Origin of the sequence: Psychromonas algarum (assembly GCF_004376845.1) — a bacterium.
Lineage (GTDB): Bacteria > Pseudomonadota > Gammaproteobacteria > Enterobacterales > Psychromonadaceae > Psychromonas.
The window spans coordinates 1-57,671 of record NZ_SNUW01000004.1 but is presented as its reverse complement, the minus strand read 5'-3'; the positions used below and the strand labels follow the sequence as shown (position 1 = coordinate 57,671).

Annotated in this window: 44 protein-coding genes and 1 pseudogene; 17 read left to right on the top strand and 28 right to left on the bottom strand. The window is 36.0% G+C overall.

All coding sequences use genetic code 11. The features are described from left to right. Window positions 1-97: 97 nt before the first annotated feature. A complete protein-coding gene (proB, locus tag E2R68_RS04010) occupies window positions 98-1,216 on the bottom strand; it encodes a glutamate 5-kinase (protein WP_134276229.1) in 1,119 nt (372 codons plus the stop codon). A 580-nt stretch (window positions 1,217-1,796) separates the two neighbouring features. On the opposite strand from proB, the gene E2R68_RS04005 reads away from it, so the two are divergent. Together E2R68_RS04005 and E2R68_RS04000 are read left to right on the top strand one after the other, a co-directional pair. Further along, entirely contained in the window at window positions 1,797-2,096 is a 300-nt protein-coding gene (locus E2R68_RS04005) for an antibiotic biosynthesis monooxygenase (protein WP_166738797.1), read from the top strand. Window positions 2,097-2,148: 52 nt separating this feature from the next. After that, window positions 2,149-2,310 (top strand): YqaE/Pmp3 family membrane protein, encoded by a 162-nt coding sequence (locus tag E2R68_RS04000; protein ID WP_134276227.1) that lies wholly within the window; start codon window positions 2,149-2,151, stop codon window positions 2,308-2,310. Window positions 2,311-2,469: 159 nt separating this feature from the next. Here E2R68_RS04000 and E2R68_RS03995 read toward each other — a convergent pair whose 3' ends face one another. The 3 genes from E2R68_RS03995 to E2R68_RS03985 all read right to left on the bottom strand — a co-directional run bounded on the left by E2R68_RS03995 (window position 2,470) and on the right by E2R68_RS03985 (window position 5,849). Further along, window positions 2,470-2,883 carry a hypothetical protein gene (locus E2R68_RS03995; RefSeq protein ID WP_134276226.1) on the bottom strand — a complete coding sequence of 138 codons (414 nt, stop codon included), beginning with the start codon at window positions 2,881-2,883 and terminating at the stop codon, window positions 2,470-2,472. 200 nt (window positions 2,884-3,083) lie between these two features. Beyond that, on the bottom strand, window positions 3,084-4,553 hold the full coding sequence (locus tag E2R68_RS03990) for a M48 family metalloprotease (protein WP_134276225.1): 1,470 nt from the start codon (window positions 4,551-4,553) through the stop codon (window positions 3,084-3,086). A gap of 84 nt (window positions 4,554-4,637) precedes the next feature. Further along, window positions 4,638-5,849: a DEAD/DEAH box helicase gene (locus E2R68_RS03985; protein WP_134276224.1), complete on the bottom strand. Its 1,212-nt coding sequence runs from the start codon at window positions 5,847-5,849 to the stop codon at window positions 4,638-4,640. 220 nt (window positions 5,850-6,069) lie between these two features. Between E2R68_RS03985 and ahpC the strand changes: the two genes are divergently transcribed. Beyond that, entirely contained in the window at window positions 6,070-6,627 is a 558-nt protein-coding gene (gene ahpC / locus E2R68_RS03980; protein ID WP_134276223.1) for an alkyl hydroperoxide reductase subunit C, read from the top strand. Window positions 6,628-6,824: 197 nt separating this feature from the next. After that, on the top strand, window positions 6,825-8,402 hold the full coding sequence (gene ahpF / locus E2R68_RS03975) for an alkyl hydroperoxide reductase subunit F (protein ID WP_134276222.1): 1,578 nt from the start codon (window positions 6,825-6,827) through the stop codon (window positions 8,400-8,402). Window positions 8,403-8,470: 68 nt separating this feature from the next. Here the strand turns inward: ahpF and E2R68_RS03970 are convergent. The 4 genes and pseudogenes from E2R68_RS03970 to E2R68_RS03955 form a co-directional block, all read right to left on the bottom strand. Further along, window positions 8,471-8,805, bottom strand: a pseudogene (locus tag E2R68_RS03970) (hypothetical protein). A gap of 134 nt (window positions 8,806-8,939) precedes the next feature. Then, window positions 8,940-10,544: an ABC-F family ATPase gene (locus E2R68_RS03965; RefSeq protein ID WP_134276221.1), complete on the bottom strand. Its 1,605-nt coding sequence runs from the start codon at window positions 10,542-10,544 to the stop codon at window positions 8,940-8,942. A 265-nt stretch (window positions 10,545-10,809) separates the two neighbouring features. Then, window positions 10,810-11,472: a hypothetical protein gene (locus tag E2R68_RS03960; protein ID WP_134276220.1), complete on the bottom strand. Its 663-nt coding sequence runs from the start codon at window positions 11,470-11,472 to the stop codon at window positions 10,810-10,812. 246 nt (window positions 11,473-11,718) lie between these two features. Then, on the bottom strand, window positions 11,719-13,977 hold the full coding sequence (locus E2R68_RS03955) for a peptidase U32 family protein (protein WP_134276219.1): 2,259 nt from the start codon (window positions 13,975-13,977) through the stop codon (window positions 11,719-11,721). A gap of 258 nt (window positions 13,978-14,235) precedes the next feature. Between E2R68_RS03955 and E2R68_RS03950 the strand changes: the two genes are divergently transcribed. After that, window positions 14,236-14,709: a peroxiredoxin gene (locus tag E2R68_RS03950; protein ID WP_134276218.1), complete on the top strand. Its 474-nt coding sequence runs from the start codon at window positions 14,236-14,238 to the stop codon at window positions 14,707-14,709. Window positions 14,710-14,806: 97 nt separating this feature from the next. Here E2R68_RS03950 and sfsA read toward each other — a convergent pair whose 3' ends face one another. Beyond that, window positions 14,807-15,514: a DNA/RNA nuclease SfsA gene (gene sfsA, locus E2R68_RS03945; protein WP_134276217.1), complete on the bottom strand. Its 708-nt coding sequence runs from the start codon at window positions 15,512-15,514 to the stop codon at window positions 14,807-14,809. A 117-nt stretch (window positions 15,515-15,631) separates the two neighbouring features. Between sfsA and E2R68_RS03940 the strand changes: the two genes are divergently transcribed. Together E2R68_RS03940 and E2R68_RS03935 are read left to right on the top strand one after the other, a co-directional pair. Next, entirely contained in the window at window positions 15,632-15,826 is a 195-nt protein-coding gene (locus tag E2R68_RS03940; protein WP_134276216.1) for a hypothetical protein, read from the top strand. A gap of 105 nt (window positions 15,827-15,931) precedes the next feature. Continuing rightward, window positions 15,932-17,560 (top strand): NAD(P)/FAD-dependent oxidoreductase, encoded by a 1,629-nt coding sequence (locus E2R68_RS03935; RefSeq protein ID WP_134276215.1) that lies wholly within the window; start codon window positions 15,932-15,934, stop codon window positions 17,558-17,560. A gap of 92 nt (window positions 17,561-17,652) precedes the next feature. On the opposite strand, the gene E2R68_RS03930 is transcribed toward E2R68_RS03935, so the two are convergent. From E2R68_RS03930 to acnA, 3 genes are all read right to left on the bottom strand, one after another. Continuing rightward, window positions 17,653-19,251, bottom strand: coding sequence for a B12-binding domain-containing radical SAM protein (locus E2R68_RS03930; RefSeq protein WP_134276214.1), 1,599 nt, complete (start codon window positions 19,249-19,251; stop codon window positions 17,653-17,655). A gap of 213 nt (window positions 19,252-19,464) precedes the next feature. After that, window positions 19,465-20,232, bottom strand: a complete 768-nt coding sequence (locus E2R68_RS03925) for a ferredoxin--NADP reductase (protein ID WP_134276213.1) — start codon at window positions 20,230-20,232, stop codon at window positions 19,465-19,467. Window positions 20,233-20,402: 170 nt separating this feature from the next. Continuing rightward, entirely contained in the window at window positions 20,403-23,141 is a 2,739-nt protein-coding gene (gene acnA / locus E2R68_RS03920; protein WP_134276212.1) for an aconitate hydratase AcnA, read from the bottom strand. Window positions 23,142-23,361: 220 nt separating this feature from the next. Between acnA and E2R68_RS03915 the strand changes: the two genes are divergently transcribed. After that, window positions 23,362-24,288: a D-2-hydroxyacid dehydrogenase gene (locus E2R68_RS03915; RefSeq protein WP_134276211.1), complete on the top strand. Its 927-nt coding sequence runs from the start codon at window positions 23,362-23,364 to the stop codon at window positions 24,286-24,288. Between the two features lie 90 nt (window positions 24,289-24,378). Here E2R68_RS03915 and E2R68_RS03910 read toward each other — a convergent pair whose 3' ends face one another. From E2R68_RS03910 to queF, 6 genes are all read right to left on the bottom strand, one after another. Next, the gene (locus tag E2R68_RS03910) at window positions 24,379-25,674 is read right to left on the bottom strand and encodes an NCS2 family permease (protein ID WP_134276210.1); all 1,296 of its coding nucleotides are present in this window, start codon (window positions 25,672-25,674) and stop codon (window positions 24,379-24,381) included. A 219-nt stretch (window positions 25,675-25,893) separates the two neighbouring features. Then, on the bottom strand, window positions 25,894-27,627 hold the full coding sequence (locus E2R68_RS03905; RefSeq protein ID WP_134276209.1) for a hypothetical protein: 1,734 nt from the start codon (window positions 27,625-27,627) through the stop codon (window positions 25,894-25,896). A 142-nt stretch (window positions 27,628-27,769) separates the two neighbouring features. Then, a complete protein-coding gene (gene xni, locus E2R68_RS03900) occupies window positions 27,770-28,549 on the bottom strand; it encodes a flap endonuclease Xni (RefSeq protein ID WP_134276208.1) in 780 nt (259 codons plus the stop codon). 1 nt (window position 28,550) lies between these two features. Beyond that, window positions 28,551-29,903, bottom strand: coding sequence for a nucleotide 5'-monophosphate nucleosidase PpnN (gene ppnN, locus E2R68_RS03895; RefSeq protein ID WP_134276207.1), 1,353 nt, complete (start codon window positions 29,901-29,903; stop codon window positions 28,551-28,553). A 118-nt stretch (window positions 29,904-30,021) separates the two neighbouring features. Continuing rightward, window positions 30,022-32,226: a GGDEF domain-containing protein gene (locus E2R68_RS03890; protein ID WP_134276206.1), complete on the bottom strand. Its 2,205-nt coding sequence runs from the start codon at window positions 32,224-32,226 to the stop codon at window positions 30,022-30,024. Between the two features lie 67 nt (window positions 32,227-32,293). Further along, the gene (queF, locus tag E2R68_RS03885) at window positions 32,294-33,154 is read right to left on the bottom strand and encodes an NADPH-dependent 7-cyano-7-deazaguanine reductase QueF (RefSeq protein WP_445177077.1); all 861 of its coding nucleotides are present in this window, start codon (window positions 33,152-33,154) and stop codon (window positions 32,294-32,296) included. A gap of 102 nt (window positions 33,155-33,256) precedes the next feature. Here queF and syd point away from each other — a divergent pair, with 102 nt between their 5' ends. From syd to E2R68_RS03865, 4 genes are all read left to right on the top strand, one after another. Further along, the gene (syd, locus tag E2R68_RS03880; RefSeq protein WP_134276204.1) at window positions 33,257-33,811 is read left to right on the top strand and encodes a SecY-interacting protein; all 555 of its coding nucleotides are present in this window, start codon (window positions 33,257-33,259) and stop codon (window positions 33,809-33,811) included. 304 nt (window positions 33,812-34,115) lie between these two features. After that, window positions 34,116-34,964 carry a DMT family transporter gene (locus E2R68_RS03875; RefSeq protein WP_445177076.1) on the top strand — a complete coding sequence of 283 codons (849 nt, stop codon included), beginning with the start codon at window positions 34,116-34,118 and terminating at the stop codon, window positions 34,962-34,964. A gap of 233 nt (window positions 34,965-35,197) precedes the next feature. Then, window positions 35,198-36,046 carry a PA4780 family RIO1-like protein kinase gene (locus E2R68_RS03870; RefSeq protein ID WP_134276202.1) on the top strand — a complete coding sequence of 283 codons (849 nt, stop codon included), beginning with the start codon at window positions 35,198-35,200 and terminating at the stop codon, window positions 36,044-36,046. 192 nt (window positions 36,047-36,238) lie between these two features. Further along, complete coding sequence (locus E2R68_RS03865; protein WP_134276201.1) at window positions 36,239-36,679, top strand: tellurite resistance TerB family protein; 441 nt, start codon at window positions 36,239-36,241, stop codon at window positions 36,677-36,679. A gap of 89 nt (window positions 36,680-36,768) precedes the next feature. Here E2R68_RS03865 and E2R68_RS03860 read toward each other — a convergent pair whose 3' ends face one another. Further along, entirely contained in the window at window positions 36,769-37,305 is a 537-nt protein-coding gene (locus E2R68_RS03860) for a GNAT family N-acetyltransferase (RefSeq protein WP_134276200.1), read from the bottom strand. Window positions 37,306-37,444: 139 nt separating this feature from the next. On the opposite strand from E2R68_RS03860, the gene E2R68_RS03855 reads away from it, so the two are divergent. From E2R68_RS03855 to E2R68_RS03840, 4 genes are all read left to right on the top strand, one after another. Next, window positions 37,445-38,074, top strand: coding sequence for an alpha/beta family hydrolase (locus E2R68_RS03855; RefSeq protein WP_134276199.1), 630 nt, complete (start codon window positions 37,445-37,447; stop codon window positions 38,072-38,074). Between the two features lie 287 nt (window positions 38,075-38,361). Beyond that, window positions 38,362-39,429, top strand: a complete 1,068-nt coding sequence (locus E2R68_RS03850) for a branched-chain amino acid aminotransferase (RefSeq protein WP_134276198.1) — start codon at window positions 38,362-38,364, stop codon at window positions 39,427-39,429. A gap of 245 nt (window positions 39,430-39,674) precedes the next feature. Then, window positions 39,675-40,877 (top strand): multidrug effflux MFS transporter, encoded by a 1,203-nt coding sequence (locus tag E2R68_RS03845; RefSeq protein WP_134276197.1) that lies wholly within the window; start codon window positions 39,675-39,677, stop codon window positions 40,875-40,877. A gap of 81 nt (window positions 40,878-40,958) precedes the next feature. Beyond that, window positions 40,959-41,747 (top strand): M48 family metallopeptidase, encoded by a 789-nt coding sequence (locus E2R68_RS03840; RefSeq protein WP_134276196.1) that lies wholly within the window; start codon window positions 40,959-40,961, stop codon window positions 41,745-41,747. 115 nt (window positions 41,748-41,862) lie between these two features. On the opposite strand, the gene pfkB is transcribed toward E2R68_RS03840, so the two are convergent. From pfkB to E2R68_RS03815, 5 genes are all read right to left on the bottom strand, one after another. Further along, complete coding sequence (gene pfkB / locus E2R68_RS03835) at window positions 41,863-42,783, bottom strand: 1-phosphofructokinase (protein ID WP_134276195.1); 921 nt, start codon at window positions 42,781-42,783, stop codon at window positions 41,863-41,865. Continuing rightward, window positions 42,783-44,522 (bottom strand): alcohol dehydrogenase catalytic domain-containing protein, encoded by a 1,740-nt coding sequence (locus tag E2R68_RS03830; protein WP_134276194.1) that lies wholly within the window; start codon window positions 44,520-44,522, stop codon window positions 42,783-42,785. The genes pfkB and E2R68_RS03830 overlap by 1 nt, the downstream gene beginning before the upstream one ends. A 42-nt stretch (window positions 44,523-44,564) precedes the next feature. After that, window positions 44,565-47,180, bottom strand: coding sequence for a phosphoenolpyruvate--protein phosphotransferase (ptsP, locus tag E2R68_RS03825; protein ID WP_134276193.1), 2,616 nt, complete (start codon window positions 47,178-47,180; stop codon window positions 44,565-44,567). Window positions 47,181-47,316: 136 nt separating this feature from the next. Further along, window positions 47,317-48,717, bottom strand: a complete 1,401-nt coding sequence (locus E2R68_RS03820; RefSeq protein ID WP_134276192.1) for a PTS mannitol transporter subunit IIBC — start codon at window positions 48,715-48,717, stop codon at window positions 47,317-47,319. A 10-nt stretch (window positions 48,718-48,727) separates the two neighbouring features. Further along, window positions 48,728-49,222, bottom strand: coding sequence for a PTS sugar transporter subunit IIA (locus E2R68_RS03815; RefSeq protein WP_134276191.1), 495 nt, complete (start codon window positions 49,220-49,222; stop codon window positions 48,728-48,730). Between the two features lie 243 nt (window positions 49,223-49,465). Between E2R68_RS03815 and E2R68_RS03810 the strand changes: the two genes are divergently transcribed. Further along, entirely contained in the window at window positions 49,466-50,233 is a 768-nt protein-coding gene (locus E2R68_RS03810) for a DeoR family transcriptional regulator (RefSeq protein WP_134276190.1), read from the top strand. Between the two features lie 97 nt (window positions 50,234-50,330). Here E2R68_RS03810 and pntB read toward each other — a convergent pair whose 3' ends face one another. From pntB to rapA, 4 genes are all read right to left on the bottom strand, one after another. After that, entirely contained in the window at window positions 50,331-51,722 is a 1,392-nt protein-coding gene (gene pntB / locus E2R68_RS03805) for a Re/Si-specific NAD(P)(+) transhydrogenase subunit beta (protein WP_134276189.1), read from the bottom strand. 2 nt (window positions 51,723-51,724) lie between these two features. Continuing rightward, the gene (locus E2R68_RS03800; protein ID WP_134276188.1) at window positions 51,725-53,269 is read right to left on the bottom strand and encodes a Re/Si-specific NAD(P)(+) transhydrogenase subunit alpha; all 1,545 of its coding nucleotides are present in this window, start codon (window positions 53,267-53,269) and stop codon (window positions 51,725-51,727) included. A 306-nt stretch (window positions 53,270-53,575) separates the two neighbouring features. Beyond that, window positions 53,576-54,238: an RluA family pseudouridine synthase gene (locus tag E2R68_RS03795; protein WP_134276187.1), complete on the bottom strand. Its 663-nt coding sequence runs from the start codon at window positions 54,236-54,238 to the stop codon at window positions 53,576-53,578. Window positions 54,239-54,304: 66 nt separating this feature from the next. Next, entirely contained in the window at window positions 54,305-57,220 is a 2,916-nt protein-coding gene (gene rapA, locus E2R68_RS03790; protein ID WP_134276186.1) for an RNA polymerase-associated protein RapA, read from the bottom strand. Window positions 57,221-57,671 lie beyond the last annotated feature (451 nt).

Genomic DNA, 57,671 nt, shown 5'->3' with positions numbered 1-57,671 from the left:
GATTAATAAGGTTTGTAGCACTCAGATTATGCCTTAGCCAATAATATGAGTGCTTAATTATATTAAATATCTACAGAAGAGATTGTTATAAAATAATTTATTTATGTGCTTCTTCGTGTGAGTTATCTAAATATGCAATGTTCTTATCAGAAATAATAGGCCCTGTATGATGTTGGAATTCATCTCCCTCTTCATCATGAGTCGCTATGAAGTTGAGTAAGCAACTGCTGTAATTTGCTTCTGCTTTAGCCAGGTGTTTGCCATCTTCACTGCGCACCAGAATGGTATCACCGACAGCAAATTCACCATGCACTTCTGATATTTCATTGCTGGTTAATTGCTCGCTATTTTCATCAAATGGGTAATCAAAACCATCCTCTATCACTAACTCACCTTGTGCTTTTGCAGTGTGTGTCATCCAATGCAAGTCTTCTTTCATTGGTGAGTCATAAGGAGAAAATATAGTACCGGGATTATTACCTAAAATTAACTGTTCAAATGAACTTTCTTTGAAACCGTTGATGATATAAGTGCTGAGTCCATGTGAAGTGGCTTTTTCAGCTGCTTCTATCTTCGTTTTCATACCACCTGTGCCTACGCTGCTGTGCGCGCCACCGGCCATGTCATAAATTGATTGGTCAATATTATGAACTTGTTTAATTAACTTAGCATCAGTATTAGTATGAGGATTTTTATTGTATAAACCATCAATATCAGAACAAATAATGAGAGAATCTGCATCGGCAGCTGCAGCAACCATGGCAGATAAGTTGTCATTGTCACCTACTTTCAATTCATCCGTTGTTACCACATCATTTTCGTTTACGATTGGTAATATGCCATTATCAAGTAGTGCAAACATAGTTTCACGTACGCTGTCATATCTTTCTTTATCGCGTAAGTCACCATGAGTTAATAAAATTTGTGCTGATGGAAAATCAAAAAATCGGTCCCAAGCGGCCATCATTTCATTTTGACCGGCTGCTGCCATTGCTTTTTTTATTGCTAAAGATGGATTTTCTAGATTGCCAAAAAAGTGAGAACCTGCGGCTACAGAGCCAGATGATACAAGGATAACTTCTATCCCTTGGTCTCTACATTGCAATATAAATTTAGCGATGTGTAATAGATAACGAGAACTACATCCTTTTCTTTCTGGTGCAATTAATGCGCTACCAACTTTTAATACAATTCGCTTCCATTGATTGTTTTTCATAATTTCTCTTTGCTTTACTACATTACTCTTTTTTATACGTGCAACTTTAATCGCAAGAGTAAAAAGCGATTTGTTGCATAACTAACGATGTTAATAAGTGGTTTTAGTTTTTTAAACTGGAACTTTGAGGAGGAGGGATATTTGTTGAATGATGATAATTTCTCAATTGAGTCACTATACTATTTCCTGCGTTGATAATTTGATTTAAAGAGTGATCGCATAAAAAAATAATATTTCATCTATACGATTTGCGTAGTATATCATAATTTTTTGTCAATATTTTGTTTGATTTTTAATCGCGCCGATAAAGGGGGTGAAAAATCACCAATAGGATGGCATTTATCAGCAAGAAAATATTGTTTAAGGTAGCTGTTTGAAAATGAAAAATTGAGCTGATATGAGTGAATAAAGTCATTTAATTCGCTCATATTGTTTGATTAAACTGTTTCATTTGGTATTGTCTTGTTGGAAATTTTCTTAATAGATATTATTATTTCAAATTAAGTAAAAGTTGGTTATGTTTGTTTTTAGAAAATACAAACTAACTTCCTCTAATCATTTTTATGTTTTTAAGGGTTTTATGTATACCGTACTTTATCAGTGGAAAATTAAAGAAGATAAAAAGGATGAATTTATCGCCTCTTGGAACATAGTGACAGATCACTATGTCAATAAACACGGCCAAATCGGTTCAAGACTCCATGAAATTACGGATAATACGTTTGCTGCTTATGCACAATGGGAGAGTGAAGATAAACGCAATAAAGCATTTGCTTTAGATGATGTTGAACCAGAAGTTTTATCAGTTATGGAGTCTTGTATTGTTAAGACACTTAAACCAATTGAAATGCATATAGTCTCTGATAAATTGAAAGCATAAGCCTTGCTTCATTATTTAATATAAGTCTGCACATTAAAATTGGAGAAATACTGTGAATCAATTGCTTAATATTATTATTTGTATTTTATTACCTCCTCTTGCTGTATTAATAAAGTATGGATTAGGTAAAGATTTTATTATTAACTTCGTGCTTAGCCTGTTCTTTTTTGTTCCAGGCATTATTCATGCTCTATGGTTAACAACACAAAAATAGCATTATTATTAAATTGTAAATATGTGAAATTTACTGTTTAAAATGAAATAGCCTCTATATTAATATTTAATATAGAGGCTATTTTTTATGTCAATTAAAGCAAGCGTAAAATACAACTATTAATTGCTGTGATTGCTTTAGAACTTGGTTGCAATCACTTTATTTGATTGTAAATTTAACATCCTCATCACGTAATAAATAAAGTGTAAAACAGGCCGCCCACATAGGCCAAGCAGCAAAAAATAATAAGTTATTAAAACCATCTAAATACTGTCCAAATGCTGATAATGTAGAGGCTCCGTGCATCAAAAATATCAAACCATAAGTAATGCGTTTCTTAACTCCAGTAACAAAAGCTAAAATTAATAATACTTGCAAGCTTGCTAAAACATATACGATTATATCGCTTGAACCACTGATACCATAAAACTTTTCAAAGACTTTAGCTGTGTGGCCGGGATAAAAAAACTTGTCTAAAGTCCACATGAGAAACACAATAAAAACACCTACTCGTAATGATAAAAGAGACCATTGCAATCGAGTTTTTAGATTTGATGAAATTGCCTGTGACATTGAAATTCCTTAAAAAATTAACGGGTTGAATACAGAACATATTAAGACCGTTGTCTTGTTTAATTAATTTCATTTTTTAGAATTAATGTTATCGGTTTAAATTATTCTGAGGGATACCACTTATAGATGAGGGCAGACAAATCGAATGTTAACTTAATAACATTCGACTTTGACTTAGTTTGGAATCAATCTGAAATTTATTATTGCTTCTTAAATAATAAATCATCTGTGAAGGGTTGTTCTTTAATTATTTTTACTTTTTGATCTTTTTTAAGAGGCTGATCTTTATTTAAGTCATTAATTAAAATGGTATATTCTAACTCTTCAATACCGTGTTCACGTTGCTTTAATGTTTTAATATCTTCATGGTCTTTTGCTTTAACGACACGTAAGACCTTCTCATTAATAGACGCTATTTGTTGTTGAGTAATGGGTTTAAAGCTTAAAGCACTGGCCATTAGTTTCTTTTTAAAAGCATGTGGCGCAACCGATGATATTTGCATTGTTGTTTTATTAAAATCAAGCCACAAAAAGAGAACACTCTGCCCTTTATCTTGTAGTGTGATTAAATAACCTTTGCCACCCCATTCAAAATTAATTTCTTTGTAAGTGAGTTCTTTATCGTATTCTTTTTTGAAGGCTTCTTGAAATTTTGTCACGTTTTCTAGTGCAGAATATTTATTACCTGTGCCACTTAATGCAATAAAGGCTTGTTCTTTTTCTCGCATTGCTATGACTGCTTGAGGCTGATTATAGAGTGCCCATTGTGCAGGGAACTCCATGGTGAACCCCATACTTGGTTGTAAAAAGAGACTCGCTTGAAAAATACCATTTGCCGGATTTTCTTCGAATACTAGACCATCTAATTTATCTGGGAAAGAGAGGTCAATAGGAGCGCGTTCAACAGTTGTTAAGCTTTTTGATACCTGTTGCACATTCTTAACGCGATCGGGTGTGTAAGGGTGGCTATCAAAATAACTTTTTTCTTGAGTTTCCTGTGAAGTAAATTCAATGGTGTCATTTAATCGTGTAAGAATATGGCTCATCGAAGTTGGTTTATAACCAGCTTTAGCCGCAAGAGTTATCCCTAATGTATCAGCTTCTGTTTCATGCCCTCGGCTGTAACGGGATAAAAATAAATTATTACCAGCATTGATTGGTGTGTTGATTAAGTTACCCAGTTGGTCACTAAATAAACCGACAATATTTCCGGGTATTTTAATAATGCTAGGGACAATATTTGAACTCATTTGTTGTACTGAATGGCGTTGTGTTACATGGGTTATTTCATGTGCTAGTACACAAGCAAGTTCGTCTTCATTCATCAGTAAAGCTAATAAACCACGAGATATATAAATATAACCGCCAGGTAATGCAAAGGCATTGGGAGTTGCATCATCAACGATTTTAAATTGGAAGGTAAATTGATTGTTGTCTAACTCTTTAACTAAACGTTGACCCACATTATTGACATATTGTTGCATCTCTAATGGTTGGTATAAACCCATCTGTGCAGAGACTTGTTTGGCTGCTTTTGCTCCTACAGTTTTATCATAATCTGTACTTAATATCGCAGTACATGCTGATACACTTAATACAACAAAAATAGGCAGTAGTAATTTCTTTTTAAAGAAGGAATATTGTTTTTTTTGAAGATTAAATGGGAGCATGAGTTTATATCCTTATATTACTGCGAGCATTCTAATAGATACGTGAAATGACTCGCAGTAGACTTTTTTATTGCAGTTTAAGTGCTAGCGTCTGTTCGATTGGCGACGGCGACCTTTTTGTGCTTTTTTAGGTGCATGAGCTGCATTCGATTCAGGTACAACTAGTTTAGCTTCAAAACCTTCGATTACTTCACGTTGAATAAAATAACCTAAATGCTGTTCAATGGCACATAAGTTTCTAAAGTCATCTCGTGATAATAATGAAATAGCTTCACCTTCAGCCCCTGCTCGACCTGTACGTCCAATACGGTGTACATAATCTTCTGCTTCATCAGGTAAATCGTAGTTAATAACACGTTCTAAATCATCTATATCAATACCACGAGCGGCAATGCCCGTTGCCACTAAGAATTGAATTTTACGATCTTTAAAGTCTGCCATTAGCTGTTCACGTACGGCTTGACTTCGTCCGCTATGGAATGACTCAGCAGCAATGTCGCGTTTTTCTAATTGACTTACTAATTTAGCCGCGCCACGTTTTGTTTCGATGAAAATTAACGCTTGTTGCCATTTATTCTCATGAATAAGATGACTCAATAGAGCTGATTTAAACTCTTTGTCCACCGTAATTAAACGTTGTGCAATTTTGGGAACAGTGACATTTTCTGGTGCAATTGAAATTTCTCTTGCGTCGGTCACAGCTGTTCTTGCTAAGAAACGAACTTGTTTAGATAAAGTTGCAGAGAATAATAAGTTTTGACGCTCTTCAGGTAGCTTTTCAACAATTTTATTGATGTCTGCAATAAACCCCATGTCCAACATACGATCGGCTTCATCTATAACTAGAATGCTGGTTTCATCAAAATGAATAGCACGTCGAGTATACATATCTAATAATCGCCCCGGTGTTGCGACTAAAATATCAACTCCTTCAATTAAGCTTTGTTTTTGAGGCTCAATATCAACACCGCCATACATTGCCATAGAAGTTATATTTAGGTGCTTTGCATATAACCTAATATTCGCTTCCACTTGAATCGCAAGCTCACGGGTTGGCGTTAAAATCATGGCATGAACACGTTTTGGACGAACCATTGGAGCATCAATTAATTTTTGTAGAATAGGTAAAACAAAACTAGCAGTTTTACCGGTCCCAGTTTGTGCGGCTGCAATGAGGTTTTTACCGGCTAAAACAACTGGGATCGCTTTTTCTTGAATAGGTGTAGGTGTTGTATAACCTTGTTCGGTTACAGCTTGTACTATCGGATCACTCAATCCAAGGGATGAAAAAGACATAGCTTATCTCTACTTATAAACGTTAAATGGAAAACAGAGGCATTCTAGCATATGCATAGCTTAATCCACTTAGTTAATTAGCTTTAGGGTTGATAGCTTTTAGTTATTAATTTAATAAAAAACAACGATTTTACCTATCCAAATATTTACTACATAATGCTTTCCATGGATTCGGAGAACGAATCTAAATAATGTAAATAACTTAAATAGGAATATTAAAATGATCAATACTCAAATTAAACCATTCAACGCAACTGCATTTAAACAAGGTGAATTCGTTGAGATCTCTGAGCAAGACGTATTAGGTAAATGGTCTATCTTTTTCTTTTACCCTGCTGATTTTACTTTTGTATGTCCTACTGAATTAGGCGATGTAGCAGACCATTACGAAGAGTTACAAAAACGTGGTGTTGAAGTTTTCTCTGTATCAACAGATACGCATTTCACTCACAAAGCATGGCACGATAGCTCTGATACTATTGGTAAAATCAACTACTTCATGGTTGGTGATCAATCAGGCAACATCACAAACAATTTTAACGTAATGCGTGAAGGTCAAGGCCTTGCAGACCGTGCAACATTCTTAATCGACCCAGAAGGTACAATCCAAGCAATGGAAATCACTGCTGAAGGGATTGGCCGTGACGCTGAAGACCTACTACGTAAAGTTAAAGCTGCACAGTATGTTGCTGCTCATCCAGGTGAAGTATGTCCAGCTAAATGGAAAGAAGGCGAAGAAACATTAGCACCTTCTTTAGACCTAGTAGGTAAAATCTAAGTCTAAAAAAAACTAAGCAGCTTTGACGTTGCTTAGTACTAGATAGACCTTAGTCAATAGACTGAGGTCATTTAAAAATAGATTTTTATATTACCTTATTGACGTGAGAGTCGATTTTTAAATTAACCAATTTGCTTAATGACGTTTTTCAATAAACGTGGATCAACGCAGCTATAAAAAGTTACAAAGGTGGGATTATGTTAGACCAAAATATGAAGGCGCAATTAAAAGCGTACCTAGAAAATTTAAAAACAGAAGTACAACTTGTTCTTAGTCTTGATGACAGTGAAACGGCTAAAAAATTACATTTATTAGCGACTGATATCGCTTCATTACACGACAAAGTCAGCGTTATTGAAGATCAATCTGCAAGTGCTCGTCAACCAATCATGCAAGTGGTTAATCCAACTAAAAACACCGCTATCGGTTTCGCTGGTTTACCAATGGGTCACGAATTTACATCACTAGTATTAGCATTATTGCATAGTGGTGGTCATCCGATGAAGATTGATGCCGAGGTGATTGAACAAGTGCGTCACCTTGAAGGCGAGTTTAACTTCGAAGTATTTATTTCATTAAGTTGTCAAAACTGTCCTGATGTTGTGCAGGCGTTAAACATGATGGCTGCTATCAATCCAAACATAAAAACAACAATGATTGATGGTGCTGCGTTTCAAGATGAAGTGGCAGAACGCAATATTATGGCGGTACCGAGTGTGTACCTAAATGGTGAGGTTTTCACTCAAGGACGCATTACATTAAGTGAAATTCTTAACAAAATGGATACAGGGGCTGCGAAGAAACAAGCGGCAGCATTGAATGAAAAAGACCCGTATGAAGTATTAGTCGTTGGTGGTGGCCCTGCAGGTGCATCAGCTGCTATCTATGCAGCACGTAAGGGCATTCGTACAGGTGTGCTTGCTGAGCGCTTTGGTGGACAAGTGATGGACACGATGGCGATTGAAAACTTTATCTCAGTTAAAGAAACGCAAGGACCTAAATTAGCCGCTGCGCTTGAAGAACACGTAAAAGAATATGATGTTGATATTATGAATGAACAGCGTGCTGATGCAGTGGTTGCTGCAGAAAAAACAGAAGATGGTTACATTCATGTTTCACTTGAAAGTGGTGCTACATTAAAAAGCCGTAGTGTTATCTTATCAACGGGTGCTCGTTGGAGAAAAATGAACGTACCAGGTGAGCAAGAGTATAGTAATAAAGGTGTAGCTTACTGTCCTCACTGTGATGGTCCATTATTCAAAGGTAAAAAAGTAGCGGTAATTGGTGGTGGTAACTCAGGTATTGAAGCGGCAATCGACCTAGCTGGTATCGTAGCGCACGTAACTGTTTTAGAGTTTGCTGATACATTACGTGCAGACCAAGTATTAGTAGATAAAGCAAATAGCATTGCCAATATCGAGATTATTAAGAGTGCACAAACAACAGAAGTGATTGGTGACGGTACACGTGTTACTTCACTTAAATACCTTGACCGTGTAAGTAATGAAGAAAATGAAATTGAATTATCAGGTATCTTTGTACAAATCGGTCTAGTGCCAAACAGTGATTTCTTGAAAGACAGTGGCGTTGCTTTATCACCACGTGGTGAAATTGAAGTGAATGCTAAAGGTGAGACGTCATTACCAGGTGTATTTGCGGCTGGGGATGTAACGACTGTCCCTTATAAGCAAATTATTATCGCAATGGGTGAAGGTTCAAAAGCAAGCTTAAGTGCATTTGACCACTTAATTAGAACACCTGCGCCGAGCAAGTAGTCTCTATTATCCATCAATAAAAAAGCCGAGTAATACTATTATTCGGCTTTTTTTATTTCAAAAATCGATTATTTAATAGTAAATTTCACATCTGCATCACGTAATAAATACAGCGTAAAACAAGCAACCCACATAGGCCAAGCAGCAAAAAACAGTAAGTGATTAAAGCCATCTAGGTATTGGTTATACGCGGATAATGTTGATGCGCCATGAAGTAAAAAAATCAATCCATAAGTGAAACGTTTTTGCACTCCTGATACAAATGCTTTAGTAGTACTCCTGGTGCAACAAATTTATCGAGCGTCCACATTAACATAACAATAATAATGCTTAGGCAAAGTGTTAATAATAGCCATTGCAGACAGTTTTGCATATCCAGAGGTAAAGCTTGTGATATCTTCATTAAATAAAGTTATTTTGAATTAATGTTTTGTTTTGAAATAGAGCGGGTATGTAAGGGATTAGGGAGAGGAAGTGAGAAAGGCGCGATAAACGAGTCAATAAGTTTATCGCTATTAAAGTCTGCTCTATATTAAGTTAAGTACGCAGTTTAGCTTCGTCCTGACTGGCAAGATATTCATTATAAGTTCCTTGAAAATCGACTACTTTTTTATCTTTAATATCAATAATACGTGTCGCAAGTGATGAAACAAACTCACGGTCATGGCTAACAAAGATAAGCGTTCCTTTGAATGCTTTTAATGCGTTGTTTAAGGCATCAATAGCTTCTAAATCCATGTGGTTAGTTGGCTCATCCATTACTAAAACGTTAACGTCTTGCATCATCAATTTGCCAAATAATAAACGGTTTTTTTCTCCACCAGAACAATTGCGTGCTTTTTTATTTGCATCATCGTCAGTAAATAATAAACGACCTAAGATACCACGAACGATTAAATCACTGTGCTTGCTAGTACGCCATTGTCCCATCCAGTCCATTAGGGTGAGGTCGTTATCAAAATCAGTACTACTATCTTGAGGGCAGTAGCCGATTGATGCATTTTCAGACCATTTAACAACACCTACATTTTGTTCAATATCATTCACCAAACAACGCATGAAAGTGGTTTTACCAACACCATTTTCACCGATAATCGCAAGTTTAGCACCTGCTTCTAAAATAATATTACCAGCACTAAAGAGAGGGCCTTCATCAAAACCATGACCTAAATCTTCAAGGACTAATGCTTGGCGATGCATTTTTTTACCTTCATCAAAAGATAAAGAAGGGTGCATACGGCTAGTTGATTTAACTTCGTCTAGCTTAATTTTGTCCATTTTCTTAGCGCGAGAACTTGCTTGTTTTGCTTTAGATGCATTAGCACCAAAGCGATTTACAAAGTCTTGTAGCTCATCTATTTCTGCACTTTTCTTCGCATTTTCAGCTAATAACTGTTCACGAATTAATGAAGAAGCTTCAAGGAAGTATTCATAGTTACCAGGGTAAATACGTAACTCGCCGTAATCAATATCGGCCATGTGTGTACAAACAGAATTTAAGAAGTGACGGTCATGCGAAATAATCACCATGGTACAGCGACGTTTGTTTAATTCATCAGATAACCAGTTGATAGTATGAATATCCAAGTTATTAGTTGGTTCATCTAATAATAATAAATCTGGGTTTGCAAACAATGCTTGTGCTAATAACACACGTAATTTCCAACCTGGTGCAACTTGCTTCATTAAACCAAAGTGGAACTCTTCTTCTATACCTGCGGCTAATAAAATATCACCAGCACGACTTTCTGCTGTGTAACCATCCATTTCAGCAAACTCACTTTCAAGTTCACCTACTTTCATGCCATCTTCTTCGGTCATTTCAGGTAAGCAGTAAATACGGTCACGCTCTTGTTTGATTTTCCATAGTGCTTTATCACCCATGATCACTGCATCAATAACGGTGTACTCTTCAAAAGCAAACTGGTCTTGGCTCAGCGTACCCATTTTAATACCGGGATCGAGTGACACATTACCTGAACTTGGTTCTTGCTCACCGGTTAAAATCTTCATGAAAGTTGATTTGCCACAACCATTAGCACCAATCAAACCATAGCGGTTGAAGTGTCCAAATTTTGCAGAGATATTTTCAAATAACGGCTCTGCGCCAAATTGCATTGTAATGTTTGCGGTAGATATCAAAGCTAAGATTCCATCAGTTAAGAGCAAGAAGTTATGTGCCAATCGGCTTTAATAACGTTGCAGAAATAATACGGGCGCGCAGTATACAGATTAAGCAATTAAAATGTCGAATTATGTGAAGAAAAGCAGGTTATTTTTGTTTTATTTTTATTCAGTGTTTTATGAAATTAATTTATTCAGGATAAAAAAAGTGGTTAGCTTAGGGGAGTTGGGAATGAGGTTGGTGATTAAGGGCTTGTTAACAAGCCCTTATATGATGCTGAGATTACTCTTTAATTAAGATCACTTCATCTAAACGTACTTCGGTTTGAGAGCCAATATTCCCGTCCATTTTAATTCTTGATGGATCAGTGATATTTAATTTTGCATAAACTTTAACTTCAGTATTTGAACCTGAGTTAAAGCTTATAAATGTTTGGCGGAAACGTTTATCTGAAACACCTTTAGGTGCATTCTCAAGGTCATTAATATGCACTTCTTTAGTTGCAATTGATTTGCCCGCTAAATCTTGTACACCGTATATTAATTGGCTTGGTGAACCTTGGCCTTTTTTATCATTGTAATAAAGTGATAATTCATAATCAGTATTAGCTTGTAAACCTTTTACAGTTTGGATAACTCCTGGTTGCGCAGTAAAATCATCCGTTGCATTTTTAAAGCGAAAACGTACAGAACCTTCTGGACCAAATGCAGTTGTACCAGAGCTACCTGCATCGCCAATACCTTTATCTTTTTCAGTCAATTTTACCCAAGCATCACTTTCGCCTTTATTTTTTCTGAATAAAGTGAATTGTGGATCAGTGATCAGGTTTTCGCTTGCTGTCACTGCTTGTACATTTGTTGCTGTTGCTACTGTTTTAGTTGGAGCTGTACTTACACAACCTGTTAATAATGCTGCAACACTCAAAGCTAAATAAACTTTCTTCATTTTATATCCTTATATAATACCAATCCGCTTAACACTATTTTCTGTTAGCAAATCTAATTAAGTGGAATGGTATAAATGACGTTATTAATAGAGCCAATACTTTATAGGGAAATAAATTTATTTTATGTGATTGATTAAACAGCTTAAAAATCTGAGGTGGTGATATTGGGTAGTATTGTTATTTATGTGCAGTCTGTCGCTTTGGTATTTGTAGCAAAGCGACATTTTATGTGTGAATGGTTGAGGTTATAAACCTTGCTGATATTGCGCATTAGTTGAAACTGTGACCATATTATTAACAGTTACTTCTGCTTGTTGATCACCCTTTAAAAAACCTTCAAAATGTTTAATTAATGTCGCTTTATCTTGTTGTGCTTTTGAACCTGAACCGATATCGGTCAGATCGATAAAGAACTCGTCAAATAAGTGAGAGAAGTCTTTAACGGCATCAAAATTTAAGAACTGCTCATGGTTATAAATACTTGGGTAACCACCTAGTTGTTTATCAATGGCAAAAGAAATACCTTTTACGTTGGTGATCGTAGTCGCTTTTTGGCACTTCAACATACAACCATCTTCAATACTAGGTTTGTTACAGCCAACTGTTTGTTGGAAGAAACATTGACGACTAGTCATCATTAGAATTGGATGATAAATACTGTACAACATTTTGAAGTTAGCAGGACGTTTAATATTTTTAATTTGATTACGGTTAATTTCATTTGAAATGAATGCGCCAGCACAATTTAATTCTTCCTGTAGGGTTAATAGTGCGTATGAGTTAGTGGTATTTAAAAATGGACCTGCGATCCATTCAATACCCATTTCAAAGGCTTTATAAGCGATACCTGTATTATTAGTTACAATACGTTCAGGTTTTAACTCTTCCAGAATACGTACCGCTTCAATGTAATCTTTACCAATTAATACCGCAGGAAACCAAGGAATAAAACGTGGATTTCGTACTAAAATATCACGTTGTTTATTACAACGTTTTTTAAAGCTTTCTGGTAATTTGTAATAGATGTCTGCCGTTGTAACATCACCTAAATAAGCATCTTTTTCATCGCTGATTAATAGTGATAAAGTTGGGGTTTCATTCAGTTTATCATGTGAGGTTAATGGCGGTAATGTTACTGCTGGGATAACTTCTTTTTCATCATTAAGGTAATAAGCGACTTTATTTTTAACTTCTGTTAATTCTTTGAAAGGAATTGTTAGATTTTCAGCTAATTGTGAAAAATCAAACTCAGCCACATTATAACGGCTATTTTTGAAGCTTTTAAAGCGTTTGGCAATAGCATCTGAGGTGACGGCAGATTGTTCTGAAGTGATCATGGTTGATTTGGATTCAACAATGAAATTTTTAATATCGTCATTTCCATTACTGATTTTAATATCAACAGTAAAAGGATGACCTAATTGACCAGAAAAACGTAATGTTAAATCACTCTTATCAATATTTAATGTCGCAACTTTTGCAGCAACTTGATCCACAATTTTATTTTTTTCTGCTCGCAAATCCTCTTGAGCTTCTTGGATTTGTACTACAGAAATAGCATTATTTTTTTCATTCGCATGAGTAAAGCTGTTATCGCGTGGGTTATCGATAAACATATCTTTAGTCAGATTGCCTTTTAAAAAGGAATTAGTGAAATCACGGTTAAATACTTTATATAAAGCGGAATCGTCGGCTAATAGTTTTCCTGTGTCTATAAACTGATTGATCTGTTGTCGCCAACTATCAACGACCGTATGAACGTATTGCGCACCTTTAATACGGCCTTCTACTTTTAATGAATCTACGCCGGCATCGACTAATTCTGGGAGATCAAACCATGCAGAATTATCTTTTAGGTTAAGGGGGAACTTGTTACCTGCATTGGTTATTTCATATTCATCTCGGCAAGCCTGACTACAACGTCCGCGGTTACCTGAATTACCTACACTAACTGAGCTTGAATAACATTGTCCTGAAAAAGCGATACATAAAGCACCATGAACGAATACTTCCGTTAATACCTCATGATCATGTGCTAATGAAGTCAGGCTTTTGATTTCGGCTAAATTAAGCTCTCGTGATAAGTTGGCGCGTGTTGCTCCTATTTTAGCTAGGAATAATATTTGCCCTTCATTGTGCGTAGTAAGTTGTGTTGAAGCGTGAATATGTAAGCTTGGGAAGAATTTTTTAACTAAGTTAAATAAACCAAGATCTTGCACGATAATGCCATCAATACCTGTATTAACTAATTGGTTTAATAGTTTAGTTAGCGCAGGAATTTCATGTTCTAAAATGACAATATTGAGGGTTAAAAATACTTCACATTGGTATTCATGTGCGAGTTTAATAACGCCTACTAAATCATCAAATGATAGGTTAGCTGCACGATTACGAGCATTGAAAATATCTAAACCACAATAAATGGCGTTAGCACCAGCAATTATCGCCGCTTTAATTGCGTCAACATCACCACCAGGGGCTAATAATTCGATTTTTCTACTCATAATTTACTCACCATCTATTTGATTCATTTTTATTTTGAGGCAGGAGTTTACTCTTATCCATACCCTTTTACTATGGTATAGCGGCCGTGGAATTAATAAGCATTTAATTTGGGTGTTTTTAGTGGGGGTAATTGAATAGCCACTATTTTATTCAGTGTTTGCGGACCACCTTTAGAGATAGACTGTTGTTCTGAAAATGTTTGTTACTTTCATTTGCACAAATAGCTAATTAACATAACCCTATAAAAGGATATAAACATGATTGAATTAGGACAAAAAATCCCTGCAGCAACATTAAGTCAATTAACTTCTGAAGGAATGGTACAGCATGATGTTATTGAGTTATTTACAGGTAAAAAAGTAGTTTTATTTGCTGTTCCTGGTGCGTTTACACCAACTTGTTCAGAAGCTCATTTACCAGGTTATGTTGTACTGGCTGATAAGCTTCAAGCTAAAGGTGTTGATTTAATTGCTTGTGTTGCCGTGAATGATGCATTTGTAATGAAAGCATGGGGTGAAGTACATAACGCTTCTGAATTATTCATGTTAGGTGATGGCGATGCTAGTTTCACTAAAGCATTAGGTCTTTCAATGGACACAAAAGGTTTTGGTGGTGTACGTTCACAACGTTATGCAATGGTTATTGAAGATGGCATTGTAACGCAATTAAACGTTGAAGAGGCTGGTGAGTTTGAAGTAAGTAAAGCTGAAACTGTACTGGCTGCACTTTAGTTTATAAATTTATAGCGGAAGTTATTACTTCCGTTTTGTATTTTTGCTTGTATATAAATGCCCATTATTTAGCCTAAAACTAAATTAGTTTCATTTTTTATTTCTCGAATAAATTTAAGCCAACAGTGTAAATACTTAAATCAGGCTTATATAAAATAACTTCAACACCTGCCGTTTTTGCCTCCTCAAATAAGTCCGTGTATTTTTTATCGATAAAATGAGCTGCATTAACGCGCTGTATACCGGAATGTAATATGGCAAATAAAAGTACACTACGAAAGCCTTGCTGTTTCATTTCAATTAATTCACGTAAATGTTTTTGCCCTCTAGTGGTTACAGCATCAGGGAAGTAACCATCACCAGCTTGTTCTCGTTCATCTAAGAGTGTGCAGCTTTTTACTTCAACATAACAGTCGGCTTTATTTGGAGAACTGAGTAAAAAGTCTATACGGCTATTTTCTTCGCCATATTTCACTTCTGCTTTACAGCTTTGGTAGCCTAATAATTCAGGTATGTTTTGTTGCTCAATTGCTTGTGCTACTAAGGCATTAGCTTTTGCTGTATTTACACAAATTAAATGCTTCTTTTGAGTTAATGTGAATTCCCAAGTGTATTGATACTTACGTTTTTTATTACTCGAAGTGCTATAAAAGATAGTATCACCAGCACTGCCACAACCTGTCATTGCGCCTGTATTTGCACAATAAATTGTTGTTTCCGTTGCATCTTCTAATACAACATCTGCTAAAAATCGTTTATAGCGTTTTATTAATGTTGCTGTTTGTAGTGGTGTGTCAAATATCATTATTTTTCCGGTTTTTTATATCTTTATTTTAAATGATAGTTATTATCATTTGATTGTGATATTTTATAGATTAAGTCAATTGCTAGATACGTTACAGTAATATAAGGAAGTTAGGAAATGACTATTCAACTGGAAATTGATAAAGATAAATTAATGTATTTATTTGAACAAGGGGTGTTGTGTGCCGCAGACTTTCGTTGTTTAAATAGTATTTCTAAGCAACAGGTTGCTGAATTATGTTTAAGCAATTGTGCTAAACATTTACAATCAACAAGTTGTATTATCCCTATTAACATGCATAAATTAAATTAGCTTAAGTAAGCTAAACCTCGGATTATTACTTTCAATTCATATTACATTTCACTGATAGATCACGTAAACTACGCGCTTATTTTTAAGCGAATTATCAGGTGAATCATGATACGTCTCAACCAAGTTAAATTACCGCTCGACCACAATGAAGAAGCGTTGCAGCAGTTTGTATTAACAAAGCTAAATATTACTGTACAGCAATTGGTTAATATTCATGTATTTAAACGTGGATATGATGCGCGTAAAAAAAATCATATTACCCTTATCTATACCTTAGATATTTCATTAAAAGATATTGATGAAACTAAGCTGTTAGCTAGTTTTGAAAAAGATCAAAATGTCCGAGTTTCACCGGATACAGATTATCAATATGTTGCAACTGCACCTGCTGATTTAAAAGAGCGTCCGATTGTTATCGGTATGGGGCCTTGTGGTTTATTTGTGGCATTAATTTTAGCTCAAATGGGATTTAAACCGATTGTTTTGGAACGTGGTAAGTCCGTTCATGAACGAGCTAAAGATACTTTCCGTTTCTGGCGTACTAGTGAATTAAATACTGAATCTAATGTGCAATTTGGTGAAGGTGGTGCAGGCACATTTTCTGATGGGAAATTATATAGCCAAGTGAAAGATCCTGGTTTTAAAGGTTTAAAAGTTAAACAAGAATTTGTTGCCGCTGGTGCCCCAGCTGAAATTATTTATGTGAGTAAACCTCATATTGGTACTTATAAATTAGTGACTATGGTTGAGAAAATGCGCCGTAAGATCATTGAGTTAGGTGGTGAGATCCGTTTCGAAACACGTGTTGAAGAAATTAATATCGAAGATATTGATGGCCAAAAACAAGTGACAGGTGTGACTTTAAATGGTGGTGAAGTGATTAACTCTCGTTATGTCACTGCTGCAATTGGTCACAGTGCACGTGACACTTTCCAAATGTTACGTGATAAAGGCGTGCATATGGATGCACAATCATTTTCAATTGGTTTCCGAATTGAGCACAAACAAGAGATGATTGATCAAGCACGCTTTGGCATTAATGCTGGCCATCCTATTTTAGGTGCAGCTGATTATAAATTAGTTCATCACTGTAAAAATGGTCGTAGTGTTTATAGTTTCTGTATGTGTCCGGGTGGTGTTGTCGTGGCTGCAACGTCTGAAGAACATGCTGTTGTAACCAATGGAATGAGCCAATATTCGCGTAGTGAGCGTAATGCAAATAGTGCGATTGTTGTTGGTATTTCACCTGAAGATTTTAATAATGATCCAATGCAAGGTGTTGCTCTGCAGCGTAAATTAGAGCGTAATGCTTATATCATGGGTGGAAGTAATTATGATGCACCAGCGCAAATGGTAGGGGACTTCTTAGCTGCTGGCCAAGGAAAACCTTACCAAAATGTTGAACCATCTTATAAACCAAACGTAAAAATGACTGATTTAAGTGATGCATTACCTGACTTTGCAATTGATGCCATTCGTGAAGCGTTACCTGCATTTGCTAAAAAAATTCGTGGATTTGATAGTAAAGATGCCATGTTAACGGGCGTTGAAACTCGTACTTCATCGCCCGTTCAAATTAAACGTGGTGTTGATTTCCAAAGTATTAATACTCAAGGTTTATACCCTGGTGGTGAAGGGGCTGGTTATGCTGGCGGTATTTTATCTGCAGGTATTGATGGTATTAAAATTGCTGAAGCGGTTGCATTAAAAATGATCGCTGATTTAGAAGCTTAACCTTCACTTATTATAAAGCCAATGTGATAGTCACTCATTCAATCTATCACATTGGCTTTTATTTATTTTACGCCTTAATCATCTCTTATTTTTTATTGCATGTGCTGTTTCTGGCGTTGTAATAACTTACCTTTGCGTGTTGACTGTTTTTTCTCTCCTGCATAAAGATTAAGTGTATTAAATACTCCTTTTAATCTAGATGCCGCGTAATCTAATTCAATTTTTGCAATTACTTCCTGATGTATTTCTGGGAATAATGCTTCCACTGATTGTGAAAGTAATTCATACAATCGTTTAAGGTTAATTTTATGTGTTTGTCCTGTTTCTTCAAATAACCAGTTACAGATTGCCATAAAATTATCGAAAGGATTAGCTGCTAAAATGGTATCTAACGAATGTTTAAATCGCCCTGAATTACCTATCATATCCCAATATCTTGCAAAACGATTCATCAGTTGCATAGTTGCAAAATCAATACGATCAGTACTTAATATATTGAAGGGTGGTAAAGGATTAAAACGTAAATCAAAAGCTTCTGTATGTCTAATCACCGGAGTTCCACGAAGACGTTTTAAAATACCCATTTGAATTTCATGAGGGTGGCATTCATATAATTGGTTAAAACTATCTTTAAATGTTTCTAAGGTTTCACCTGGTAATCCAAAAATAAGATCGGCGTGAATATGTGCTGTCGTATTTTCTTTTAACCACATTAAGTTTTGTTTTGATTTAGGGTTATTTTGTTTACGGCTAATGTTTGTTTGTACTTCTTGATTAAAGGTTTGAATACCAATTTCAAATTGCAAACTACCTTCTGGAAATTGCGTTAACATCTCTTTTAATTTACGCGGTAAATGATCAGGTACCACTTCAAAATGTAGATATAAATCATCAGTCATTCTGTCTAAGAAAAACTGCATAATTTGTAGAGAGGTATTAATGTCTAAATTGAAGGTTCTATCAATAAATTTGAAATTACGTGCACCACGTTGATATAAAGTTTCCATCTGTTTCAGGAAGACTGTTAACTCATAAGGGTTTGATTTGGTGTCTAATGATGACAAACAAAATTCACATTTAAAAGGACAACCTCGAGAGGCTTCAACATACAATAAGCGATTTTTTAAATCTTCATCACTGTAATATTGGTAAGGCATTTCAAGATCTTTTAAATTAACGGGTTTAGATTTAAGCACCTTATTAGCAGGTTTTTCATTATTAATAATATCTTTACATAGTTCGTAAAAACTAATCTCAGCTTCACCTGTTAACACATAATCAGCAGTTTGGACAATTGCCTGTTGCTCAGATTCATAGCTTACTTCAGGCCCACCTAATACAACTTTAACCTCTGGAGCGATTACTTTTAATAAACTGACCACATTGGTTGTTTCTACTATATTCCAGATATAAACACCAAAACCGACAATGTCTGGTTTTGATTCTAAAATTTGTTCAACAATATCAATAGGCCAAGTTTGAATAACAAATTCTTTAATTTCACAGTATGGTTGAAGATCTTTTAAATTTGCATACAGGTAACGTAAACCTAAACTCGCATGAATATATTTTGAATTTAACGTCGCAAGCACTATTTTAGGAGTGGTTTCTCCAATGTTAAGTGGTGTGTTTGCATCACTTGCAGTCGTACGCATAATAGTTAGTTCATTATCGAATTGTTGTATAGCCATTGAGATTCTTACGTGTATTAGGAAATATGTGCTCAATAATACAGTAATCGTTGCTTTTATTCAGTGCTTGATTTACTACTTGAATCTGAGCTTGTTCAAGGAATAAATTTATTTAAATAAAGTTAAGCGTTGCAGCATCAAAATGCTGGCTAAACACGTTTTCCATATGAAATAATTTTCGATAAAGCTCTTCATATAAATATGTCTATAGCATTACCAATAATTCTCTGAAGTGAAGTGTCCAGCTTGGCGACGCAGATGTTTGTTATATCCTAGTTCTTCTAATGTTGCTCGACAGTCACGTACCATCTCTGGGTTACCGCAAATTAAAAAGAAACTGTGGATTGGATCGAGTGGGACACCATTGGTTTTACTTAAAGTACCTGAAGCTAATAAAGCTGGGATCCTGCCTGATAATGTATCAGGTACAATCTCACGAGAAACAACGGGGATATAACTAAATATTGTGCCTAACTTCTCTTGTAATGCAGTCATACGATCTTGATATACTAAATCAGCTTTTGTTCGCACGGCATGAACCAACACAATATGTTCAAAACGATCTAGTGATTTAGGATCCGCTAGCATAGATAGGAAAGGGCCAATGGCTGTTCCCGTTGATAACATCCAAAGATCTTTAGCTGCCTCGGGGATTTCATCTAATGTCATGAATCCTGCTGGATCTTCTCCAACGTAAAGGCTATCACCTGCTTGTAAGTTATTTAAACGAGGTGATAACTCGCCATCGGGTACGGTTATTAATAAAAATTCTAATAATTCATCGTCAGGGGCGTTGATGAATGAATAAGCTCGACGAGGCCATTCATCATTTTCAGTATACATTGCTAATTTAGTGAATTGACCTGCTTTAAAGGGATGTATAGGAGCTTTTATTTTTAGGCTGAATAGTTGCTCTGTCCAATTAATACGTTCGACAATAGTGCCTTTAATTAAACCTTGGGGAATAGAATTATTTGTCATTTTATTTCTCCATTATTAACTATAGAAAATGAGTTTAATTATTTTTAATCTTATGATGACTACAATTTTCAACCTTGGTTTCATGGTAAAAAATAAGTAGCTAGTATGGAAGCAGCTAACTACTTATTTGCTTAAATTTAGGAAGCTGTTAATTCCTATGTTAATTAGCCTTATTTAGCAGTGGCTAAGTTACGTAATACATAATGCAAAATGCCGCCGTGTTGATAATAGCTAAACTCATTTGGTGTATCGATTCGAATTTTTGCTTCAAAGGATGAGTGACTGCCATCTTTTGCAGTGACTGAGACGATAACTGTTTTCTGCTGTGAATTAACAGCCGGAATAGTAAACTCTTCTTCACCCGTCAAATCTAATGAATCAGCACTGTCATCATTCATAAACTGTAGTGGTAAAATCCCCATCCCTACTAAATTAGAACGGTGAATTCGTTCATAACTTTGCGCAATCACGGCTTTTACCCCTAATAATGCAGGGCCTTTAGCTGCCCAATCTCGGGAGCTGCCGGTACCGTACTCTTTTCCTGCTAATACAATTGATGCAATGTTTTGTTGTTGATATTGCATTGCGGCATCAAACACACTCATTTGCTTGCCTGATGGCATAAAACGTGTCCAACACCCTTCTGTACCCGGTGCTAATAAGTTACGTAGTCGCACATTTGCAAAAGTACCGCGCATCATTACTTCGTGATTACCTCGTCTAGATCCGTAAGAGTTAAAGTCTTTTGCTGCAACACCTTCACCTTGTAAATATTCTGCGGCAGGGCTATCTAACGCAATAGAGCCAGCTGGAGATATATGGTCGGTAGTCACACTATCACCTAGTTTTAATAAACAACGTGCATTTTTGATGTCGCTAATTTCTGGCACTTGAGCACTGATATTGTCAAAAAAGGGCGGTAATTTAACGTAAGTTGAATCTGGCCAATCATATTTTTGACTTTGTACAACGGCTAACGCTTGCCAATCTTTGTTACCGCTATAAACATCGGCATAGCGTTTAGTAAACATTGAGCTATCAATGACGTCTTCAATCACTTGTTTAATTTCTTGATTATCAGGCCAGATATCTTGCAAATAAATAGGGTTGCCTGATGCATTGTTACCTAAAGGTTCTGTCGCAATATCTATCTTCATATTACCAGCGAGCGCATAAGCAACCACGAGCGGAGGTGAGGCTAAATAGTTGGCTTGTACTTCAGGATGAATACGTCCTTCAAAATTACGGTTACCTGATAATACGGAGGTAACAGATAAATTACCTTGATGAATTGCTTCACTAATTTCAGCTGGTAGGGGGCCTGAATTACCAATACAAGTGGTACAACCGTAGCCAACAAGTTGGAAACCTAAGGCATCTAAATCTTTGTTTAAGCCTGATTTTAATAAATAATCAGTCACTACTTGTGAACCAGGAGCAAAACTTGTTTTTACCCAAGGTTTTACATCTAATCCGCATTTTTTAGCATTTCTCGCTAGTAAACCTGCTGCAATTAACACGGATGGATTTGATGTATTAGTACAACTGGTGATCGCCGCAATCACAACAGAGCCATGTTTTAAAACAAAATCCTCTCCGTTATATTGGCAAGCAACGCCCGCATCACCGCCAGTTGATGGCAATAAAGTGGAAGCTTGACCGCCTTCACTTTCAAAACCACTTTCTTCTTGTTTTATCTCAACTTGTTTAATGTTATTTTGTAATGCTAACCAGTCTTGATAGGCTTGACCTGCTTGGTCTAGTGATATTCTATCTTGTGGTCGTTTAGGGCCGGCTATTGAAGGAACAACTTTACCTAATTGCAGTGATAATCGAGTATGGTAAACAGCATTCTGCTGGGATTCGGTTCCCCACATATCCATAGCTTTTAAGTAATGCGTAATTCGCTCGATTTGTTCGCTGTCTCTACCAGTTAATTGCAAGTAATCAGTGGTTTGATGGTCAATAGGGAAAATACCACAGGTTGCACCATATTCTGGTGCCATATTCGCAATGGTCGCTCGATCAGCTAATGTTAATTCATTAACGCCTTCACCAAAGAATTCGACAAATTTACCTACTACTCCTGCTGCTCGTAATTGCTCGGTGACGGTTAATACTAAGTCTGTTGCAGTGGTGCCAGCAGGGAGTTTTCCTGTTAACTCAAAACCAACAATCTCAGGCAATAACATGGTGACAGGTTGTCCTAGCATTGCCGCTTCTGCTTCAATGCCACCCACGCCCCAACCTAATACACCTAATCCATTGATCATGGTGGTATGTGAATCTGTACCAACTAGGGTGTCTGGATACAATAAATTATTTTCATCGGTTTTGTTAAAGACAACTCTGGCTAAATATTCAAGGTTAACTTGATGCACGATGCCACGCCCCGGGGGGACGACTTTGAAGTTATCAAAACTCTGTTGGCCCCAACGTAAGAATTGATAGCGTTCATTATTGCGTTGAAATTCAATGGCGGTATTTTGTTGCATCGCATCGGCTTGAGCAAACACATCCACCATTACAGAGTGATCAATAACTAGCTCTACAGGATTCAAAGGATTAATTTTATCGGCTTGCCCACCCATTGTGATAATAGCGTCACGCATTGCTGCTAAATCAACAACGGCGGGTACCCCCGTAAAATCTTGTAAAATAACGCGTGAGGGTACAAAGGCAATTTCAGTCTCTTGCCAATTATCTACATCCCATTTAGCGAGCGTGTCGATATCTTGTGTTTGTACAAAATTACTATCTGCATGTCGCAATAAATTTTCTAATAAAATTTTGGCGGCAAAGGGAAGGCGGGAAATATCATATTCTTTAGATAGGCTTTCAAAACTATAATAATTATAAGCCTTATTATTAATGATAAATTGTTGTAAATACTGGATTGCTTTGCTCATTAGTAGTTCTCCATAAAAAGATTTGATGAATAACGTTAAGCTCAATAAATATACACTAACATATTAGGAGATAAATTTAAGGGTGGGTAAATAGTTATGCTGAGAAATACTTAGCAGTATTAAAACGTTATGTGCTCCTAATCATCTGTGAACTTATTACTAACAACTTCAGCTTAATAAAACTACAATGAACTTTACGTAATTGAGATGAGAGGTATAAATGAAAATTGTTTTGTTGGATGCACTATCATTAGGTGACAGTGATTTATCAGTATTTGACTGTTTGGGCGATGTTACTATTTTTCAAACAACAGATGTGGGACAAACTTCTGAAAGGCTTGCAGGACATGATGTTGTTATTACTAATAAAGTACTGATAACTGCACAACATATGGCTGAAAACCCACAGTTGAAATTAATTTGTATCTCAGCGACAGGAACCAATAATGTTGATTTAACCGCAGCAGAAAAAGCTGGGATCACTGTTAAAAATGTTTCGGGCTACTCTACTGAAAGTGTTAGCCAATCTACCTTCTCTTTATTATTTCAACTAGTGCATCAAACACGTTATTACGATCAATATATTGCAGAGCAACAATGGTGTGATAGCCCTATATTTACGCATATTGAACGTCCTTTTTTTGAAATCAAAGGAAAGCGTTGGGGCGTTATTGGATTAGGTGCTATTGGGCAACGTGTTGCAGAATTAGCCACTGCATTTGGTTGTGAAGTCTGTTATTACTCTACTTCTGGTTACAATACTCAGCAACATTTTCATCAAGTTAGCTTGGAATCGTTATTAAGTGAATGTGATGTTATTTCTATTCATGCTCCCCTTAATGAGCAAACTGAAAACTTAATTGGTGTTGAGGAACTACAGCAATTAAAACCAGGTGCTATTGTTATGAATTTAGGTCGAGGTGGCATTATTGATGAGCAAGCTATGGCGGAAGCATTAGATACACAAGATATCTATCATGCGACTGATGTATTAGCCGTTGAGCCAATGCTATCAAATCATCCTTATTTTTCCTTAAAATCACCTCATCGCTTAGTGGTTACACCACATACCGCTTGGGCAAGCGTTGAGGCTCGTAAATGTTTGATAGGTAAAGTTGTGCAGAATATAAAACTTTTTAGAGAATAGTTTTTTCAATTAATTTTTAATAACAAAAACGCCACTTTAATAAAATAAAGTGGCGTTTTTTATTAACGAAAAATATTTAATTCCTAGTGTTTATCCAGGGAAGAAAATAAGCTTCATTAGGAATAAAGCAGCAAGGAACCAAACACTAACACTTAGCTCTTTTGCTTTTCCACTTGCTACTTTGATAGCTGCGTATGCAATAAAACCAATCGCGATGCCGTTTGCAATTGAGAAAGTCAATGGCATCATGATTGCGACAATAACAACAGGTGCTGCTTCTGTAATATCATCCCAGTTAATGCTTTTTAAGCCAGCAACCATTAATACTGCTACATATAGTAATGCACCGGCAGTTGCATAAGCAGGTACCATTCCAGCTAATGGAGCAAAGAACAGAGCTAGTAGGAATAAAACACCAACAACAACAGCGGTTAAACCTGTGCGTCCACCTTCAGCAACGCCTGAAACACTCTCAATATAACTGGTTGTAGTTGATGTACCTAACATTGAACCAGCAATTGAAGCGCCACTATCTGCTAATAACGCTTTGTGTAAACGAGGTAGGTTACCGTCTTTATCTAGTAGTTTTGCTTTATCAGCAACGGCAATTAAAGTACCTGACGTATCAAATAAATCTACAAATAAGAAAGCAAATACCACGCTGATCATGCCAACATTAAATGCACCTGCGATATCCATCTGTAAGAAAGTTGGTGCAATGCTTGGTGGCATAGACATGATGCCAACATAATGAACATCACCTAATATCAGACCGATCACTGTCACACCTAAGATAGCGATCATTACGCCACCTTTAACACGATAATGTGCTAATGCAATAACTGCGATAAAACCTAAACAAGCCAATGCAGCCGGTAGAGCCGTTAAATCACCTAGACCAACGATAGTTGCTGGGTTTGGAACAACAATGCCTGCATTTTTAAGTGCAACTAAACCTAAGAATAAACCAATACCTGCTGCAATACCTTTACGCATTGGTAATGGAATTGAGTTAATTATCCACTCTCGTATTTTGAATAAACTTAATAGGGTAAAACAAACACCCGATAAGAATACTGCACCTAATGCAACTTGCCATGTGTAACCCATATGCAATACAACAGTGTATGAGAAAAAGGCATTAAGCCCCATGCCCGGAGCAAGTGCAACAGGGTAGTTTGCGTATAAACCCATGATGAAACAGCCGATAGCAGCAGCTAAACAAGTTGCTACAAATACAGCGCCTGGATCCATACCTGTTGCTGATAACATTGATGGGTTAACAAAAATGATATAAGCCATGGTTAAGAAGGTAGTAAAGCCTGCAACAATTTCTGTTTTCACATTAGTGCTGTGTTCGCTTAGTTTAAATAGTTTTTCTAACATAATTCTTCCATTACGAGCGCTTGGGAGGTCATTTATTACGACCTAGCAGAATCAAATGATCCTGCGTGAATGTGGCGCAATTATAGAAGAACTGGTTTTATTAGCTAGCAAAAATGTGAAGTCGGTATCAATTTATGCGGTTTTAGATCAAAAAATATTCAATTTTATTTTTATAAAAAACTGGCCGAAGCCAGTTTTTAGGTTTATTGCATGTGGGGATTAATTATTTTTTTGAGGGGACTCATGATTGGCGATAGTATCAAAACGGATCCCTTGGTCATTCACATCTAAATTGATATTCATGCCTGCATTATATTCCATTAAAAACATCGCTTCTTCTGGAATGACATCTCCAGCTATTGCGGCTGCATTAATAATAGGGCTAAGCATTTTTTTAGCGTCAAACGATGCCTGATAAAGACCTATTGCAGATAGTTTTTCAAGTGAAAGTTTTTCCGCTTCTTGCTGACCTTTATTGCCATTATAAATAACTAAATGTTGCCCTTTTATCGCAAGTTTCGGATCTAAATGTAGTTTTTCAGGGATTGGATAGATTTTATTTAGTGACACTGCAGGACCATTATTAACTAACTGCACATTTTGTAATTCTGGACTAAACATTTTAATTGAATTAAAAATCATCTCAGGGTTATCTGTATGTATTGCTACTAATGCATCTACATTATCTAATTGAGGTTGCTCATCTATTTTACTGACTGCGTAATCAAAAATACCAGCACTAATACCCTTTACACTTGCCGCCATATTAGAGCCTAACCCTAACATCGCTAATGATTGGCCACTCTGACTAATTTTAGATTGTATCTCAGCTAAAGGCGCACACTGATATGTAGGTGTTTGTAAGTCTTTCCAAATACTAGTGAGTGAAGTTGATAATTGACTAACATCTAATCCCAGTGATGTTGCAATAACGTTTTTATCAAACTCTTGTGTATAGTTTGGAATGAATCCACGCATTGCTTTTAGCGCATCTAATATCACTTTATTTTTGCTTTCAATAATAGTCGCAAACGCTACTGTAGAATGCTCTTGGGTGATATCTATTTTAGTATAGCCAAAAACAGTACGGGGCCAGTTTTGTGCAATGCTAGCCATTTCACTTTGACATGTAGCCGTATGTAACTGAGCTAAAGGATCACTATTATCTTGTTTGGCAATGGTTGTTAGCTGTTCTGCAAGTTGGTTTCCATTTGTAGTGGTTAAACCTTTAATGATTTCAATATGATTAATAAATCCAACGCTTGCATCGGAAAAACTATGCTGTTGAATAATATCTTGCAATGTATTTGTATCTGCTAAAGATGTATCTGGTTTATTAAGGCCTAATGCTGTTGCTAATAAATTATTAGAAACAATGTCGGTATTAATCGTCAATGTTAAAATACCATCGGCTTGAGCAACAACTAATTCAACTTTTGTTGTTGCATCTGGTTGCGAGATTTCATAACTACGGTAAGTTAAATCTTGAATTTTTTCTTCTGTATGTGAAAAACCAGTTTCTAATTCTTTTTTATCTAAAAGAGTCCAAATTGCTTGCGGATCTGCTACTTCTATTTTTAATACTGGTAATAAACCTAATGTATAGAAATAGGCTCTCACATTGTCTGCTAAACCAAATGTTTTAACTAATAGATCTGCATCTTTGGCACTTGCTTGGTAGGTTTTTAATAAACTCGTTAAAAAATGAAATGCGGGTGAATCTTTTGCTGATGCATCATAGAGAGCATCTAGCTTGTCTTGATCTGCTGGCGTAATTAAATGAGCACCAGAATTAATATAATCTTTGATAGGAAAGGGAGTTAACTGCCCTGCGAAAATAGGCGTGTCAGCGGGTACATAGTTTAATACATTATAGTTAGCATCTTGCTGCTGACTAAAATATGCGGCAGCCCCAATGACAGCAACAGCAATAGGAATAAATATTTTTTTCACAGTTAAAGCTCCATATTTGTGTGAAAATTATTACGTTCTTTGCAATAACTTTTAAAAGTGTTGTTAATGTTATAATCCTAGGATTATAAGCTAGCGAAATTATAAATTTATCAGGGTGATAGTAAGCTTATTTTTTAGAACCTTATTTCTTTTGATAACGTAGATCTTTCAAATTAAAGCCTAATTCAATATCGATTTTTAATGAGACCAACTTTTTCGCTAATAGTGCCTCGTTTTTTTGTTTTTTTACTTTTAATAAACGTTTATCGGAAGTTTCAGTCTGTTGGAGCATGTTATCTAAGTTTTGGTACTCTTCTAATAAAGCTAATGCTCCTTTATTACCTACCCCTTCAACCCCTTTAATGTGACTACTACTAATACCTGCAATCGCCCAAAAATCTGTCAGTTGGCAAATTTTAAGGCCTAATTGATTTTCTACATAATAACTGTCCATATGCAATGATTTAAAGTAATCGTAGATACTGGTATATGCATTAAGTAGTTGATAAAAGCCTTTATCGGTAGAAACAATGATGCATCGTTGCTGCCTTTCTGTCACTTTAGAGTTCAGTGTTGCAATTAAATCATCTGCTTCATCTTGCTCTGTAATAAGGGATTCGATTCCCATTTCGTAAAAAGCATCTTGGATTTGTGGTAAATAAGCTTTTAGTGTTGGAGGGATCGGTTTTCGGCCTTCTTTATATTCAGCTAATAATTGATGTCGCCAACTTTCTTGGTGACTATCAAAAACACAAATAACATGGGTAGGTTGATGTACACGCAACATTTTTTGTATCGCATTACAGGCGGTATTATTGGTTGCACTTAAAGCAAATTCATTATTCGTATTTTGCTTTTCTTGAACAGCATAGATACGACGAATTAGATTCATCGCATCTATGATTAATAATGATGCACTCATATTAAACTTTTATCTTATAACAAGGGGTGTAAACGCTGCCAGGTAATTTCATACGACCTTGGGCAACAAAGCTTTTTAGTAGTTTATCAACACGTTGCATTAAATCTTTTTCACCTGTTAACAAGAAAGGCCCGTGTTCTGCAATGGATTTAATACCTTCATCTTTAACATTTCCACCTACAATTCCTGAAAACACTCGTCGTAGATTTGACGCTAACTGTTCAGGAGGCTGATCTCTATGTAGTACTAAATTTTTCATGTTTTCATGATTGGGAATAAAAGGTGTCTGAAATTCTTTATCAATTTTCAATGTCCAGTTAAATGAATAAGCATCACCAATCGCTTTACGATATTCTTTTACACGGTGCATTGATTTTTTAATTAGTTGTGCCACCAATGGAGCATCATCAATAATGATTTGATAATGCTGTTGAGCTTCAGGGCCTAATGTATTAGCAATAAAATCATCAATTGCGTGGAAGTAATCTGCACTACTGGCTGACCCTGTTAAGATAATTGGCAATGGTTGGCGTTTGTTTTCAGGGTGCATCATGATCCCTAAAATATATAATAGCTCCTCAGCAGTCCCCGGGCCTCCAGGGAAAATAACAATACTGTGGGTACAGCGAACAAAAGCCTCTAAGCGTTTTTCTATGTCAGGCAAAATAACCAGTTCATTGACGATAGGATTTGGTGGCTCTGCTGCAATAATGCCTGGTTCGGTAAAACCAATATAACGTCCTTTAGCGACACGCTGTTTTGCATGGCCAACGGCAGCTCCTTTCATCGGACCCTCCATTGCCCCTGGACCACAGCCTGTACAAATATTTAATTCTCTTAATCCTAATTGGCTACCAACTTCTCTTGTATAAGCAAATTCGGTATCACTAATCGAATGACCTCCCCAACAAACTACTATATTGGGATCGACTCCTGCTCTTAATATATTAGCGTTACGTAAAATAGAAAAGACTAAACTGGTAATTTGTTCACTATCAAAATTTTCAGGGTTAAGTGGTTGTAGTTGTGTGTTTACATATAATAAATCACGTAAAACAGAGAATAGATGCTCTTGCATCCCTTTGATTAACTCGCCATCAATATAAGCATCTTCAGGTGGGTTTAATAGTTCTAAAATAACGCCTCGTTCCTGATGTAATACGTTAATTTCAAAGTCTTTATATTTTTCTAGGAGTTGTTTACTGCTATCGGTGTGACTGCCTGAATTTAAAACGGCTAAAGAGCAATTTCTAAATAGTTGAGCAACTTCGCAAGAGGCACTGTATTTAAGTTGGTTTACTTCTAATTGAGAGAGTAGTGCCATACTACCAACGGGACTGATATGTGAAATCATAGCTTCTCCTTTTATGCTTATATTAAGAGTAACTTAGTTAGCTAAAGATGCTATTAAAAGGCATGATTCTATTGCTAAATAATTGAATTTTTTTACTTTTAATAATAACTGTCTAGCTTTAGCGTGTTAATTCAGGCCATTCAATATGAGTATCTGGATGGCTAGATTTTAATTTTACAATGCCTTTATCTATACCCGCTTGACCTAATAACCAAAGATCTCCATCAAAAAATGCTGGTTGGATCCTTTCAATCGCGTATAACTCCAACCAACTACTTTCATCTACTTTTTCTCGTAATTGACAAGCTCCAAATAATGCAAGACTGGTTAAAATATGCATCCGATCTGGTGCAATAGCGCGAGACACATTATTTAAGAATGGGAACGCGACAACACCACTTGATACTTGCGCATCTAAAGAGTGAGTTTCTGCAAAAGATTTAAAGAATTCAATAATATGCAGTGAGAGTTTTTCAGCATCACCGTGTAGAGTCTGTTCAGAAATAAACAATAGTTGGTTATCTCGTATTTGTGCCACTTGTGTCTTTTGATTAAAGAACTTCTCGATGGCAATGCCTAACTCAAACTCAATTTCTTCTGCTCTTGTTAACCCTTTTAACTCATTTAAATTATTTAAAAAGGGCACATGGACTAATGAATAGAAGAGTGGGGTTCCTTGATAATCTAATTCATTATTCTGTAATTGAGCTTGATATAATTGTAATTTAGTTCGAGGGTGGAGCTGCATTTTTTTACGTAAGACTGTTTCATGCTCAATAAGCTTTTTGTTACGAATTAATACTAAGAAAATAACCACAAGTGATATTAAAAACAGAGCAATAATGCCGTAAGCAATATTTTTGAAGCGATTATTTTTTAATAATAATTGGTTATTTTGCGTTTCTAATTGTATCTGTTGTTGTGTTTGCTCAATCAGTTGAAATTGTTCATTAATCTTTAATTGTTGCAGTGTAAATAGTCTCTCTTTGATTTTATTTTGTAATGCATGGAAGTTTTTAAAATATAGGTTTGCTTGTTGATGATCTCCTGATAATTCATAACTCAATGCTAGCATTTCAAAAGCTTTTACACGTAAGTCAGGAAATTGGTCTCCTGCAAGTAATAAAACATCTTCTAATTGCAAAATAGCTAATCCAGTATCTTTGTTATGGATATTTAATTCTGCCAGTAATAGTGTGCTTTCCGTTTGTTGTTCAAGCTTATTTAAGATTTTAAAGTGTTGGCGTGCATTTTGTAGGTATCTTTGGGCAAAGCGTGAATTTTTTTCTATATCGTATGGAATGGCTGCATAGGTACGGCCTAACTCTAAATAAGTATCAGCAAGTAATGTTTTATGTTTCTTTTCTACCAGATCAAGAGCTGTAAATAAGTAGATGAGTGATTGATTAAACTCTTTGTTTTGACGTTTTAAAATAGCGAATTTTAATAAGCTCTCTGCTTGCTGAACATAATTTTCAGTTGTTAATAAAAGCTCTACGCGTTGACTCGCGAAATAAATTGCACGTGTATAACGATGTTTTTCTTGATAAAGGGTCGATAAACTTTCTTTGGCTAAACTACTTAATTTAATAAGATGTAGTTTATCTGCAATAGAGTTAGCCGTATGAAAATGTGAAACGGCTAATTGGTGCTGATTGATTTGGTCATAATAATGCCCATAAAAATAAGCTAACCATGCAACTAATTCAGTATTTTCTGTGTTTTTTAGTTTTTTTCTTGCTTTGGTTAATGCTTCATTTGCTAATTGATATTGATGAGTTTCTAGCGCTAGCTTCGCAATGGAAAAGTTCAGAATGGTTTCTAAATCCGGTGAGCTTGTATTCTCTTTTTTTTCTACTTCTGCTAATGAACTAGTTAACATGCTGAGTAATGTTTCATTGCTCAATTGTGGTCGTTCTGACTCAGGAATCTCAGTGGCAATTAAATTAAGTGTTCTAATTTCATCAGAGGTGACACTTGGATTTTTTAAAAGGGGCATTAATAACGCTAAACTTTTTTTATAATCTTCTACTCCGTTATAACAAGAGGCAAGTAATTGTGTTGAAGCATTATTAGGTCTTTTCTTTAATTTAGCGGGGAGCTTGTCTGAATTTAATATAGTCTTCTTTGGGGTATCAATATTTTCTATATGTATTAAGAATTTTGTTACTGTTTTGATACAACTTAATGGCTCAAGTTGACGCATTTTATAGCTTTCTTGTAATTGAGAAGGCAGTGCTGCATTAATTAATTCAATTGCCCATACTGATTGGGTAAATGAAAGTAATAAACTTGCTAAAAATACGCGGAAGAAAAAATTCATTAATACTAAAACCTCATTAACATTTAAAAACGATCAGCATTTTCTTTTTCATGCCTAAAATAGCATATTACTGTCGTAATAAACGCATATTATTAATACTTGGAGAGGGTGTTGTACTACGTAGAGGATTGATATCTAAGCCTCCTCGACGAGTGTATCTTGCATAAACAGTTAATGAGGTTAATGAGCCATATTTCATTAAATCACAGAAGATACGTTCAACACATTGCTCATGAAATTCATTATGTTGACGGAAAGAGATTAGGTATCGAAGTAATTTTTCACGATCTAATTGTCCACCGGTGTAACTAATTTCAACGCTTGCCCAGTCTGGCTGGCTAGTAATTAAGCAGTTTGATTTTAGCAGGTGTGAATATAATGTTTCTGTGACTGTCTCTGCTGAACTAATATTTTCCAATAATGATGGACTAAGTTGGTATTCAGAGACTTCGATATCTAAAGTGTCTAAATTAATGCCCGAGAATGTACCTAATGTATCATTAATATTATCTAAGGTTGCATTAAGTGTCACTTCAACGGGTTTATTTGCACAGGCTGAGAGATCTGCCATTAATGTATTCTGAACCGTTTCTACGGAATCAAATCGACTTTGATTAAAGCTGTTTAAATACAATTTAAACGATTTTGATTCAATAAGGAACTCGCTATCAAAAGGTACTTTTACCAAGCCTGTTGCCACCATTGGTTTGCCTTTTTTATTTAGCCAAGAAAGCTCATAAATATTCCATAAATCATCACCATAAAAAGGTAATGATTCGGCTGCTAAAGCTAACTCATTGCGATTTAAACTACGAGGAACACCCTGTAATAAAGTATTGTCATAGTGGCATTTATATTCAGTTACTTTGCCTAAAGACAAATTCTTTAATGCATCGTCTTGTGTATATAAATTTGAGTTTGACATAATATTTCTCACTTAAAAGGGGGGATTTGCCAGAAAGACAAGACAAGGCTGCCCGAATCATTACAATGTGCAGTATTGTAACTAAAAATAAGAATTATTCGAGCCATGAATACAGATACTCAAGTCCAACTATTTGCTTTATATCAACGCCACCATGATTTATGGGAATTAAACCATCAAAGTTTACCAGTACAAGACTTCGATCCTGAATGGGTATCAAGCTGTCAAGTTGGAGATGTTAATGATGGAAAAATAACATGGAAAGCGGTACCAAGGGATAAAAAAGTAAACCTTAATAATATCGAAGAAGCACTTGAAGTGACTTTGCATCCCTCAATTGAGGATCTATTTTGCACTGCATATTGTGATCATATAATGTGTGAATTTGAAGGGCATCCTATCGAATTAATTCAAGTATGGAATGAACAAGATTTTTCAATTTTACAAGAAAACATGATTGCTCATTTTATGATGCAGAAACGCTTGAAAAAGCCTGCTTCAATGTTTATTGCGACTTGCAGTGATGAAATGCAGGTTATTTCAGTAGTGAATGAAACTGGTCAAGTGCAATTAGAAACGCTAGGAAAAAAACAAGAAGCTGTTTTAGCTGAGTCTTTAGCTGAATTCTTAGCAAAATTAACACCTAAAATTGAAGCTTAATCAGCGTTATCTCTTCTAAATAAATATGACCCTACTATTAAATCTCTATTGTGTAATAGAGATTTAATAAAATTTTTGGCATATAAATCTTATTAAATTTAGTTTGTTTTTTCTTTAGGGTATTGAAATCATTACTTTACTTTTTTATTAAGCTTAATTTTTTGTATTTAAGCGCATAAATAAAAATTAAATGAATGGCTGAGAAGATTAAAATTATTTAAACTAACCCTCTATTGTCTTAACTACATCAGTTTTTCCTATGATCCAGAAGTTCTTCTTATCTATACCTATTAGTTTACGGTTTATGGTTATGTCCGCTTTCGCATTCTCTGTAATGACTGCATGCGTGAAGTTGGTAAGCACTCACAATATCCCAGTTTTTGAAATTGTTGCTGCCCGTGCCATTGTCTCTCTTATTATTAGTTACATTGATATTAAACGTAAAAAAATACCTGTGTGGGGTAATAATAAGATATTACTTGTTGCACGAGGAGCTGTCGGTACTTTTGCATTAATTTGTTTATATTATGCCGTTACAACATTGCCATTAGCTGAAGCCACTTTATTACAATATATTTACCCTGTTTTTACCGCTATTTTAGCGTTTTTCTTTTTAAAAGAACGAATTCAGCGTTCAACATTAATATGCATTTTGCTTTGTTTACTTGGTTTATTAGCCATGGTAAAACCAAATCTATCAATGAGTGGAGAAACTGTGCTGCCTTGGTTTAGTGTCTTTATCGCTTTGATTGGCGCTTTAGGTAGTGGTACCGCTTATGTCATTGTAAAACGCTTAAGTAAAGTTGAAGATAGCTCTGTTATTATTTTCTATTTCCCGCTAATAGCATTACCGTTATCACTCATTTTATTAGGTGATAATTTTGTTATGCCTGATACGCAAGCATTAATTTTATTATTATTTGTAGGGATTTTTACTCAAATAGGGCAGGTTGGATTAACCAAAGCGATGCAAACAGAAGTCGCTGCAAAAGTAAGTGCTTTTTCCTATGTACAAGTAGTTTTTTCTGCCATTCTAGGATTGCTTATATTTAATGAAGTACCTTCTATTTGGACCTTGCTTGGTGGATCTCTCATTATATTAGGTGCATTAATTAATGTATTTGGTAGTCGGAAAAAAACAGCGGTTCAATAATTCATAATGACTTTCAATCTAGATAAAGAGTCATATTATATTGACTCTTTATCTTTATTTATTCGCCATGCTTGTTCAATTTTTTGATCTCTTAAGGGTATACGAATAAAACAGTGCTTACCTCACCCTCTTTATATAGTACTATGCCTAATTATTGTTACATTTATGTAGCATATTAAAACAATACTCATTTACTCTATTCAATCAAATTACTAGAAAACTTAATTATATAAATGAAAATACCTAAAAGAATCCAACCTCTTGTTGATGATGGCATCGTTGATAACGTATTACGCCAGTTAATGAGCGGTAAAGAAGCGACTGTTTATGTTGTGCAATGTGGCGATGAAGTTCGTTGCGCTAAAGTTTATAAAGAAGCTAGTAAGCGTAGTTTTAAAAATGCTGTTTTATACAATGAAGGGCGAAAAGTACGTAATGGTCGTAATGCTCGTGCTATGCAAAAAGGCTCTAAATTTGGACGAGAGCAGCAAGAAGAGATTTGGCAGAATACTGAAGTAGATGCATTGTATAAATTTGCTGATGCAGGAATACGGGTTCCGACACCATATGGTTGCTTTGGTGGGGTATTAATCATGGAATTAATTACTGATGCTGAAGGATTTGCTGCTCCTCGATTAAATGACGTGACGATGAGTGAAGAAAAAGCATTACTAGATCATGCAAAAGTAATGGATTATGTCGTTCGTATGCTAAGTGTTGGGGTTATCCATGGCGATCTCTCTGAGTTTAATGTCTTAGTTGATGAAGAGGGCCCTGTTATTATTGATTTACCACAGGCGGTGGATGCTGCTGGTAATAATAATGCCAAAAAAATGCTATTACGTGATGTCAATAATATGACGCAATATTATGCGCAATTTGCTCCTAGTCTCGCTTCTACTCGTTATGGTGATGAGATTTGGGCTATTTTTGAAGCCGGTGAATTATCTCCTAAAACGGTATTAACGGGTAAATTTACTGATTCAGAAGTCAGTGCAGATGTTGATACTGTATTAAATGAAATTAATGCAGCAAGAGAAGAAGAACTAGAACGTCTCGCGAGAATATCAGAAGCGGAATAATTTATAACCTCTTTAATGTAATTGCTATAAGTACTTAAAGAGGTTTTCATCAAACGAATCTCTCTTCGGTTAATATGCTCTCTTTAATGGCGACCCTAAGCAATATTTTAAAATAAATCATCTTCATGCTAGGCTAATAGAATATGTAATCGATATCACTTTATATACGCCCCCTCTTTTTATAGGTAAAACATGATTGTAAAATTTAAGCGCTTATTAAGTTCCTTAATGCCTGCCGATACTCACAACACTGAAATTGATAATACTTTAGCCATCGTTTCTTTACTTTGCGAAGTCTGTGTTGCAGATGAAGATAGTTCTGCAGTGGAAGAAACCATAGTTGTTAAAACATTAGGAAAGTTGATTAATATTGACCAAGAAAAGGCTGCTGAACTTTTAAAAGAAGGGATGCAAGGTGTTAAAGAAAGTAATTCTGTATTTGATTTTACCTCGCAATTAAGTGACTTAGATAGCGAAAGCCGTATTAATTTAATTAAGGCCATGTGGGAAGTTGCTTATGCCGATGGTTATTTAGACCCCATGGAAGAAGCATTGATCCGTAAAGTTGCCACGTTAATTTATGTAAATCATAGTGACTTCATTCGTACAAAACTAATGGTTATGCCAGAATAGTTTTAGGCTTGTTAGCGTGTTTTAAAGATGGACTCTCTCACTTGTCCATCTTTGCAGACATTAATAAAACCCTTTCTATCTTCAGTACGTTAGAGGATTTTTTTTAATAGAAGATCTGTTTGAATATCACCACCCATATCAAAACCATGTGTACTAAATTGCTTAAATCCCATTCTTTCATAGAATGCGATTGCTGGAAAGTTATGCTCCCAAACACCTAGCCAGAGATATTTTTTATGCTGTTGCTTTGCTCGTTCAATTGCAAAATTGATGAGAGTTTTGCCTAAACCTTGAGATAAAAAATCTTTTAATAGGTAAATCTTTTCTACTTCTAAAGCATCTGGATCTAAAATATCTGTTTGTGCATGTGCAATATTTAATTTTAAAAATCCAGCGAGAACCTCGGATTTAGTGGAATTTGTAGTTGAATATATAAAATAAAACTCGCTATTAGCTTCTTGTAATTGTTTGCATAATTTTTCGATGTTTAACGAGGCTTTAAAATATTGTTGTAAGAGTGCTTCACTATTGCTCTCTGCAAATGTTTCACGATAAGTTTTAATTGCTAGCGCTTGAAGCTGAGTGACTTGGTCTAAGGTGCATTTTTTTATGTTGCCATTTAGCATACTAGGAATATTTCCATTACTTTAAATTGAGAATGCAATAATTGTATCGAAATATTCGTTATATTGTATAACGTTATTCTCTTGACGCTTGCTAAGCTTACTTGCATGATAAAATGCTCTCTATGAATTAGGAAACTTGATGAACCTTATTTTTAATGGCCCTGAAGATGGACCCTTATTTGTTTTTGCTCATGGAGCAGGGGCCCCATTAACCTCTAATTTTATGGAGGAAGTGAGTGTGGGGTTGGCAAAGCTGGGTATCAGAGTGGCTCGCTTTAACTTTAATTATATGCAGCAGCGAGTTGATACTGGTAGTCGTCGTCCTCCTGAGCGAGTTCCTCATTTAACAAAGCAGTTTCTAGATGTTATTCAAACATTAAATCAACCTATGGTGATTGGTGGTAAATCCATGGGCGGAAGAGTTGCCACAATGCTTGCTGCTGAACAACCAACAAGCTTACTCGTTAATATCAAAGGGATTGCATGTTTGGGTTATCCATTTCATCCTCAAGGTAAACCAGAAAAATTACGTATAGAGCATTTAATTAATATTAAACAGCCATTAACAATTATTCAGGGAGATCGCGATAAGCTTGGTGATAAAACAGAAGTAGAAGCTTATTCTCTGCCTGCATCAATTAAATGGTTATGGTTAGAAGATGGTGACCATGATTTAAAACCACGTATAAGAAGTGGTTACACTCATGAACAACATATTCAATCTAGTATTCTGTATTTAGCGACTTATATTAAATGTTGTCTTGGGTAATCAGTGTAGAAAAGGCCTAATCGAGTCATGTAGGGAAGCTTATGTTTAACTGCTTTATGAGGTAGACATAAGTGACTCAAAAATAAAGAAAATGACAATTTATAATACTAAAAACTTAATTTTTTACTTTTAGCTCAATAATTTTGCCTAATAATGATTAATTTGTAAAAGAAGTGTGGATGTATCGCGGATTATTTTTTAAAATCATCCTTCGGTCGACACATGCATCGTTATATGTGTACTTTTAACTTATTGTCGCTAAAGCTTTAGATACAGAAGGGATTTACATGTCAATTGATATCAAACCATTAGCGGTTGCACAACGCAACGCTTGCCCAGCAGAATTTAATTTTGGCGAAGTCTTTGCTGATCATATGTTCACACAATCATATGACTCGAGCAGTAAATGGACAAATGCAGAAATTAAACCTTATCAAATGCTGCAATTAGATCCATCTGCATCCGTTTTGCACTACGGACAAGAAATCTTTGAAGGCTTAAAGGCTTACCGTACAGAACAAGGTGAGATTAATTTATTCCGTCCTCGTGAAAACTTTAAGCGTTTTAATCGTTCTGCTGCACGTATGGTTATGCCACAAGTTGATGTTGAATTTCATCTTCATGCATTAATTGAATTATTGAAAATCGATAATAAATGGGTACCTGAAAAAAATGGTACATCGTTATATATCCGTCCAACTATGGTGGCGACTGGTGCTAAATTAGGTCTTGGTGCTAGTGATAAATATCTGCATTTTATTATTACAGGTCCTGCAGGTGCTTACTTTAAAAATGGGTTCTCGCCTGTTTCTGTTTATGTTGCTGACAAATATCGTCGTGCTGTTGTTGGTGGTGTAGGTGAAGCTAAAACTGGTGGTAACTATGCAGCTAGTTTATATATGTCTGAAGATGTGGCTGCAAAAGGTTATTCTCAAGTCTTGTGGTTAGATGCTGTGCATGGCAAGTATATTGAAGAAGTAGGTGCTATGAATATCTGTTTTGTTTATGGTGACCGTATTGTGACACCTAAATTGAGCGGTAGTATTTTACCTGGTATCACACGTGATTCTATCCTACAGCTTGCTCCTACTCTGGGCTACAGTATTTCAGAAGAGCAATTAGATATTGAAGATATTTTGGCTGATATTAAAAGTGGAAAAATAACTGAAGCGTTTGGTTGTGGTACTGCAGCTGTTATTTCTCCTGTTGGAAAGTTATGCTGGAAAGATGAAGATTACTTTATTAACGATAATAAAGCTGGTGAAGTTTCTCGCAACTTATATGATGAACTTACTGGTATACAGTATGGTTTACGTGAAGATAAATTTGGTTGGATTGAAAAAGTTAAGTTCTAATTCATAACCTACTTTCTAATAATGAAGGCGCTTATTAGCGCCTTTTTTATTGCTTATGTAAACCGGTCATTGAGTGGCATATATACCAATCACAATAAATTATTTACCTATTTTGTTGGTTAAAATAGTTCACCTCATCGTGAGTCTACCATTGTTTTTTCTGTACAAAATTTAGATAACATATTTAATGTGATCGGTATGAATAAAATAGAAAACAAAAAGCATGTTTTTAAAAGGAACTGATGATGACCCGTAAATTATTACCTATTTTAATGATGATGGTGGTATTAAGCCCACTTGCTATTGATATTTATTTACCATCAATGCCTGAAATGGCCCTTGAGTTTTCAGTTTCTGATACACAAGTGCAATCAACACTTGTTCTATTTATGTTCGCAATGGGGATTGGGCAAATTCTGATCGGGCCTCTTGCCGATCGTTTTGGACGACGTCCCATCGCACTTTTTGGTGTTTGTTTATATATCGCGAGTAGTCTGTTAGCCGCCTTAGTTGTTGATTTCCAATACTTACAATTTGCTCGAGTTTTACAAGGTATAGCAGCTTGTGCCACTTCTATTGTTGTATTTAGTGCCGTTAGAGATAGCTTTAATTCACAACAAAGCGCACATTATTATAGTTATTTAAATGGTGTTATTTGCGTTATCCCTGCTTTAGCTCCAACGTTAGGTGGGTTACTTGCATTACAATTCGGTTGGCGTTCAACATTTATTTTTATGATGTTATTTGCTGTATTGGTTTTATTTGTTGTTGCTTTTAAGTTACCTGAAACACGTCCTAAGGCTACTCAAGCAAGCGGTCGATTATATAATTGGAAACGCTATCAACCTATCCTAAACAATAGTCACTTTGTTTTCTATGCACTCACTTGTATGCTTGGCATGGCCTCTATATTAACTTATGTATCCTATTCACCGAGTTGGATTATTAAACACTTAGGATTAACTGAGTTAACTTTTAGCTATTTATTTGGTTTTAATGCGGTGATTAATATTATTGCTTGTTTTGTTGCTCCCAAAGTAATTAAAAAACTTGGTAATCACAAAACGGTTAATAGCGCATTATATTTAATGTTATTATCTGCTTTTGTTCAACTTATTATGCAGCAAATTCCTGCCAATACTCCTTTAATAGGAGGGTTCTTTTTTATGCTTCCAATGTTGTTGTTATGTATTGGTTTTGCTTTGTTGTTAGGCCCTGCGACTTCGATGGCACTTAGTGCCTTTGGAGAGCGAGCAGGTACGGCAAGCGCTATATTAGGCTGTATACAAATGAGCGGTGCTGCATTATTAACTGGACTTATACAGCAAACACCCCTGACAGCTCCCTATGCAAGTGCCATTATGATCGGGGGAAGTGCGGTTCTATTATTAATTATTATGTGCTTGCCTCAATATCAACATTGGCATCAAGAACATAATGAAAGTTAACTAAACAATAATATATTAGTATTCTCATCTTTAGACTGACATAATTGTCATTCAAATATCAATTTAAAAATGGATTTATAGATGAAATATTCAATATCAACTTTATTCTTGTTAAGTACATCGGTGCTATTAAGTGCTTGTGTTACATCATCTCCTACAGGGCGTAATCAAGTTTTATTATTTGATGGCCCTGAAATGGCGCAGTTAGGTGAGCAATCTTTTGCAGAGATGAAAAAACAAGAAAAAATCAATTCAGACCCTAAAATTAACACTTATGTTCAGTGTGTTAGTACTAGCATTACCAATACTTTAGGCAAACAGCCCGATTTTGATCAATGGGAAGTTGTTGTCTTCGATAGTCCACAAATTAATGCCTTTGCATTACCTGGTGGTAAAATTGGTGTTTACACTGGATTACTTAATGTCGCAAAAAACCAAGATCAGCTAGCAGCTGTCATTGGACATGAAATAGCTCATGTTCAAGCTAACCATTCTAATGAGCGATTATCTAATACTAAAATTGCTGGTTATGGAAGTGACGCTGGTAAAGCGATGATTGAAGGTAGTGAATACCAAGAGATGGGAATGGCTGCATTAGGGTTAGGTGTTGAATATGGTATTATTATGCCTTATGGGAGAGCGCAAGAATCAGAAGCAGATATCATTGGATTAAAATTAATGAATAATGCTGGATTCGATCCTCAGCAAAGTGTTGATCTATGGAAAAATATGGCTGTTGCATCAGGTGGGAATGAACCAATGGAATTTCTCTCAACACATCCATCGAATAAAACACGTATTCAAAACTTACAACAAGAGCTAAAAAGCTTACCTAAAAGTACTCACGCTAGACCTCAGTGCCTACTTTAATCATAAGTGACAAGTAACGTAAATAACTACATTCCACATTAATAGAATGTAGTTATTATTCGTTCGTATTACTGGATCTTATATGCCAACTTAAAAAGTTAAGGTGGCATATTAACTAAATTTTAATTGAATGAACCAATTCAGTGACTTGTTCTAATGATCCAAGCTCTGTTCCGGGGCGACTGGCTGTTGCTGCGCCACAGGCAAGACCGTATGGTAATGCTTTCTGTAAAGTTTCCCCTAAACTTAATCTCCAGACGATTCCCGCCACCATTGAATCACCTGCACCGATTGGATTAGCTTCGATTATTTCAGGGCTGCTTATTTTTTTAAATGCTTGTCCTGATACGTATAATGCGCCTTCTTCACCTAATGATACGACTAAGTTTTTAGGCCCTTGTTTTGCTAGCGCTTTACACCAAAGATCTGCATCATCTAGTCCTTCATCTGATAGCCCTAATAGCTCTTTCGCCTCATCTAGGTTAGGTTTTGCTAAAGTAGGTTTGGCTAAACAACCTAACCTTAATGCTTCACCACTTGAATCTAAGACTGCAAATGCGCCTGCATTTTCAATTAATGTAATAAGCTCTGCATAAATAGTGCTATCAACACCAGAGGGCAAACTGCCGCCTAATACCCACCAATCACCTGCTTTTAAATTTTGCTTTATTGCAGTAATTAAATTGGCTAATTCGACACTAGATATTTCAGGGCCTGTTTCATTCACTTTTATATGACGTTGTTCACCATGTGCAACAATAGATACATTGGTACGAGTCTCTCCACTAATTTCAGTAAAATTAGTTTTGATACCTAATGAAGTCAATTCTGTTTGTAAGCGTTGACCGTTATAACCCCCAATGAAGCCCATTGCAGTACTTTCTATATTTACATTACGTAACATGCGTGAAACATTAAAACCTTTTCCGCCACAGTCCATACGAGAATTTTTCGCTCGTGCCACACTATTGAATTGAAACTGATCTATCTGTAGTTCCAAATCAACAGCTGGGTTAAGTGTTAATGTATAAATCATTATGCATCCTTAATAAAGGCTTCAAATAATGCTTGTTCTGCTGCGATATTCCAAGTATTGCCTTCACCTAAAGCATTAGCAACTTCTGGTAATTTCTCAGCTAATTCATCGATACCCAGTAAAGGTAGATCGACCAATTGTGGGAATATTAGTATTTTCCCTGGGAATTTCGCATCAATCATTGCTTCAATGCCTGCTTTAGCTACATTCATGCCACCAATCGCAGCCACACAAATTGCTGGTGCGATATTACCCGCGATAGTGTTATCCATGACTACTGTTTGGTCTGCAATGGTTAACCCAGATGTACCTGTGTATTGAGCATTGTTTAAATAGATCGAGCTGAAGTCAACAGGTGCAAGAGTGCCATTTGGAACACCGGCAAATAATACCAACATACCATCATCTTTCATGAAAGTAGCTGATTCTGCCATAATGCCTGCATTCGGTACACACACCACCACATCATCTGCACCTTTACCTTGGCTTTGCTGTTTAACAAACTCTGGTAATGTTTGTGGGTTATTAATTGGGTTGAAGGTGATTAATTCACAGTTATTAGAGGCAGTAATAGTGGCAAAGCGGGCTTTTATTTCTGCTAAACGTTGATCATTAATATCAGTCACGATAACTTGGCGAGGGCCATTTTTTAATTCGATTGCTCGTTGCACATGCATTTGACCCATAGGACCGCCTGCACCTACAAATACTGAAAAGCCATCTTTACGTAAATCACAGCGGTTACGTTCTTCACCATAAGAGTCAGCAATATTGGTGCCGTGATTACCTATAAATGCAACGTAATCGTAATGTAAGCGGCCGACATCGGCATCAACTAAACCATCAACTGCTTTTTTCCCTACCATATTCATGGTGCCTCGACGTGCAACATGTTTAGCAATGGTTGTTAATGCCTTTGCAGAGTGTGGAGATAGTACAACAATGTCATCAAAACCTGTTCCACCAGTTAATTCTTCACTCACTTCGGCTAAGTTATCAATGCTAATATCATTGCGAATGATGACATTTTGAGCTGTTTCTTTTATTAATGCCGTGAGTTGTTCTGAAACATTGGTTAATACCACGGTTGCAGGTGACTGTAAGCCATTACTAAATTGATATTCTGTAGTGTCATCGGTTTGACCTACAATCCACATAATGCCTTGCTCTTTTGGTTGTAAACGACGGCGTTGTGTATAAGAAGCCCAAACACATCCCCATGGTTCCAATAGTGCTGACTCAGCAAAACCTAATTTATCAGATACTTTTAATAAACAAGAGCCTGCATCAGTTTCTAATACTTCAGGGCCAATTAAGTGGTATTGAGTTAATCCACCTGGAACAGTGTAACCGTAAGCAGTGCTTTTCCCATTTTGATAAATATCTGGTTGTACCGCATAGCGTTCACCCACTTTGAAATCATTATTTAGTTTTTCACCAACTTTAATGATAGTTAACGTTGCTTCGTGACCTAATCGAGTCGGTTCTTTACTTAAATCTCGGTTATATAATTTAGGGTGCTTACTACCTTGGTTGATCAGTTTTACATCAGAGAAACATAAGCCAACCGCATCAACACGAACGAGTAGTTGGTTATCCGCTGGCTCTGGCACATCAAATGATTCAGGCTGATTATTTTTACCTATGTTTTCGACACCTGCTCCGTACATATTCCATGTAATTGTATTACTTGGAATAGGGTTGCTTAGATCTTGATATTTTTTATATTGGCTAGTCATGGTGCTACCTCATTTCAATAATATTTAAATTAGAATGTTCTGTTAAAGCAAGTCATCGTGGGTTTTGTACATTTCCATTACTGATTCTGAACTGCACATGTTCAGTGCTTTTTGTGCTTTTTTCTGTAATTTCTCAAATGAGACACTACGTAAAATATTTTTTACCGCAGGGACATTGACAGGGCTTACAGATAATTCATGTACACCTAAGCCTACTAATAAACATGCAATTTTTGGGTCGGCTGCCATATTTCCACAAACACCAACCCATTTTCCGTTAGCATCAGCAGCATCAACCGTCATTTTAATTAAACGTAATAATCCAGGGTGGTAGCTGTCAGCCGCATTACATAAATGTGGGTTTAATCGATCCATGGCTAAGGTGTATTGAGTTAAGTCATTTGAACCGATAGAAAAGAAGTCTACTTCTTTAGCTAGGTTATCAGCGACTAGTGCTGCAGAAGGTACTTCAATCATAATACCTAGAGGGAGTTTAGGAGCGTTAAGCTCTGCGCGTACTAGCTCTGCGAGATCTTTAGCTCGATGCCATTCTGATATCTTAGCTATCATAGGAAACATAATATGGATGCCACATTTCCCTATGCTTTCATGTTGCCAAATAGCAGTACGATAAATCGCCTCAAGTTGACGTTTAAACATATCTTCGTGTTGAAAAGATAAACGAACACCACGTATACCTAAAAAGGGATTATCTTCATGGGGCATATCCATCCATGAGACAGGTTTATCTCCACCAATATCAGCAGTACGAATAACTAATTGTTTATCTCCTAATTTACCTGCGATACTTTTTAATGCGGTTATTTGCTCTTCAATAGAAGGTTCTTGCTGTGATGATTCAAAAAGAAATTCTGTACGTAGTAAACCTGCACCTTCACCTCCATTTTCTAAAATACAAGCAGCATCTTGTGGTTTTGCTATATTACAAACTATATCAATATGTCTACCGTCTAAAGTGATGGCCGGTTCATGTTGATGTAATGCTTCTTGCTCTTGCATTTCTTGCCATGTTTGTAATGATTGTAGTGCTTTTTCTTGTGTTGTTTGATCTGGTGTGACAATTAATGTTGCGGACTGGGGATCTAAAATCACCTTTTGTCCTTCACTAATATTAGATAGTTTTCCTGAACCAATACCTACAACAGCTGGGATCCCTAAAGCTCGTGACAGTATTGCCATGTGACTATTAGGTCCACCTAATTCTGTTGCTATTCCTTTAATAGGAGTACCTTCTAACCCGGCTGTTTGTGAAGGTGTTAGATCACTAGCCAGTAAAATAAAATCAGTATCTGGGTAGCTAATATTATCCTCTGAGGGTAGGATAATATTAATGACGCGTTCTCTGATATCTGCTAAATCTGCGATACGAGCTCGTAAACGTTCATCTTCAATGACAGTTAATGCTTCAATTTGCAATTCAATAGATTGCTGCCATGCCCATGCCGCACTATTACCTTGTGTGATTAACTTTTCACTTTCTTGATTAATTGTTTCATCATTGAGTAGTTGTTTTTGCGCTTTTAAGATAGCAGCTTCATTAGGTGCTTTCTCCAATAGCTTCTGATAAATTTCTTCGGTTTGTATGATTGCTTTTTGTTGCGCATCTTGTAATGTTGCTAATTCGACAGCAGGGTCGTCCGCTATTTGTTGTATTTCTCTATTGACTGTTTTTAATAAATAGCTGTTTGCCATCGCTATTCCTGGAGAAGCTGCTAGACCGTTAAATATATTGTCACCTACAGGGTTAGATAAAGCAGGTAATCCAGATAGCGGATTGTAGTTTGCATTTTCACTATCAGTTTCGTTATCTAATCCTTCATTAATTAGTTTAACTAAAGTGTCTACTGCGGCTTGAGCTTGTTCTCCTTGTGCAGAAACCATAATAGCATCGCCATATTTAGCACCTATGGTTAAAAGTGCTGCCATAGACTTTGCATTGGCACTTTGGTTCTCATTACGTATAGAGATTTCTGTATTGGCAAAAGTAGATGCTTGTTCTGCTAACAAGCTGGCTGGACGTGCATGTAGTCCGGCTTTATCTACAATCGTTGCTTGTTTTGAAGTATCAAAATCTTTTGCAATGGTAGGTTGAGCTTGGCTTTCTGCTCCTAAAGCTTGAATGATCTGATAAGCATCATCTGTATTTGCTAAGCTTTCTGATAGTGCTTGATCCATAACCACTGCAGTGAGTTTTTGTAATAATGCCAGGTGGTCATTATTTGCAGCTGCGATGCCAACGATTAATTTAGCAATATCGCCTTGTTTATTCCATGTAATGCCAGCAGGAACTTGAACAATAATAACACCTGTTTTAGTGACTAATGCTTTTGCTTCATTAACACCATGTGGAATGGCAACTCCATTAATAAGGTAAGTACTTACTTTCTCTTCTCTTTCTGTTAATGCATCAAGGTAATTACCATTTACAAAGCCTAATTTAGCCATGTTGTCAGCAATAAAAGTAAGGACTTGCTCTTTATTGGTGAATGTTTGTTGTAAATGAATCTGGTCTAATTCAACGCTCAGTTTATTAGGTTCACCCTGCACCTTGGATGAAGGTTGTTGTAATTTTTCTGTCTTTTCTTCAACAGCTGGCGTTTGTTCAGTTGTGTTAAATAGTTTTTTTAAAAAGGACATAGGATTCAACTCATATTAGTTAAAGGTAATCATATTTAGTGTTAAAAGAGCCGATTTATATTTAATTACTTCGGCTCTATATGGTAATTAACTCTATTAACACTGGTTATTTGTAACCCGTTTTTGGAACTCTTTTTTACGATAAACTTTTAACTAATTCATCATAAAAACTAGCATCCATAAAGTTTCCAATGCTCATGTGTTTTGCATTAGGTAATTTTAATTTTGCTCGTGCTGTTAACTCTTCTTGTGTGATGACAATGTCAGCGTCTGTTAAGTCATTAATAGCAGCATTAGTCACTTTAATATCTAACCCTGCTTGATCAATTTTTCCTCTTAATACAGTTGCCCCCATTGCAGATGAACCCATACCTGCATCACATGCGACTACGATTGATTTGATATTTACTGTGCCTGCAGTTGCTGTCGTTTCTGTAGCTGATGGTGTTTGGCCTTTAGCCTCTGCTTTATTGGCTTCTATCGTTGCTGATGCGCCAGCTAAATCATTGGCTTCAGTTGAGTCGGTACGAATTATTAGAGCAGCTACCACAAATGATGTAATTGTTGCTACTGCAATTGACCCTAAAGTTAATAAAATACCTGTACCGTTAGTTGACATAAGTACGAGTGCAAATACAGACCCTGGTGATGGTGGACCCACTAATGCATTCCCAGTTATCATGTTGAATGCAATACCAGCCATTCCCCCAGCAATAGCTGCAAAAATTAAACGAGGTTTCATTAATACATAAGGGAAATAAATTTCATGGATCCCGCCAAAGAAGTGAATAATTGATGCGCCATATGCAGACTTTTGAGCGGTACCTTTTCCTATAAACATATAAGCAAGTAATATACCTAGACCTGGGCCAGGGTTAGTTTCAATTAGATAATAGATAGATGAGCCAATTTGAGCGGATTGTTCTGCGCCTAATGGTGTGAATACGCCATGATTAATTGCATTGTTAAGAAAAAGAATTTTTGCAGGTTCAACAATGATTGAAACAAGAGGCAACAATGATTGTTCAACAATCCATCCAACACCATCACCTAATGCAACGGTGACAGTTGATATTACCGGACCAACTACTACATATGCGAGTAATGCGGTGATCATGGCAATAATACCAAGCGAAAAATTATTCACTAGCATTTCAAAACCAGGTTTAATTTTCTCATGCACTAAAAGATCAAATTTAGAAATGGCGTAACCACCTAATGGGCCGGCTATCATTGCCCCCATAAACATTGGAATATCGGTACCAACAATAACACCCATTGTTGTTACGGCTCCCGCGACAGCTCCTCGCTCACCACCAACCATCTTACCGCCGGTATAACCTATCAATAATGGTAAGAGGTATAAAATCATTGGACCGACAAGTTTTGCCATACTTTCATTTGGCCACCAACCTGTAGGTATAAATAATGCAGTAATTAAGCCCCAGGCAATAAAGGCTCCAATGTTGGGCATTACCATTCCACTTAAGAAACGTCCTAACGATTGAACGCCAACTTTTAAATTATTTGTAGGCATATCCTTGCTCCTAATATTTTATTGTTGAGTGTAAATTTGATTCAAAGGCAGTTTTCAAACTATCTAGTATGTCTTCTGCTTTATTTGAGTTGAGCCATAGATCAATCATTTTTGTATTACCCATTAACTGAGCAATAGAAGAAAAAATATATGACTGTGATTCTCTTAATTGTTGTAAATTAACTTCTGTAGGTACACAAAGTAGAAAAATAATACGTACACTTTGATCGTTATCGCTCCAAGTGAAATCTTTATTATTGATACGAACAAAGCACAGTGTTGGGCTAGATATGTAGTCGGTAATTACGTGAGGTATTGCTATTTGTTGCCCTGCAAATGTACTGACCATCTCTTCTCGTTTCATGATGTCATTATAAAGAGCACTTGGATCTTGGCTTTTTCTAAGTAGAAATAGATGCCCACAAATTTTGTGTAATGCATCCGCTTTACTATCAGAAGGTAAGTCCAACATCATGGTTTCAATTGTGATCAGGTTTTCCGTCATTATTTTTACCTCTACTCAAAGATAAAATAAAGTATATGAAGCTTTTGAAGTTAGTCAAAAGTAGATGTTTAGTTTGACGTCAAATGATGAGTTATTTTTATTCAATGATTAATAATGTTTTTTATTTGTCATTATTGGTCAAATGTAATCAAAATAAGTCATAAATGTGTGAAATCACACGATATCTTAAAAACACTAATCAACTATAATCAAAATGGCTTATTTTTATGATGAGGTTTTAAAATGACGGCAAAAGCTCGCCAGCATAAAATTATAATGTATTTACAAGAACATTCATTTGCTAGTGTTCAGGAATTAACTGAAGTTGCAGAATGTTCGCCTGCAACAGTAAGACGGGACATTATTGATTTAGATGCAGAAGGAAAAATTAAAAAAATACGTAATGGAGCTGAAAAAATATTGTCACCGATTGTTGACAAATCTCCGGGCATGATTGGTTTTTATCCTAATATTTCAGATTACCATGATTATGAAGAAGCTGACTTAATTGCAAAAAAAGCAGTTGAGTTATGCCAACCTCGAGATAATATTTTTGTAGGCGAGGGCGCTATTCCCTTTTTAATGGGGAAATACTTAATTGATAGTAACATCTATGTATTTTCAAATTACTTACCTTTATTAACTTATCTCATTACACAAAATTACCCACACTTAGTCGTGTTAGGTGGGCAATATAGTAAAAGCCAAAATATGCTGGTTTCACCAGAAACACATATATCTTATCAAGGACGGTTTTTAATTGTTGGGGGGGATGGTTTAACGGAATCTGGTTTAACAAAATCAGCTGTGCTTACTTTTGTTGAAGAAAAGAAAATGTTGGAATATGCAGATAAAGTCATGGTGATTTTAGAGTCTTGCAAGTTAGGTTTTTTTGGAGGTGTTTCTTTATTTTCTCTAGATAAAATAGATATTGTTATTACAGGAAAGAGGGCAGATCCTAAAATCGTTGAGCTGTTGATTGCGAATAATGTTCAGGTTTATTTAGTATGAATCATTATAGATAAGTTGATGTAAATAGATTATCAAAACAAAAAATCCGGAACAATTTAGCCATTGTTCCGGATTTTTAATAGGTAAATAGAAACGATTAAAGGTTAGTTAAAATCGCGTCAACCGATGCTTTAGCATCACCTAATAACATGTCTGAGTTCTCTTTAAAGAATAATGGGTTTTGTACGCCAGCGTAACCTGCCCCCATTGAACGTTTAAATACAACTACTTTTTCAGCTTCCCAAACACTAAGTACCGGCATACCTGAAATAGGTGTGCCTGGCTCATTAGCTGCTGGATTAACTGTATCATTTGCACCAATAACTAATACCACATCAGTATCAGGGAAATCTTCATTGATTTCATCCATTTCTAATACGATATCGTATGGTACTTTTGCTTCAGCTAGCAATACGTTCATATGTCCAGGCAAACGTCCTGCAACAGGGTGAATACCAAAACGTACGTTTTTACCTTTAGCACGTAAACGTTTTGTAATCTCTGCAACTGGATATTGTGCTTGTGCAACAGCCATACCGTAACCAGGTACGATAACAATATTCTTAGCTGCTTTTAATGACTCTGCAACTTCTTGAGCGCTTGTTTCTGTGTGCTCTCCATATTCTTGGTCACCAGCAGATGCTGTGTCTTCGTTACCAAAGCCACCAAGAATAACGCTTACAAATGAACGGTTCATTGCTTTACACATAATGTAAGAAAGAATCGCACCACTTGAACCTACCAATGCACCAACGATAATTAATAAATCGTTTGCTAGCATGAAACCAGTCGCAGCTGCAGCCCAACCAGAATATGAGTTAAGCATTGATACAACCACTGGCATATCTGCACCACCGATTGAAGCAACTAAGTGCCAACCGAATGCAAGCGCAATAATAAGCATGATTAATAATTCAAACCCGCCCATTGTGCCGTTGATGAAGCTTATTAATAATAAAACAGATGCCACTACTACTGCGATATTTAACCAATTTTTACCTGGAAGGTTTAATGGTTTACTGTTTATTTTTCCGCTTAGTTTACCGTATGCTACGATTGAACCTGTAAAAGTAACCGCACCGATGAAGATACCTAAAAAGACTTCTACATCATGGATTGTTTTTGCCGCACCCATTAATACTTCGTGGTCAAAAAATGAATTGAAACCAATAACAGTTGCCGATAAACCCACAAAACTGTGAAGAATAGCGATCAATTCTGGCATTGATGTCATTTCAACTTTTAACGCAAGACGAGTACCAATACCGGCACCGATAATCATTAGAACACCAACTAATACATAGCTCCATGATCCTGCATCACCCTTGTTTACCATTGCTCCAATTGTTGCAATGATAGCAATGCTCATACCGATGATGCCAAAGATGTTCCCGCTTTTAGCGCTTTCCTGGCTACTTAGACCATTCAAGCTAGCAATGAACAAGATTGCTGCAATGATATAAGCAGCTGTGATTAAGCCTTCTGACATAATTATTTATCCTTCTGGAACATTTTCAACATACGGTGTGTCACGGTGAAACCGCCCACGATGTTGATGGTTGCGATCAGTACTGCAAGCAGGGCAAGTGCATTGACATACCAGTATTCACTGCCTACTTGTAGTAGGGCTCCGACTAAAATAATACTACTGATTGCATTGGTAACACTCATAAGAGGAGTGTGAAGAGAATGAGCAACATTCCAAACAACGCCATAACCGACAATACAAGCTAATGTAAATACAGTGAAGTGAGATAAAAACTCAGTAGGAGCAACGCTTGCAACCCAAGCAAATAAACCCGCAGCAACAATTGCACCAACAGGCTTGATCCATTTGTTTGGTGCTTTTTCTTCAACAACAACAGGCGCTTTTTCTTCTACTTTTGCAGAAGGAGCTGCACTCACGCTAATTGCTGGTGGTGGCCAAGAAATTTCACCTTCTTTAACTACCGTTGCTCCTCGAATAACTTCATCTTCAAAGTCGATATCGATTTGGCCATCTTTGTTTTTACAAAGTAGCTTCATTAAGTTAACTAAGTTTGTTGCATATAGTTGACTTGATTGAGTTGGTAAACGACTTGGTAAATCAGTGTAACCAATTATTTTTACACCATTTTCAGTTTCAAATATTTCATCTTTAACTGTTAATGCCGCATTACCGCCAGCCGCTGCTGCTAAATCAACAATCACACTGCCTGATTTCATTGATGCAATCATTGCTTCAGAGATGATTTTAGGAGCTGGTTTACCTGGAATAAGTGCAGTTGTAATGATGATATCAACATCTTTAGCTTGTTCTGCCATCATTTCAGCTTGTGCTTGTTGGTAGCCTTCACTCATGGTTTTAGCGTAGCCAGTTGCACTTACTTCAGTTTCTTCTTCTGTATAATTTACTTCAAGAAACTCAGCGCCCATACTTTCAATTTGTTCTTTTACTTCTGGACGTGTATCAAATGCGCGTACAATCGCACCTAAACTACCTGCAGCGCCTAATGCAGCAAGACCTGCAACACCAGCACCTACGATTAGTACTTTAGCCGGTGGCACTTTACCTGCTGCTGTAATTTGACCTGTAAAGAAACGACCAAATTGATTAGCTGCTTCAATCACTGCTCGGTAACCTGCAATGTTTGCCATTGAGCTTAATGCATCTAATGCTTGAGCTCGAGAAGTACGAGGAACACTGTCCATCGCAATAACGCTAATTTTTTTAGCTTCTAGTTGTTTTAGTAACTCTGGATTTTGTGCTGGCCAAATAAAACTAACTAAGGTTGCGCCTTCTTTGATTAATTCAATTTCAGCTTGGGTTGGCGCATTTACTTTAAAAATAATATCCGATTGTAAAACCGTTGCTGCATCTGTGCTGATTTCAGCACCTGCATCTTGGTAAGTTAAATCAGAAAAGCTAGCTGCTGTTCCCGCGTTTTTCTCTACAAGAAAAGTAAAACCTTGTTTAATCAGTAACTCGACAGTATTTGGTGTCGCGGCTACACGGTTTTCATTTTCTTGGATCTCTCTAGGTATACCTATCTGCATAGTAAGTCCATGATCGCTTGTTGTTATAGAATTTATAGAAGTAAATTTTACGTTTAATTTGGGAAAAGTGGTTAGATCTAGATCATTTACACCTTTCATAGATTGTTGTTTTTTTACAACAAATTTCATAGTGGTGAAGCTTAGTAAAAAAATGTGACTTAGGCTACTTTTTTCAAGAGCTTTAAGCCGTTTTTATAAAAAATATGGTTACTTGATATAACCATTGAGACTAAGAAAGTGTTGTTTGTTAACAACGTGTTAATAAATGACTTATTATGTTCTTTCGTTGATGGTTTTTTGTTAATTTTACAAAAAAGGTGCTGAACATTCGAAAGAGATACGTTGCTCTGTAGATGGGTGTGTCAGTGTAATATTTCCTGCGTGTAAAGCTAACCTTTCAGGTGAGATCCTTTTTCCAAACTCCGTTGCATAAAACTCATCACCAACAATTGGATGCCCAAGTTGTTGCATATGTACACGTAATTGATGAGTGCGACCAGTAAGGGGAGTCAATTTAACTAAAGTGGTTTGTTTTTCTCTTTTGACTACTTCCCATTCTGTTTGTGAGCTTTTACCTTGTTCAAAATCGACAATTTGACGGGGTCTATTTTCCCAGTCACAACGTAATGGTAAATCAATCAGTCCAGAACCTTGTTTAATAATGCCTTCAACTCTAGCAAAGTAGGTTTTATCAATTACTTTTTGCTGGAACTGTCGTCCCATATGACTTTGTGCTGATTTTCGTAAAGCTAAAATAATGATACCTGACGTTGCCATATCTAAACGATGAACAACACAAGCATTTGGCCATACACGCATAACACGCAATGCTAAGCTATCTTTATGCCACGCATCTCTACCTGGGACACTTAATAATCCTGAAGGCTTATTTAATACTACGATATCTTGATCCTGATAAATAATATCTAAATAAGGCTGCATCGGAGGGTTATAAACAAAATTTGGCATGTTTATCTCTGCTATAGGGATTAAAATAAGTGGCTATCAATTAATGAAAACTGATAGCCAAGCAAGTTAAGAATGAGTTGAAACAATAAATCGAATTGCGTCTAATTTAAGCTGTGTATTATCTAATATTTGCTCAAAGTTAGTTTGTTGATCACGTAAAAATTGAATTTCATCTTCACGGATATTCGGATTAACTGCTTTCAAAGCGAGTAAGCGAGATCTTTCTTGTTGTAACGTCTCTTGCATTGTTTGTTTTGCTTCATCAATCACATTAGCCATTAACGATTGTGCCGTAGGTAATGATTGTTTAATTAATTGATGGATTAATGCTTGTGATGCATTGGCTACTTTGCGGCTAATATGACGATTAATTGGAGTTAATTGTCTATCAAAGCTATCAAATGTAACATTCTCACCTAAGTTTTTAGCGTTTTTATCTAATAACAAACGAATAGGCGTTGTAGGTAAAAATCGACTTAATTGTGCATTATCTGTATTTAATGCTTCAACTACATAAATAAGTTCTAAGAAAGTTGATGCAGCGGGCAGTGAATTATTTTTTAAGATAGCTACACAAGTTGTCCCTGTGTCAGAGCTTAATACAATATCCATTCCGTTACTTATTAAAGGATGTTCCCAAGTAAGATAATGTACATCATCACGACTTAATGCTGTTTTACGATTAAATGTAACAGTCATTCCATCTTCAGGTAAACCTGGGTATTCGGAAGCCAGCATATGATCTGTTGGTTTTAAAATTAAGCAATGTTCACTGCTATCTTCTTGCTGTACACCTAGCACATCAAACATTTGTAAAGCAAAGCCTGTAAAATGTGGCAATTGATCCACTTCTGTAATGTCATCTAATAGATTACTGTTTTGTAATACGCCACTTGAGTTGATTTCTAATAACCTATCTCTGCCTTGCTCCAGATCTGCTTTTAATTCGTTATTTAATTTCGCTGTTCGTTGTATTAATTTATCCAACTGTTGTTGATCGTTATTGCCCGTTGCGAGCAACTCAATGAGTTCATCTTTAACGGCTTCATAAACAGTTTGCCCTGTTGGGGTTGTTTGAGTAAATGCAGATAAACCTTGTTCATACCATTTTTGTAAAAAACCTTGTGAAGTATCTTTTAAGTAAGGCGTGTAGATTTGTATATCACAACGTTGACCTATACGATCTAAACGACCAATTCGTTGTTCTAATAAATCTGGATTAATAGGTAGATCAAACAAAACTAAGTGATGAGCAAATTGGAAGTTACGACCTTCAGAACCAATTTCAGAACAGACCATTACTTGAGCGCCGTCTTCAACTTGCGCAAAGTACGCAGCAGCTTTATCACGTTCTATTAGCGACAAACCTTCATAGAATACGGCAGCTTTGATTGCTTCTCGTGTTCGTAATGCTTCTTCAATTGCGAGTGCCGTTTGTGCTTGTGCTGCAATAATTAATATCTTTTCATTTTTATTTTGTTGGACTAAATCAATTAACCAACTAATACGAGGATCAAAAGCACACCACGAATTATCGGTTGCAGATTCAAATGCTTGATAAATTTGTTCAGGATATAATGCTGTAAAGGCTTGTTCAGAAAGATCACCTACTGGCATCATTTTAGAAACTTTGATGGCCGTTTTATATTGATCAGGTAATTCAAGTGCAATTGATTTTAATAAACGCTTTGGAAAACCTTTTATAGCAGAGCGAGTGTTTCTAAACAGCAAGCGACCTGTTCCATGTCTATCCAACAAACCTTTTATTAATTCTCGTTGTGCTGATTGTTGTTCACTTTCATCAACCGTAATATCAGAAATAACATTTAATAACGGTTCAACATCTTGTTCAGACAATAACTCAGTAATACTATTTTTAGCTGAGTCTGATAAAAACTGACCATCTAAAAGTTGATTTACAGCATCAACTACAGGTTTATAACTCATCTCTTCTTTAACAAAGGTTTGGTAATCATAAAAACGATTTGGATCAAGCAAACGTAAACGCGCGAAATGACTTTCGTGACCAAGTTGATCCGGTGTCGCTGTTAATAATAAAACACCAGGAACAGAGTTTGCTAATTTTTCTATCGCGTTATATTGAGCACTTGGTTTTTCTTTATCCCAAATAAGGTGATGAGCTTCATCAACAACCAATAAATCCCAAGTCGCGAGTAGGGCATTTTTTAAGTGCTTTTGTTTGCGTAATAAATTGATACTACATAAAACCAATTGCTCTGTATCAAAAGGATTAACTGCATCTAAATAGGCTTCTTCACAACGAGATTCATCAAAAATACTAAAGTGTAGATTAAAACGACGTAGCATTTCGACTAGCCATTGATGTTGTAGGTTTTCAGGTAAAACAATTAGTACACGCTTTGCTCGGCCTGTGATTAATTGTTGGTGAATAATCAAACCTGCTTCAATCGTCTTACCAAGACCAACTTCATCTGCTAATAAAATACGTGGTGCGTGACGCTGTCCAACTTCTTCTGCAATATAAAATTGATGAGGAATTAAATCTACTCGTGGACCTAATAATCCACGCAAATGAGATCGTTGTTGCTCGTGTTGATTCACAAGTGATTTATAGCGTAAAACAAAACGCTCAAATTTATCAATTTGGCCTGCAAAAAGTTTATCTTGAGGTTTATTAAACTTAATAAAGTTATTAAGGAAAGTCTCTTTTAATTTAGTTTCTTCACCAGTATCAACGCGTGTACCAATATAAGTAATGATATTATCGTCATTTTCTTCGATATCAGTAACTAACAAAGTCCAGTCGTCATGGCTTAATACTTCATCTCCTATATTAAAACGAACACGTGTTACCGGAGCTTCTTGTATAGAATAAAGGCGCTGTTCACCGGAAGCTGGAAATAGAAGCGTAAGCATACGTCCCTCAATTGCCACAATAGTACCTAAACCTAATTCTGATTCCGCGTCACTAATCCAACGCTGGCCTAACGAAAATGTCATAAAAACTCACTCATCACTTGTTACTAAAATAAACTGAATAGCAGAAAAGCCGTATATGTTACCTAAATCACAATCAAACATACTAGTGATAAATGGAATTAATACAGGAAAAATAAAATAGCATATAAATGAAAGAAAAAGTGATGTTGTTTGTTATTTGAGCAAACAGTAATTAATTATAAATAAACGCTTGCCAATGTGATCTCAATCCCTATAATGCGCATCCACAGACACGGGACGGAACGCAAGTTACCCAGCGAGTTTGAGAATGATTCACAACGTATTAACGCTTCGAGGTTCGCTTCGAAATTAAGTTAAATTAAAACGTTGACATTGTTCGAAAGGCGCGTAATATACGCCGCCTAGCCGAAAGGCACGCTCTTTAACAATTTAATCAAACAATCTGTGTGAGCACTTATTGTTGATGTGATTTCAAAAAAATCAAAGTCCT

Bases quoted from the DNA above. Each gene is read 5' to 3' on its own strand.
- E2R68_RS03935 (WP_134276215.1), top strand. From the start codon at position 15,932: ATGATACGTCTCAACCAAGTTAAATTACCGCTCGACCACAATGAAGAA.
- E2R68_RS03845 (WP_134276197.1), top strand. From the start codon at position 39,675: ATGACCCGTAAATTATTACCTATTTTAATGATGATGGTGGTATTAAGC.
- proB (WP_134276229.1), bottom strand. From the start codon at position 1,216: ATGAAAAACAATCAATGGAAGCGAATTGTATTAAAAGTTGGTAGCGCA.
- E2R68_RS03860 (WP_134276200.1), bottom strand. From the start codon at position 37,305: ATGCTAAATGGCAACATAAAAAAATGCACCTTAGACCAAGTCACTCAG.
- E2R68_RS03960 (WP_134276220.1), bottom strand. From the start codon at position 11,472: ATGAAGAAAGTTTATTTAGCTTTGAGTGTTGCAGCATTATTAACAGGT.
- E2R68_RS03865 (WP_134276201.1), top strand. From the start codon at position 36,239: ATGATTGTAAAATTTAAGCGCTTATTAAGTTCCTTAATGCCTGCCGAT.
- E2R68_RS03850 (WP_134276198.1), top strand. From the start codon at position 38,362: ATGTCAATTGATATCAAACCATTAGCGGTTGCACAACGCAACGCTTGC.
- E2R68_RS03995 (WP_134276226.1), bottom strand. From the start codon at position 2,883: ATGTCACAGGCAATTTCATCAAATCTAAAAACTCGATTGCAATGGTCT.
- acnA (WP_134276212.1), bottom strand. From the start codon at position 23,141: ATGAGCAAAGCAATCCAGTATTTACAACAATTTATCATTAATAATAAG.
- pfkB (WP_134276195.1), bottom strand. From the start codon at position 42,783: ATGATTTATACATTAACACTTAACCCAGCTGTTGATTTGGAACTACAG.
- ahpC (WP_134276223.1), top strand. From the start codon at position 6,070: ATGATCAATACTCAAATTAAACCATTCAACGCAACTGCATTTAAACAA.
- syd (WP_134276204.1), top strand. From the start codon at position 33,257: ATGAATACAGATACTCAAGTCCAACTATTTGCTTTATATCAACGCCAC.
- E2R68_RS03955 (WP_134276219.1), bottom strand. From the start codon at position 13,977: ATGAGTAGAAAAATCGAATTATTAGCCCCTGGTGGTGATGTTGACGCA.
- E2R68_RS03820 (WP_134276192.1), bottom strand. From the start codon at position 48,717: ATGCCTACAAATAATTTAAAAGTTGGCGTTCAATCGTTAGGACGTTTC.
- ptsP (WP_134276193.1), bottom strand. From the start codon at position 47,180: ATGTCCTTTTTAAAAAAACTATTTAACACAACTGAACAAACGCCAGCT.
- E2R68_RS03855 (WP_134276199.1), top strand. From the start codon at position 37,445: ATGAACCTTATTTTTAATGGCCCTGAAGATGGACCCTTATTTGTTTTT.
- E2R68_RS03875 (WP_445177076.1), top strand. From the start codon at position 34,116: ATGGTTATGTCCGCTTTCGCATTCTCTGTAATGACTGCATGCGTGAAG.
- E2R68_RS03800 (WP_134276188.1), bottom strand. From the start codon at position 53,269: ATGCAGATAGGTATACCTAGAGAGATCCAAGAAAATGAAAACCGTGTA.
- E2R68_RS03890 (WP_134276206.1), bottom strand. From the start codon at position 32,226: ATGAATTTTTTCTTCCGCGTATTTTTAGCAAGTTTATTACTTTCATTT.
- E2R68_RS03930 (WP_134276214.1), bottom strand. From the start codon at position 19,251: ATGGCTATACAACAATTCGATAATGAACTAACTATTATGCGTACGACT.
- E2R68_RS03810 (WP_134276190.1), top strand. From the start codon at position 49,466: ATGACGGCAAAAGCTCGCCAGCATAAAATTATAATGTATTTACAAGAA.
- pntB (WP_134276189.1), bottom strand. From the start codon at position 51,722: ATGTCAGAAGGCTTAATCACAGCTGCTTATATCATTGCAGCAATCTTG.
- sfsA (WP_134276217.1), bottom strand. From the start codon at position 15,514: ATGATATTTGACACACCACTACAAACAGCAACATTAATAAAACGCTAT.
- ahpF (WP_134276222.1), top strand. From the start codon at position 6,825: ATGTTAGACCAAAATATGAAGGCGCAATTAAAAGCGTACCTAGAAAAT.
- E2R68_RS03870 (WP_134276202.1), top strand. From the start codon at position 35,198: ATGAAAATACCTAAAAGAATCCAACCTCTTGTTGATGATGGCATCGTT.
- xni (WP_134276208.1), bottom strand. From the start codon at position 28,549: ATGAGTGCATCATTATTAATCATAGATGCGATGAATCTAATTCGTCGT.
- E2R68_RS03925 (WP_134276213.1), bottom strand. From the start codon at position 20,232: ATGACAAATAATTCTATTCCCCAAGGTTTAATTAAAGGCACTATTGTC.
- E2R68_RS03830 (WP_134276194.1), bottom strand. From the start codon at position 44,522: ATGACTAGCCAATATAAAAAATATCAAGATCTAAGCAACCCTATTCCA.
- E2R68_RS03940 (WP_134276216.1), top strand. From the start codon at position 15,632: ATGACTATTCAACTGGAAATTGATAAAGATAAATTAATGTATTTATTT.
- E2R68_RS04005 (WP_166738797.1), top strand. From the start codon at position 1,797: ATGTATACCGTACTTTATCAGTGGAAAATTAAAGAAGATAAAAAGGAT.
- E2R68_RS03950 (WP_134276218.1), top strand. From the start codon at position 14,236: ATGATTGAATTAGGACAAAAAATCCCTGCAGCAACATTAAGTCAATTA.
- ppnN (WP_134276207.1), bottom strand. From the start codon at position 29,903: ATGATTTCACATATCAGTCCCGTTGGTAGTATGGCACTACTCTCTCAA.
- E2R68_RS03815 (WP_134276191.1), bottom strand. From the start codon at position 49,222: ATGACGGAAAACCTGATCACAATTGAAACCATGATGTTGGACTTACCT.
- E2R68_RS03795 (WP_134276187.1), bottom strand. From the start codon at position 54,238: ATGCCAAATTTTGTTTATAACCCTCCGATGCAGCCTTATTTAGATATT.
- E2R68_RS03990 (WP_134276225.1), bottom strand. From the start codon at position 4,553: ATGCTCCCATTTAATCTTCAAAAAAAACAATATTCCTTCTTTAAAAAG.
- E2R68_RS03985 (WP_134276224.1), bottom strand. From the start codon at position 5,849: ATGTCTTTTTCATCCCTTGGATTGAGTGATCCGATAGTACAAGCTGTA.
- E2R68_RS03910 (WP_134276210.1), bottom strand. From the start codon at position 25,674: ATGTTAGAAAAACTATTTAAACTAAGCGAACACAGCACTAATGTGAAA.
- rapA (WP_134276186.1), bottom strand. From the start codon at position 57,220: ATGACATTTTCGTTAGGCCAGCGTTGGATTAGTGACGCGGAATCAGAA.
- E2R68_RS03915 (WP_134276211.1), top strand. From the start codon at position 23,362: ATGAAAATTGTTTTGTTGGATGCACTATCATTAGGTGACAGTGATTTA.
- E2R68_RS03840 (WP_134276196.1), top strand. From the start codon at position 40,959: ATGAAATATTCAATATCAACTTTATTCTTGTTAAGTACATCGGTGCTA.